General features: G+C 42.2%; 36 protein-coding genes and 1 pseudogene (1 of these 37 cut by a window edge). 16 read left to right on the top strand and 21 right to left on the bottom strand.

Translation table 11 applies throughout. The features are described from left to right. Nucleotides 1-550 precede the first annotated feature (550 nt). The 4 genes and pseudogenes from psb34 to HWQ23_RS05130 form a co-directional block, all read right to left on the bottom strand. The gene (gene psb34 / locus HWQ23_RS05145; protein WP_292824506.1) at nucleotides 551-730 is read right to left on the bottom strand and encodes a photosystem II assembly protein Psb34; all 180 of its coding nucleotides are present in this window, start codon (nucleotides 728-730) and stop codon (nucleotides 551-553) included. A gap of 124 nt (nucleotides 731-854) precedes the next feature. After that, on the bottom strand, nucleotides 855-2,870 hold the full coding sequence (thiO, locus tag HWQ23_RS05140; RefSeq protein ID WP_292824503.1) for a glycine oxidase ThiO: 2,016 nt from the start codon (nucleotides 2,868-2,870) through the stop codon (nucleotides 855-857). Nucleotides 2,871-3,085: 215 nt separating this feature from the next. Next, nucleotides 3,086-3,484: a hypothetical protein gene (locus HWQ23_RS05135; protein ID WP_292824500.1), complete on the bottom strand. Its 399-nt coding sequence runs from the start codon at nucleotides 3,482-3,484 to the stop codon at nucleotides 3,086-3,088. Nucleotides 3,485-3,500: 16 nt separating this feature from the next. Beyond that, nucleotides 3,501-3,840: pseudogene (locus HWQ23_RS05130) on the bottom strand (2Fe-2S iron-sulfur cluster binding domain-containing protein). A 75-nt stretch (nucleotides 3,841-3,915) separates the two neighbouring features. Here HWQ23_RS05130 and cimA point away from each other — a divergent pair. Further along, nucleotides 3,916-5,604, top strand: coding sequence for a citramalate synthase (gene cimA, locus HWQ23_RS05125; RefSeq protein WP_292824497.1), 1,689 nt, complete (start codon nucleotides 3,916-3,918; stop codon nucleotides 5,602-5,604). 415 nt (nucleotides 5,605-6,019) lie between these two features. Continuing rightward, nucleotides 6,020-6,163 carry a hypothetical protein gene (locus HWQ23_RS05120; RefSeq protein WP_292824494.1) on the top strand — a complete coding sequence of 48 codons (144 nt, stop codon included), beginning with the start codon at nucleotides 6,020-6,022 and terminating at the stop codon, nucleotides 6,161-6,163. Between the two features lie 342 nt (nucleotides 6,164-6,505). On the opposite strand, the gene HWQ23_RS05115 is transcribed toward HWQ23_RS05120, so the two are convergent. After that, on the bottom strand, nucleotides 6,506-6,739 hold the full coding sequence (locus HWQ23_RS05115) for a hypothetical protein (protein ID WP_292824491.1): 234 nt from the start codon (nucleotides 6,737-6,739) through the stop codon (nucleotides 6,506-6,508). A 160-nt stretch (nucleotides 6,740-6,899) separates the two neighbouring features. Here HWQ23_RS05115 and HWQ23_RS05110 point away from each other — a divergent pair, with 160 nt between their 5' ends. Then, a complete protein-coding gene (locus tag HWQ23_RS05110) occupies nucleotides 6,900-9,068 on the top strand; it encodes an NAD(P)/FAD-dependent oxidoreductase (RefSeq protein ID WP_292824488.1) in 2,169 nt (722 codons plus the stop codon). 155 nt (nucleotides 9,069-9,223) lie between these two features. Here the strand turns inward: HWQ23_RS05110 and HWQ23_RS05105 are convergent, their stop codons facing one another. Next, a complete protein-coding gene (locus tag HWQ23_RS05105) occupies nucleotides 9,224-10,762 on the bottom strand; it encodes a hypothetical protein (protein ID WP_292824485.1) in 1,539 nt (512 codons plus the stop codon). Between the two features lie 428 nt (nucleotides 10,763-11,190). Further along, complete coding sequence (locus HWQ23_RS05100; RefSeq protein WP_292824482.1) at nucleotides 11,191-11,340, bottom strand: hypothetical protein; 150 nt, start codon at nucleotides 11,338-11,340, stop codon at nucleotides 11,191-11,193. Between the two features lie 457 nt (nucleotides 11,341-11,797). On the opposite strand from HWQ23_RS05100, the gene HWQ23_RS05095 reads away from it, so the two are divergent. From HWQ23_RS05095 to HWQ23_RS05080, 4 genes are all read left to right on the top strand, one after another. After that, nucleotides 11,798-13,252, top strand: coding sequence for an aminotransferase class V-fold PLP-dependent enzyme (locus tag HWQ23_RS05095; protein WP_292824480.1), 1,455 nt, complete (start codon nucleotides 11,798-11,800; stop codon nucleotides 13,250-13,252). A gap of 166 nt (nucleotides 13,253-13,418) precedes the next feature. Next, nucleotides 13,419-14,705 (top strand): sulfite oxidase, encoded by a 1,287-nt coding sequence (locus HWQ23_RS05090; RefSeq protein WP_292824477.1) that lies wholly within the window; start codon nucleotides 13,419-13,421, stop codon nucleotides 14,703-14,705. 462 nt (nucleotides 14,706-15,167) lie between these two features. Then, nucleotides 15,168-15,959 carry a sulfite exporter TauE/SafE family protein gene (locus HWQ23_RS05085; RefSeq protein ID WP_292824474.1) on the top strand — a complete coding sequence of 264 codons (792 nt, stop codon included), beginning with the start codon at nucleotides 15,168-15,170 and terminating at the stop codon, nucleotides 15,957-15,959. Nucleotides 15,960-16,060: 101 nt separating this feature from the next. Beyond that, entirely contained in the window at nucleotides 16,061-17,053 is a 993-nt protein-coding gene (locus HWQ23_RS05080; protein WP_292824471.1) for an RNA ligase (ATP), read from the top strand. Between the two features lie 25 nt (nucleotides 17,054-17,078). Here HWQ23_RS05080 and HWQ23_RS05075 read toward each other — a convergent pair whose 3' ends face one another. From HWQ23_RS05075 to HWQ23_RS05045, 7 genes are all read right to left on the bottom strand, one after another. Further along, on the bottom strand, nucleotides 17,079-17,258 hold the full coding sequence (locus tag HWQ23_RS05075; RefSeq protein ID WP_292824468.1) for a hypothetical protein: 180 nt from the start codon (nucleotides 17,256-17,258) through the stop codon (nucleotides 17,079-17,081). Nucleotides 17,259-17,327: 69 nt separating this feature from the next. Next, nucleotides 17,328-18,827, bottom strand: a complete 1,500-nt coding sequence (locus HWQ23_RS05070) for a hypothetical protein (protein WP_292824465.1) — start codon at nucleotides 18,825-18,827, stop codon at nucleotides 17,328-17,330. Between the two features lie 101 nt (nucleotides 18,828-18,928). After that, nucleotides 18,929-19,702 carry a TIGR03943 family putative permease subunit gene (locus tag HWQ23_RS05065; protein WP_292824462.1) on the bottom strand — a complete coding sequence of 258 codons (774 nt, stop codon included), beginning with the start codon at nucleotides 19,700-19,702 and terminating at the stop codon, nucleotides 18,929-18,931. A gap of 64 nt (nucleotides 19,703-19,766) precedes the next feature. After that, nucleotides 19,767-20,819, bottom strand: coding sequence for a permease (locus HWQ23_RS05060; RefSeq protein WP_292824459.1), 1,053 nt, complete (start codon nucleotides 20,817-20,819; stop codon nucleotides 19,767-19,769). 765 nt (nucleotides 20,820-21,584) lie between these two features. Beyond that, nucleotides 21,585-22,589: a WD40 repeat domain-containing protein gene (locus HWQ23_RS05055; RefSeq protein WP_292824456.1), complete on the bottom strand. Its 1,005-nt coding sequence runs from the start codon at nucleotides 22,587-22,589 to the stop codon at nucleotides 21,585-21,587. Between the two features lie 136 nt (nucleotides 22,590-22,725). Next, the gene (locus HWQ23_RS05050) at nucleotides 22,726-23,019 is read right to left on the bottom strand and encodes a hypothetical protein (protein WP_292824453.1); all 294 of its coding nucleotides are present in this window, start codon (nucleotides 23,017-23,019) and stop codon (nucleotides 22,726-22,728) included. A 363-nt stretch (nucleotides 23,020-23,382) separates the two neighbouring features. Continuing rightward, nucleotides 23,383-23,553 (bottom strand): hypothetical protein, encoded by a 171-nt coding sequence (locus HWQ23_RS05045; protein WP_292824449.1) that lies wholly within the window; start codon nucleotides 23,551-23,553, stop codon nucleotides 23,383-23,385. Nucleotides 23,554-24,137: 584 nt separating this feature from the next. On the opposite strand from HWQ23_RS05045, the gene ald reads away from it, so the two are divergent. Both ald and HWQ23_RS05035 read left to right on the top strand, forming a co-directional pair. Next, entirely contained in the window at nucleotides 24,138-25,226 is a 1,089-nt protein-coding gene (gene ald, locus HWQ23_RS05040; protein WP_292824445.1) for an alanine dehydrogenase, read from the top strand. A gap of 384 nt (nucleotides 25,227-25,610) precedes the next feature. Further along, complete coding sequence (locus HWQ23_RS05035) at nucleotides 25,611-26,558, top strand: hypothetical protein (RefSeq protein WP_292824442.1); 948 nt, start codon at nucleotides 25,611-25,613, stop codon at nucleotides 26,556-26,558. Here HWQ23_RS05035 and HWQ23_RS05030 read toward each other — a convergent pair. The 3 genes from HWQ23_RS05030 to menD form a co-directional block, all read right to left on the bottom strand. Continuing rightward, nucleotides 26,533-27,846, bottom strand: coding sequence for a site-specific DNA-methyltransferase (locus HWQ23_RS05030; protein WP_292824439.1), 1,314 nt, complete (start codon nucleotides 27,844-27,846; stop codon nucleotides 26,533-26,535). The two genes, HWQ23_RS05035 and HWQ23_RS05030, sit on opposite strands and share 26 nt — an antisense overlap. A gap of 5 nt (nucleotides 27,847-27,851) precedes the next feature. Continuing rightward, complete coding sequence (locus HWQ23_RS05025; protein WP_292824436.1) at nucleotides 27,852-28,088, bottom strand: helix-turn-helix domain-containing protein; 237 nt, start codon at nucleotides 28,086-28,088, stop codon at nucleotides 27,852-27,854. A 162-nt stretch (nucleotides 28,089-28,250) separates the two neighbouring features. After that, a complete protein-coding gene (gene menD, locus HWQ23_RS05020; RefSeq protein WP_292824433.1) occupies nucleotides 28,251-30,041 on the bottom strand; it encodes a 2-succinyl-5-enolpyruvyl-6-hydroxy-3-cyclohexene-1-carboxylic-acid synthase in 1,791 nt (596 codons plus the stop codon). A gap of 221 nt (nucleotides 30,042-30,262) precedes the next feature. Here menD and folB point away from each other — a divergent pair, with 221 nt between their 5' ends. The 3 genes from folB (at nucleotide 30,263) to HWQ23_RS05005 (ending at nucleotide 33,426) form a co-directional block, all read left to right on the top strand. Next, nucleotides 30,263-30,631, top strand: coding sequence for a dihydroneopterin aldolase (folB, locus tag HWQ23_RS05015; protein WP_292824430.1), 369 nt, complete (start codon nucleotides 30,263-30,265; stop codon nucleotides 30,629-30,631). Nucleotides 30,632-31,388: 757 nt separating this feature from the next. Then, nucleotides 31,389-32,687 carry a diguanylate cyclase domain-containing protein gene (locus HWQ23_RS05010; RefSeq protein WP_292824426.1) on the top strand — a complete coding sequence of 433 codons (1,299 nt, stop codon included), beginning with the start codon at nucleotides 31,389-31,391 and terminating at the stop codon, nucleotides 32,685-32,687. Between the two features lie 178 nt (nucleotides 32,688-32,865). Further along, the gene (locus tag HWQ23_RS05005; protein WP_292824423.1) at nucleotides 32,866-33,426 is read left to right on the top strand and encodes a sugar O-acetyltransferase; all 561 of its coding nucleotides are present in this window, start codon (nucleotides 32,866-32,868) and stop codon (nucleotides 33,424-33,426) included. Between the two features lie 3 nt (nucleotides 33,427-33,429). On the opposite strand, the gene HWQ23_RS05000 is transcribed toward HWQ23_RS05005, so the two are convergent. After that, nucleotides 33,430-33,810 carry a calcium-binding protein gene (locus HWQ23_RS05000; RefSeq protein WP_292824420.1) on the bottom strand — a complete coding sequence of 127 codons (381 nt, stop codon included), beginning with the start codon at nucleotides 33,808-33,810 and terminating at the stop codon, nucleotides 33,430-33,432. Nucleotides 33,811-34,147: 337 nt separating this feature from the next. Then, nucleotides 34,148-35,143: a DUF1517 domain-containing protein gene (locus tag HWQ23_RS04995; RefSeq protein ID WP_292824417.1), complete on the bottom strand. Its 996-nt coding sequence runs from the start codon at nucleotides 35,141-35,143 to the stop codon at nucleotides 34,148-34,150. A gap of 979 nt (nucleotides 35,144-36,122) precedes the next feature. Here HWQ23_RS04995 and HWQ23_RS04990 point away from each other — a divergent pair. Then, nucleotides 36,123-37,352 carry a glycosyltransferase family 4 protein gene (locus tag HWQ23_RS04990; RefSeq protein ID WP_292824414.1) on the top strand — a complete coding sequence of 410 codons (1,230 nt, stop codon included), beginning with the start codon at nucleotides 36,123-36,125 and terminating at the stop codon, nucleotides 37,350-37,352. Between the two features lie 61 nt (nucleotides 37,353-37,413). After that, nucleotides 37,414-38,331, top strand: coding sequence for a class D beta-lactamase (blaOXA, locus tag HWQ23_RS04985; protein ID WP_292824411.1), 918 nt, complete (start codon nucleotides 37,414-37,416; stop codon nucleotides 38,329-38,331). Here blaOXA and thiS read toward each other — a convergent pair. Both thiS and HWQ23_RS04975 read right to left on the bottom strand, forming a co-directional pair. Continuing rightward, nucleotides 38,328-38,540 carry a sulfur carrier protein ThiS gene (gene thiS, locus HWQ23_RS04980; protein WP_292824408.1) on the bottom strand — a complete coding sequence of 71 codons (213 nt, stop codon included), beginning with the start codon at nucleotides 38,538-38,540 and terminating at the stop codon, nucleotides 38,328-38,330. The two genes, blaOXA and thiS, sit on opposite strands and share 4 nt — an antisense overlap. 73 nt (nucleotides 38,541-38,613) lie before the next feature. After that, entirely contained in the window at nucleotides 38,614-39,729 is a 1,116-nt protein-coding gene (locus HWQ23_RS04975; RefSeq protein ID WP_292824405.1) for a thiamine phosphate synthase, read from the bottom strand. A gap of 781 nt (nucleotides 39,730-40,510) precedes the next feature. Between HWQ23_RS04975 and HWQ23_RS04970 the strand changes: the two genes are divergently transcribed. Both HWQ23_RS04970 and HWQ23_RS04965 read left to right on the top strand, forming a co-directional pair. Further along, nucleotides 40,511-42,514 carry a DUF1565 domain-containing protein gene (locus tag HWQ23_RS04970; RefSeq protein ID WP_292824402.1) on the top strand — a complete coding sequence of 668 codons (2,004 nt, stop codon included), beginning with the start codon at nucleotides 40,511-40,513 and terminating at the stop codon, nucleotides 42,512-42,514. 772 nt (nucleotides 42,515-43,286) lie between these two features. After that, a protein-coding gene (locus tag HWQ23_RS04965; RefSeq protein WP_292824399.1) for a choice-of-anchor K domain-containing protein crosses the window boundary here: on the top strand, nucleotides 43,287-44,000 show its 5' portion. Its footprint extends 42 nt past the window's final position; 714 of the gene's 756 nt are visible here — the first part of the coding sequence; it begins with the start codon at nucleotides 43,287-43,289; its stop codon lies off the right edge, out of view.

Below are 44,000 nucleotides of genomic sequence, written 5' to 3'. Positions count from 1 at the left end.
ATAATTCTTTAATCCGTCTTGGAAAGTTTGCTCAAGTCAAGCCACTCCGTTGCGGTGAATCCAGCGCTGTAGTGAGGCAGTCGCTCAGAGGGGGTCTCCCCCATGAGGAACTGCCGAAAGGGTTTCCCGCCGTAGGCGACTGGTGAACCCGTTAGCGTAGCGTTAGCGACTGTGCGTAGCGTCAGGGGGGTTCCAATTGTAGGAAGTGGCGCGCCACAGCCGCAAGAGCAAATGCAGGGCAAAATCTAAAATTAAATGACTTGCCCCTGACTTGATTGCTCTTTTCAATCTAAAATCTAAAATCCAAAATCCAAAATTGATTGACCTTTCTGGGCGCATCCAAGTGGGTTAAACTCATAATTAAAATGATTTTTAAGTGGATCTTTTGTGGCTGAGGATAAATTGAGCCTTCAGATTTAGAAGAATAAAAAAGTATCTAATTATACTTTAACTGCTAACTCAATTTTAACAAAAAATAAAAAAGCAGGCCCCTTTTAAAATCGGAACCTGAAAAACTATAAAGATGAAATTTTATTACAACGTTTGATGCTCAACTGATCTGGGAAACAAAGAAGGCGACTACAATCAAGCCGCCAACCAAAGCTGTACCAGCGATTCCTAGTAAGAGATAAGTTCGCTTTTGCCCATCCGTGGGAGGTTCTGCTTGATAAATCTTTGGTTCACGGGCAAAATTATTTAGAAGGCCGCCTTCTTCGTTTGTATAGGGCATGAATTAATTCCTTTATCTTTATCGTTCATTTAATGTTACATAAATGCCATATCTGCTCTCAAACTGCTAGATAAATCGTTACATTGGCCAAACAGGGCATTGGTTATTCCCCATGCCCTATTCCCTAACTAGTAATCGTCCCAGTCAGAGGAGAACTAGGACTGGCGTAATCTTTAATGGGCATCCTGCCAGCAAGGTATGCAAGACGACCGGCGACTGTTGCTAAATTCATCGCACGAGCCATTGCTGCTGGGTTTGGAGAAAGGGCGATCGCACTATTAATCAACAAGGCATCTGCCCCCAATTCCATTGCCTGGGCGGCTTCTGATGGTGAACCAATACCAGCATCTACCACCACTGGCACACCTGCATTTTCGATAATGATTTGGATATTGGCAGTTGTTTTCAGCCCTTGTCCAGATCCAATTGGCGATGCTAAAGGCATTACTGTAGCACAGCCTACATCTTCTAACCGCTTGGCTAACATCGGGTCAGCATTTATATAGGGCAATACTGCAAAGCCTTCTTTAACTAGTTGTTCTGCTGCTTGCAGCGTCCCAATCGGATCTGGGAGTAAATACTTAAGGTCAGGTATTACTTCTAACTTGACAAAATTATTATCTTCCTGCCCTAACAATTTCGCCATTTCTCGCCCCAAACGCGCTACCCGAATCGCCTCTTCAGCAGTTTGACAACCTGCGGTATTGGGCAACATCCAAATTTTCGTCCAATCCAAGGCTTCAGCTAAACCTTCATGTCCGGGGGCCTTGGTTTGTACCCGTCGTACTGCCACGGTGACAATCTGGCAATCGCTGGCGGCAATACTTTGTTGCATTTCCTCAATGCTGCGATACTTACCAGTTCCCGTCATCAAACGGGATTGGAAGGTTTTGCCAGCGATAATCAGTGGGGAGTCTTGAATGGAAAGTGGTGGCTGCTGTGGCGATATAGCAGGGTGATGCCCGTTGGAGAAATTGGCAGAGTGAGTCAGCATTGGGGTGGAGGTAGATGGCTTGGACTGGAAACGCGAATAGTGAAAATCAGCAAGTAGGGGGTCAGACTTTTGTTCTAAGATGAAATCGGCAATCAATGCGGCTGTTACGGGTGCAAGTAGAATCCCGTTGCGGTAATGACCTGTAGCAAAGGTTAAATTTTGACAGTGGCTAGTGCCAAGGATGGGTAACTCATCGGGGGTGGCTGGGCGAAATCCCCACCAAAATTCTTGGATAGGATAATGCTTGAGTTGAGGATACAGCCGAATGGCAGCTTGTAGTAATTTTTGAATGCCTTCCGGGGTGTTGTCGGGGGTGAAGCCAACGTCTTCGCTTGTTGCGCCAATAACAAGGCGATCGCACCTTGGTACGATGTAAATATCCTGCCCAAACAAAACCCGTTTTAAGGGCAATTCTGGCACCAATCCCGGTATCCGCACACTCAGCATTTGTCCTTTTCTGGGTAGCACGGGTAGTGGTAATAATTCATTTGACCAAGCACCTGAAGCTAAAACATAGTGCGCGGCGCGAATTATTCCAGCATTGGTTTGCACGCCAACCACTTGTCCTTGCTGCTGTAAAAATCCTTCTACTGTAATGCCGTCTTTGAGTTCAACACCAACAGACTCAGCCGCCGTCCACAATACGTGAGCTAGAGCCTTATTATCAACTTGTGCGTCTTCAGGATACCACCAGCCACCAACTACCTCTGCTCCCAATCCTGGCTGATATTGATCAATTGCCTCTTTGTTTAACCAGTAAGCCGGGGATGTAGCTTTAGCTTCCCGCAGGGTGGGGGATGAGGGGGATGAAAGAATTAATTTTTCTCCCCCTGCTTCCTGCCCCCCTGCCTCTTCAAAGACGGGTGCGAGGATACCGCAGGGACGGTAGCCAGTATTTAAGCCGGTCAGTTCTTCTAATTTGCGCGTCCAGTCGGGGTATAAAGCACGCGATCGCCAACACAATGAACGCATTGCCCCCGCCGGGATGTTTTCCGCATCTGGTGCTAACATCCCGGCGGCGGCGTGGCTAGCGGCAGCCTGGAAGTCACGACAAAACACGGTGACGTGTGTCCCGCGCAGTTTTAGTTCAATGGCGATCGCTAAACCAATAACGCCGCCACCAATAATTACAATCTCACTAGTCATTAGTCATTTATCATTAGCCATTTATGATTAGCTATTTATCATTAGTACATAACTAATAACTCATAACCAATAACTCATAACTTATAACTTATAACTTGTAACTAAAGACGGATCTATCTTCAGAAGTGCTGATTGCAATTAATTTTACTTTTTACTCAGCACTCCTACTCAGCACGGGCTAAACGCAAGAGAAGAAAGCTAACAGCACTGTTGAGTTACCACAAGGCGCGAATTGGTTCGTTGCCTTGATTTGGATTGCTGGATGGCGTGTCTGTTCCTGAAGTATCTGTATTGCCGTCTGTTGTACTGTCAGAAGGTGATGTTGAGTCATCCGAAGGATTCTGGGCAACGCTACTCTTATTGTCAAGTCTTGGGGCTACAATACTGCGTCTGGTTTGGTTTGTTTGAGTTGTTTCATTTCCTTCTGTTGCAGTTTCATCATTTTTGCTGCCAGCACTGCTATTAACATTGATATTAGCTGGCAGGACTTCTGACTTTTTGCCACTCGGAGCGTTAGCGGTTTGTACGCCCATCGGAAAGTTGATGCCTAGTAATGTACCAAGCAGAATCGCCAAACCTCCAGCCATTAAAATTAAGGGTGTCCATCTACCCATCTTGTCTTACTCCTTTTTAACCTTTTGGTGTCCACACTATTCGAGAACCTTGTCCCCAAAATCCATCAAACTTTGTCACTTTCAGATCGTCTAAAACCAGAGTTTGGCAGTTTTTTACGTAGGTCTGTTGTAGGAGAATGGGGAGGAAGCGAATGCCGTGCTCGATCACGCCAATTCGCTGCTGATACTTGGCCCTCTACCTTAACCGTACAGGTACTACAACTGCCAATCCCCCGACAGCTTATTACCTTAGCATCGTCATTGTAGAGGCCAATACCATTTTGCAGCAAAATTTTTCGGAGATTGCATTCGCGATCGCACTCAATTGTTTTACCTTGAGCTAGTATCTTAGGCATTTTTAAATTGCCAAACTGGCTTTTTGTTGTATATTGACACATTGCCTCGAAAGTTGTCTCGTCGGTCTCAGTTTTATGACCACAAATTCCTCACCTCAACTTTGGCTTTATGACACTACACTACGGGATGGCACTCAGCGCGAGGGGCTATCAGTATCGATAGAAGATAAGTTACGCATTGCCAAAAGACTCGATCAACTGGGAATTCCCTTTATTGAAGGTGGTTGGCCTGGTGCCAATCCCAAGGATGTACAATTTTTCTGGCAACTCCAAGAAGATCCGCTAAAACAAGCTGAAATTGTGGCTTTTTGTTCGACTCGCCGCCCCAACTCTACTGCTGCAACTGAACCGATGCTACAGGCTATTTTGGCTGCGGGAACTCGCTGGGTAACCATTTTTGGCAAGTCTTGGGATTTACACGTTACAACCGGACTCAACACCACATTAGAAGAAAATTTGGCGATGATTTGCGACACAATTGAGTACCTCCGTTCTCAAGGTCGTCGGATTATCTACGATGCCGAACATTGGTTTGATGGTTATAAGCACAATCCAGATTATGCTTTACAAACATTAGACGCTGCGATCGCATCTGGTGCTGAATGGCTAGTCCTCTGTGATACCAATGGTGGCACTTTACCCCACGAAATTAGCCAAATTGTTCAAGATGTCAGTAGTCATTTGTCATTTGTCATTAGTCAAGAACCAATGACGAAGGACATAGACGCGCCAGAGGCTTCCCGCAGGGTAGGAGAAAGGACAATCCCTCAAATTGGAATTCATACTCATAACGATTCGGAAATGGCGGTTGCTAACGCAATAGCCGCCGTGATGGCAGGGGCAAAGATGGTACAGGGCACAATTAATGGTTACGGTGAACGTTGTGGGAATGCTAACCTCTGTTCGTTAATTCCCAATTTACAACTGAAGGCGGGTTACAGTTGTATCACAGAAGACCAGCTAACACAACTTACAGAAGCTAGTCGTTTTGTGAGTGAGGTGGTCAACCTCGCGCCAGATGAACACGCCCCCTTTGTCGGACGTTCGGCTTTTGCTCACAAGGGCGGTATTCATGTATCAGCCGTAGAACGTAATCCCCTGACTTACGAACACATTCAACCGGAACAAGTCGGGAATCATCGCCGCATTGTGATTTCTGAACAGTCTGGACTCAGCAATGTTTTAGCCAAAGCCCGCAGTTTTGGCATTGAACTCGATCAGCAAAAGGCAGAGGCTAGGGAAATTCTCCAGCGCCTCAAAGATTTGGAGAGCGAAGGATTTCAATTTGAAGCAGCAGAGGCCAGTTTTGTACTATTAATGCACGAAGCTTTGGGAGGTCGCCAGAAGTTTTTTGAAGTCAAAGGTTTTCAAGTCCACTGTGACTTGATTGAGGGGAAAGAAACTAGCAATGCCCTAGCTACTGTCAAAATAGCTGTTGACGGCAAAAATATTCTGGAGGCGGCGGAAGGTAACGGCCCCGTAGCTGCATTGGATGCGGCTTTACGCAAGGCTTTGGTGAATTTTTATCCCCAAATAGCAACCTTTGATTTGACAGATTACAAAGTGCGGATTCTCAACGGACATACGGGCACTGCGGCGAAAACTCGTGTGTTGGTAGAATCGGGGAATGGTCGTCAACGCTGGACGACGGTAGGAGTTTCTACCAACATTTTGGAAGCTTCCTATCAAGCTGTGGTGGAAGGCTTGGAATATGGTTTGTTGTTGCACTCTCAAGCGGAAGCAGCCGTGAAAGCTTCTAGTTGACAAAAACCATTATGTAGTGTAATCATACTTTACGCTTTTCGATAATAATCGGAGGCAATACTACTGTTTCTAAGATACAAGGTTGGGTTGTAGCGAGATCCCCGTAGGGGTACAGAGTCAAACCCAACAAAGCCCTGAAAATGTTGGGTTACGTTCCTCAAACGCCACTTGCTTAGTTGTCGCGAAACCGCACCTGTAGCAGTGGCTCCCCAACCTACACCGAAGTGATTTTTTAGGCAAAACCTACGCAGTATTGGAATGGGAGGCGATCGCCTCCGATTATCGTGCAACACTAAAAGAACTTGTATCAATTCAGACTTTAATCAGAATGCAAAGACAGTTAAGATAATCAATAAAGGATATAAATTAATTATTATTTTTATATAATTTTTACTTAACTAATTCTGAATGATTCGTGAAGATCACCAAGAAACTGAAGAATCCATCGTCATTCATCAGTAAGATTAGCAATGTGTTTAGTGCCAACGATCGCTACCAGATGAATCGAGATGAAACATTGAAATTCCAACCCTTCGATTTACTCGAAAAAACTGGCTGATCTGGCAAACTCATCCTTAGGCTGGCTTTGACGCATCTGATTAAGTTTCTAGTACAGCATGGCGTAAATAAACCTACTATTTCATTACAGCCAGAAAGCCCAAAATTAAAGCTTTTTGACTTTTGACTTCCGCCTTGCGGTACTAGTGCCCAGTGCTGATGATATGGTTAAGTTAGTGGCTTCTGTGCCGTAAATGCAAAAATAGCAACCCAATTGCCAATTCCAGACATGTTACTCCTATACCTAAAATGCTCCGGCGTAGCTCGCCGCAGGCATCGCCAATATTTAGGTGCAGACCTAGAAATCTAATGCTGCGACAACAACTTCATCCTATGCAAGGTTTTAGGAGAACTTTTCCCAGGATTGGGCAACTAATTGGCTCAACCAGCGACGTTGTTGCTGATCCAGCAGTGGATCATCTGCTAGCAACTGAGCGGTTAATTCTTCCAAAGATTGACCCTGAGCGCGGACAATTTTAATAACTCCAGCGATCGCACTGGCAACTAGTTCTTCATCAATCGGCTTTTGTCGTAGGGCAACAATTTCCTGGGGACTGTCTGGAATGGGATAATTCATGGCGTGGGTTTACAAAAATACAAAATGAACAATAACTTTGACAAACTCTTAAAATTTCTTCACTGAATCTTTACGAAACTAATAGGGCGGAGTTTACCTTACTTTGTGCCTTCATAAAATCTGTCTTAGTGAGTAGATTGAACGGAGATGTCAGGAAACGATGAGAGAAATCCTTTATTTAGAAGTTCCAACTTCGGATATAGCAACTGTGCGTAGCTGGTTACAAACAGATTTTGAACCCGGAAATGGAGAAAAAGTGCTTACCTCGGAAGGCTTTCGCCTCAAAATCCCCACTGCAAGTACAACTGCTACCGGGGCTATTTCCGAAAACTTGCCTGCGGAACTTTCGGTATTTGTCTGGTCGGTGCAACGAACTACCTATCTGAAAGTGTTTCGTTGGGCAGAACAACCCTTTCCCAGTGAGAGACAAATCCTGCAACGCCTAACCAAGGAAATCAGAAGCCGTTTTGGGCATCATTACCCAGAACCGCCAGCGATTGATTTATCCCAGGAATCGATTTTTGCAGCACTAGGCTCTGCTTACCCCCTCACCGTCAAGTATTTTCAGAAAATGCCCAACGGTGAATATGACCTAACGCGTGCCTACTGGTGGGAACAACGATGGCGCGAAGGGGTACGGAATCCGCAGCAGCCGCGTCAGGTGGTGTTTTCCCACTCAGGAATAAGAGCAGGGGGAGATGAGGGAGATGGAAAAATAATATCCCCCTCATCCCCCACCCTGCGGGAAGCTAAAGCTACATCCCCCTCATCCCCGACTTATGACATCATCTACATCGGTGGGGCACTAGGTGCAATTCATGCAGCACTGATGGCAAAACTAGGATATAAAGTCCTGCTGGTGGAACGAATGCCTTTTGGGCGGATGAACCGAGAATGGAATATTTCCCGTGATGAGATTCAAAGCTTGGTTAACCTGGGTTTAGTCACCCCCACTGAGTTAGAAACTATCATTGCCAGGGAATACAAAGATGGATTCAATAAGTTTTTTGATGCCAATAATCCAGCCAAACTGCGATCGCCTGTTCTCCACACACCCACAGTCCTAAATTTAGGCTTAGATTCCGAAAAATGGCTCCAAATGTGTGGGCAAAAACTGCAAGCGGCAGGCGGTGAAATTTGGGATGAAACAGAGTTTATCCGTGCAGATATTGATATATCACAAGTACTTTTGAAAGTCAAGCACTTACCAAGTCAAAGCGAGAAGCAAGTAAGTGGACGACTGCTAATAGATGCAATGGGAACTGCATCCCCCATCGCTTGGCAATTAAATGGTGGTCGGGCTTTTGATAGTGTATGTCCGACGGTGGGAGCGGCAATTGAGAGCGGATTTGAGCCGGGGGTGTGGGATTCCCAATATGGGGACGTTCTTTATAGTCATGGGGATATTTCGCGGGGAAGGCAGTTGATTTGGGAATTGTTTCCTGGAGCAGGTGATGAACTGACGATTTATTTATTTCATTACCACGAAGTCAAAGCTGAAAATCCCGGTTCCTTGCTAGAGATGTACGAGGACTTTTTCACGATTTTGCCAGAGTATCGCAGGTGCGATATGGACAAATTGGTATGGAAAAAGCCGACATTTGGGTATATACCGGGGCATTTTAGTGTGGGAAGTAGCGATCGCACAGTTGCCTTTGATCGATTGATTGCGATCGGTGATGCTGCATCACTCCAGTCTCCCCTGGTTTTCACCGGTTTTGGTTCCCTAGTTCGCAACTTAGAGCGCTTAACAACATTATTGGATACTGCTCTCAAACATGACTTGTTGAGTTTCCGACACTTGAACCAAATTCGCGCCTACCAAAGTAATGTTTCAGTGACTTGGCTATTTTCCAAAGGGATGATGGTGCCCACAGGAAAATTTTTACCACCCCAACGGATTAACTCCATGCTCAATACCTTTTTTGGGCTGTTAGCAGACGAACCTGTAGAGGTGGCAGATAACTTCATCAAAGATAGGTGTGATTGGTTAACCTTTAACCGCCTAGCACTGAAAGCAGCTAGTAAAAATCCTGCCTTGCTTTTATGGATTTGGGAACTTGCTGGCCCAAGGGATTTACTCAGATGGCTTGGTAGTTATTTCAACTTCGGTCGTCATGCCCTGGTTAGCGCTTTACTGAGTCCGTGGTTTGGGCACTTCTTGAGCCGGATAGGTTTTTGGCTGGAACCCCGGAATCCGGCATTGTGGCTGTGGCTGTTAGCGATTAATTATGCGATCGCCACAGGCAAACCGCGATCGCGCGCTCAGGTAGCAAAAGCCAACCCAGAAGCCATAATTCCGAAGTCAGAAGCAAGGATTTTGAATTAGGGATTGGGCATTGGGCATTAGGGATTGGGCATGGGGCATGGGGCATGGGGCATGGGGCATTGGGCATTTGACTCCTAACTCCAAACTCCTAACTCCTAACTCCTAACTCCAAACTCCAAACTCCTAACTCCAAACTCCAAACTCCTAACTCCAAACTATTGACCCAAGGGGCGAAAATTTGGCAATTCCACGGAAGCCAATGACTTACGCCCCTTGGGTGGGCGCTGGGGATAAACCACCGGTGAGGGTGAATTGTCATCATTGGTGTTATCACCTGATGACTCTGGTGACAAATCAGTGTCTGACAATTCTAACTGTGTCAATTGTGATTCTGACCAGTAATCTTCAGTTTCTTCAACAGGCGTCTCCGTGTGAGGTGAAGTGGAGGAAACTGGTAAGTTATTAGCTGGTGAAAGCACAGAATCTGTCGTCCAAGAAGTTGAGGTAGTTGGAGGGGGATTAATTTCTGCCTGCAACTGCTCCTCCTGTGGATTTTCTACTTCCTCATCGTCTTCTAAGATTGTTGCTAAACTCTCCCACATAGGTGGATTACTATCCACATCCGTTTTCGCAGCAGGTGGTGGTGATACAGATGCCGGCTGGGAGGTGAAAAACATTTGGATTAGACTATCTAATTGCTGATCTAAATTTGATGAACCCAAAGGTGAAACAGCTTCCGGTGTATCTGGGGAATCATCAATTTTTGCAGAGGGGCCCGGTTGTGCTGACGTTGGCGTGTCTTTGTTAACTGTCCAGTTCCAAGAAGATGATTGCGTCGGAGTGGCTTCATTTCTTTGGAATGGGATTGGTGCTGATGGTTCGCCCCAAGAATTATCGAGATCATCAGTCAAGGATTCTGATTCTGTTGACCAAGGTTTAATTGGCTGTGCGTTAGGAAACAAAGACCGAGCTTTTTTAGAGAATCTTCCTTGACTAGTTATGTCTTTGGGATGTTTTGCAGTATCTTCTAAGGAGTCGTAGCTAGGAACAGATGTATCTAAACATTTTTCCAGAGCTGCTTTGAATTGCAGGGTCTGGCGTTGTTGTCGCATAAGTCTAGTACGTAACTCCCGACAAGCGTTTTCTGATTGCAATAGCTGCTGAGACTGTTCGTTGTTGTTAGTGTGTAGCAACGTACATTCTCGCTCTAACTGGGCAAGGCGTTGTTGGCTAATTTGTAGCTGTGCTTTATAACTATCAATGAAAATTTCCTGGCGTTGAACAGTTTGTACAGCAGTTTCTAATTGTTGAAATAGAGACTTTATCTGTTCTTGAGCAGCAGCCAATTCCTGAGTATGTTGGTTGAGCATCGACTCACTAACGCTGGAACGCGTTTTCTGCCACTGCAAAACCTTTTCTGACTCAGCTAGGTTGTCTTTTAGCTGCTCCACTTCTTCATACAAATTATTGTTAGCCGCACGCAATTCTTCGTTCAATGCCAGCAGGTTCTGAAATTCTGAGTCAATAAGTGCTTGTTTGCCGCTTTCAGGCTCTGCAACCCAGTCCTGCTGGGTGGTATCTTGTGAAAATTGTGTATCTTCAGCTGGCATGAGGAGTGGCAGTTTTCTAACTGGCATATTGTCATTAGGCACAACTGAGTAAAAGGGACAACTCGCCGGCTCAGATTGTGGCGAATTAGCAGAATTTCGGGATTCGATCACAGCCCCCTTGTTTGAAGTGTCAGCTTCATTCATCACTCTTGACCCACCTGCTTAAAAATATTCAGCAGTGCTGGCATTAGCATTGCTTATCAACTGTGTCTAATCAGGGTTTGCTCTAGAAGCTAAGTTTAACTCTCTCCAAGCACCAGCAATTAATCAATCATCAATTGGTGTTCCCCATTTTTTATCTAGACTGATGCCGTTATAACACTATGATGCTCTTCCCCGTCAAGAAGGGGAAGAGGGGGATGTAGCTTTAGCTTTCCTACGGAACGCTACGCGAACCCGCAGGGTGGGGGAGAGAGGAGAAACGCGATACTTAGAAACTAAACTGTATTGGCTGATAAAGTTTTTCTAGATGAAAAACTGCGTTAGTATACACTTTATTGTCTATAATCGCATCTGTCTTAAGATTTAATTTTAAATGTCTTATTAAATACATTTTTATGCTGAGTCATTTATTACTTAGGATTGATGTCAGTACAAGTATCTAGTATTTGATGATAATTCTCTAATCTTGAGCGATCGCTATTTAATGTCAGCAAACAACTAAGAGCTTCTGCCAGAACTGCAATGTTAGCCAATTCTAGCAAATACGAATAAACACGCATAAAAAAATGTTTAAGAGGTAACAATAGCTCTAAGTGAATTAATAAAGCTTTCTTAAAGAGTAATCTCAGCTTAGTACGAGCTTTTTTCTCCGTAAATATAGTCGTAGTAAGTAATTCCAGGCTTAGTTAGTGAGAAGCCTTTCCTATCAACTTACCTTCAATGCGTGAAGTTTGTTTAATGACTACAAAAAAATTGTTTAAAGTATACTTGGCTACTGAGAAGTATATCTTACAAAGTATTTTAAATCACAATTAAAATATTTTATTTAAGTATTAATACGGATACAATTTTAATTATTTTATTAAAGAATAATAACAGTAACCGAGTTTTCTACTAGGGAATAAAGTAATTATAAAGACTATGATTACTGGCGATTGATATGATGTGGCGCGAAAGAAAGCGTTGTGGCAGTTAGGCTTATCCAAAAAATTCAAGTTTAAAATAGGGGTGCTAAAAATGACTGACTTACTTGCAATGGGCGCAAAAATTAAGCAAAAAGCTGCCCAATTACCGGTGTTTGCAGAAAATTGTGATAGCTTTTGGGACAAAGAAATCAGACCGTTATTTACAAATGAGTCTTTATCTTTCAAGGTGAAAACTCTTAACGGAAAGTATGTCAACTACGTCAACTTGGATAATGGAGCTACAACCACTCCTTTTGCAAGCGTCAAGCAGCATATAGAGGAGATGCTTGACACCTATGGTAGCGTGCATCGAGGTTCTGGGCAAAAGTCCGTCATCACTACACGAGAATATGATGCCAGCCGGAACATCATTCGGGACTTTGTGGGGTCATCTTTAGACAACTATGTAATCTTTGCGAAGAATACAACAGAAGCAATTAATGGAGCTGCTACACTTTGGGCAAAAAAACCTGGGAAAATCTTAGTTTCTGATATCGAGCATTCATCAAACCTGCTGCCTTGGGTTACTAAAGACGAAGTTGTGCAGTACAGAACCCAAGCGGATGGAAGTGTCAGTATCGCAGAAATTGAAGATATTTTCAAGGCACACCAAAATCGCCCCAAAGCCGAGCAAATTAAGTTAGTAACTATTACAGGTGCCTCGACAATTACAGGTTACAGACCCCCGATTTATGAAATTGCAGCTTTAGCACATCGGTATGGTGCGAAGATGTTTGCTGATGTGTGTCAGTTAATTCAGCATGAACCAGTAGATATGCGTGCAGATGATGACCCATGTCATTTAGATTTTGTGGCTTTCTCTGGACACAAGATGTATGCCCCTTATGGAACCGGGGTTTTGCTGGGGCCGAAAGAATTTTTTGATAGTTCTTACCCTTATCAAATCGGGGGTGGAAACCTGCCTTATATCACCAGAAATCTAGAGATCAAGCGTTTTTATACAGAACGTGCCCATGACCCTGGAACACCAAACGCAATGGGTGCGATCGCAATTGCCAAGGCGATTGAAATTATCCAAGCAGTAGGGCGCGATCGCATTGCTCAGTATGAACACTCTCTAGTAGAATTCACGTATACACGACTTGGGTTGATTCCTGGCGTCAAATTACATATTCCAGGAGATAATTTAGCCCATGTTATTCCCCTTGATATTGATGGGTTTGACGGACGCTTAGTAGCAGAGATTCTGGCACAAGAATACGGCATTGGGGTTCGGGCTGGGGCTTTCTGCACATACGAATACATTCGCAAACTCAAGAATATTTCAGACGAGCAAGACTGCGAGATTGCCAAAGAAGTAGACAGGGGAATTACGCGCAATATTCCTAGTATTATCCGAGCAAGCTTTGCTGTATATAATACATTGGAAGATTGCGATCGCTTTATAGATGCGATCGCTCACATAGCTAGAAACGGATTTGCTCACTATTTGCCCAACTACACACAAGATCAGATAACTGGTGTTTGGACAGCCATAGACAGCTAGTTTTTTCAGGGCATTAGATTAAGGTAGAGGTTACAAGTGATAGGTATAGAGAATAATCTGTCCCCTGTAACCTGTTCCCTTCTTCTTTCCCCATTCCCCTGCGCCTTCATCAAGTCTTATTTTGTGTGTCTTAATTACGAATTACGAATTAGAAGGAGGTAATAGCTTGAGTGATGAAAACCACTTTGACCAGGAGGATTATCTACAGGCACGGGTTGAACAGTGCATCTGGCAAAAAAGTACAGATGCAGGTATTTCGCGCCAGCGCTTTCTGAAAATACTAGCCACTATGGTTGGTGCAACAGCCGTTGGAGCGTTAGCTAAACCTGCGCCTGCTCACAGTCAGGCAGCTTTCCAAACTAAAGGCAGTAAAATACTTAAACCATTGCCACCAGGGTACATCTCTCATAGCCAAGGCACATTAGAGATGAACTGGGAAGCGATGTATGGGCGTGGTTATTTAGTACCAAATGATTGGTTCTATGTTCATAATCGCAGTACACCTCCCCCTTTTGACCCGTCTACATGGCGTTTGCAAATTCATGGAACTGGCGTTTCTGCTGCTTGCGAGTTCACTTACGATGAAATCGTCGCCATGCCATCCATCTCAGTCACTTGCGCCATTGAGTGTGCTGCAAATGGTCGGCGCTTCTTTGAAGAAGCTTATAACATACCACTCCCTGGAACACGGTGGAGGCTTGGGGCTATTGGTGTGGCTGAGTGGACTGGTGTACCACTTGGGATGTTATTAGAGCGAGCTGGCCTGAAATCCACAGCCAAAGATGTACTCGTTGAAGGCGCAGATGTGGATTCGCTGGACTCAAAGGGGACAAATAAATCCAAGTTCAGCAGTGTAGTTCCAATTAGCAAGGCATTGGCAGATAACTCGCTCCTCGTCTATGCAATGAACGGAGAACCATTACCTCCAGATCACGGTCAGCCATGCCGTGCCTTATTCCCTGGTTGGGGAGGAAACGCCAACGTTAAATGGATTGAGCGGATTGAAGTTTCCCAAACACCAATATATACCCAGTGGGTGACAGAGCAAATGGTGCTAGTTGGTGCAGACTATCCAGCGATCGCACCGTATAAAGGTAAGCTGATTACCTACCAAAATGTCAAGAGCGCCTTTGAGTTGGCTTGGCCAGCTACACTTTCTGCTGGAACCCGCTTATTACGTGGACGTTCTTGGTCTGGGAAAGGAAAGATTGCGCGTGTGGAAGTCAGCCTGGATGGTGGCAAAACTTGGCAATTTGCCCGACTGAGAGAACCAAATTTTCCATTTGCATGGGTACGGTGGGACATTGAATGGAACCCAATTCCTGGGGAATATTTTCTCCAAGCTCGTGCTACTGACAATTTAGGTAATACACAACCGATTAAAGTTCCGTGGAATGATTCTGGATTGCTCTACGGAGGCATTGTTAGCCATCCAGTTACAGTACAAGGTTAATCACACCAAATCAAAAGAATTCATAATTCATAATTACTAATTCATAATTCAAAATCCATATATAAATGCACTTTTTTAATTGAAAAATCAATTCATTTTTATCCATCAATAAATTAATTGATTTGCTCTGTACCCAAAATTAGTGATTATGAATCAATACAGTTCAGTTAAGCATTTCTTTCTTCTCTCAGTGCCCTCTGCGTCTCTGTGGTAGCCTGCGGCAAGCCCTTCGGCTTGGTGCAGTCGCTCATGGGGGAAACCCCCTACAGCCCTCCGGGCATCCTACGGCAGGCGCTAGCCTCTCCCTTTGGGAGAAGACCGCGCTGCTTCACCGCTCCGCGTCTACGTAAAAAAAATTGACTTTGGCAAAGAGTTCTAGCCTTAACTGAACCGTATTGAATTATGAATTATGAATTATCAATTAATAATTAATCGATCAGTTCTCTAGAAAAAGACCTATTTATGATTGATTTTAGTTGGTTGATTTTAGTGACTGGAGGTCTAATATCTGGAGCCATAGCTGGACTTTTGGGGATAGGTGGTGGTATTATCACAATTCCTCTTTTAGTCACACTAGGTTATACTCCCGTTCAGGCGATCGCTACTAGTAGCCTTGCTATTGTGATTACTTCAATTTCTGGAAGTTTGCAGAATTGGTGGATGGGCTACCTTGACTTTAAACGAGTAATTTATTTAGGAATTCCAGCTTTTATAACTACTGGAATAGGTGTATATTTTGCCAATAAAATTCCATCTTATATAATACTCTTTACATTTGGCATCATCCTACTCGCTAATATCTATTTGATTGAGCTTCGCAAGCAACTGGTCTTCAAAGAAATAGAGAATACAGCCCCAGTATTTAACCCATTAGTTTCTAAAATTGGCACTGGGGGAGCAGCAGGAATTTTAGCAGGTTTATTTGGCTTAGGTGGCGGTACGATTATGGTGCCACTGCAAATGTTGCTACTCGGAGAAGAAATTAAAGTAGCAATTCAAACTAGTTTGGGCGTGATTGTGATCACTGCTTTAGCTGCCTGCACAGGACATGCATTAGAGGGAAATATTCTGTTTGTTCAAGGTATAGTTTTGGGATGCGGCGGTCTTTTAGGCGTTCAAATGAGTACTCGCGCATTGCCAAAACTACCAGATTATACTGTGAGTTTAGTGCTTCGCATCTTCTTAGGAATACTATCAATTTATATTTTTTGGGAAGCTTGGATAAATTATCAACAAATAATTACTAATTCGTAATTCGTAATATCATGTCTGTTTGATTACTTCAGGAATTACGTAAAAAATAGCCAAAACCTTAGAGTTTTTCTAAAATCTATTTTTTTCCAAAGAGGTGAACTATGAGTATTTTTAAAGTTGAAGTTGTCAAAATCAAGAGTATTAATCCTCATCCAAATGCTGATAGGCTAGATATTGCCTCTATTGAAGATATGGGGTATCAAGTAATCATAGTCAAAGGTAACTTTCACTCTGGAGATTTAGCTTTTTACTTTCCTATTGATAGTGTTATTCCAGAAAAGTTTTTGGATGAGTTTGGTATTCGTAACTACTACTCGAAAAAACTGTATGCTGCCAAACTTCGCGGAATTTTTTCTGAGGGTTTGCTTATTCCCGTTGGTAATAACTTTATGGGAAATGTCGGAGACGACTACACGGAGTATTTCGGTGTAACAAAGTACGAATATCCAATTCCTGAAGGGATGAGCGGGGAAGTAGAAAGTTTTGTTGGACATTACAAATTCCCCAGCCCAGAAAACTTGAAACGTTACAAAAATATACTAATTGCAGGTGAAGAAGTTGTTGTAACAGAGAAGTTGCACGGAACTAACTTCACTGTCTTAGTTGATGCTGATGGCACAACTAAAATTGGCAGCCATAATTACTTCTGGAAAAACAGCGAAGTAAACAAAAAATTAGTTTATATTCGTGCTTATAACGAAAACGAAGCTTTCCAGAAACTTCCGCCAGGAACTCAGATTTTTGGGGAAATTTACGGCGTACAAGATATCAAATATGGCTTGAATAATGGCAATATTGGAATTGCTATATTTGCTGTGCGTCGCGGCAGTTATTTTCTAAATTACAGCGATTTTGTGGCTTTTTGCGAGGAATTTGCTTTGCCGAGAGTACCTGTGCTTTATATCGGTGCTTACACTTGGGAAGCGGTGTCTCAGTTCAATAATGCCAATAGTGTACTCAGTCCCAATTGCATTATGGAAGGCGTTGTTGTGCAACCACTCATTGAGAAAACGCATCCAGAAATAGGTAGAGTAGTCTTGAAGTTGATTAGCGATCGCTATTTGCTCCGTAAGAATGGAACTGAACTCCATTAGACATAGGCGTGAAATTAAATATGCGTTATGCATAACCCTTGTAGAGACGTAGCAGTGCTACGTCTCTACATTCTTTAGGACTTACGGAATAACGTAGACGCGGAGCGGCTTGCCGCAGGCTACCACAGAGGCGCAGAGAACACGGAGAAATCGGAGTTTGAGAGATATTTTGCGTAAGTCCTAATTCTTTTTCAGAGATATCCATTAGGTTCAACTCGAGTTTTGGCGACGACACCTTAACTGAACTTCCGAAATCGAATTAGGAATTATTTTCTCAAGGTAGCCACCGGGGATGAAATCCGGCTAAGGGGAGTTTTTCTGGTCTAATTTCAACAGTCGCAGCATCAGTGATCGGTAACAGAGGCATTAACCATAGGCTACTAGTAGCGATCGTATCTCCATCATCAGTTTTCAAAGTGTTTGCGGGTAATGATGCTGTCGTGTTTGTCTGCGGTACTACTTGGTCAAATAATAAGCCCAAACCGTCAGATGATAAACTCATTTGCACATTCCGTTGAGCGGGAGGCAGTACTAACAGTGGTTTCTGTTGCCCGGTTTTCAGATCAATTGCCACCACATAAGGCTGTTCTATATATTGTTCCTTGGATACTAGCTGTGTCAGCAAGCAATAGAGAGTGGGTGAGGCGATGTCAAATTGGCAGCTGAGAATTGAGCCTGTTGTTTTTAATAGCTGTTTCTGCACACCTTGGTTTGTCACCAAAAACAAATCTCGCGTGTAATCTGTATTAAACTTTACCATCGCTGCTTGAGAGCCATCTTTGGAGAAAGCCTGTACCAAGCCAAACTGCGGCAGAAAATCTAGGGGTTTACTGGCATCACCTTGCAATGGTAAAATCGCTGCTCCCTGTCCTTGGGCAACTGCTACAGCTTTACTATCTGGTGTAACCATAAAGTCTCCCCCCGGTTGACTTTTTAGGCGTTTCGGTGTGGGTTTTTCTCCTGAAGCGTCACTGGTTGTTGGCATAAACCATAGTCCAAAGTCCCCAGCATTAGTTTTGTTTCCCCTCTGGATGACAATAGTTTGCCCATCGGGTGATAAGTCAAATTTCAGGTTTTGATAATCTTTACTATCTAAAGTCAGGTCAACTTTGCCTCCTGGTTCTGCTTCTTGTCCAGATTTAGCAGAAACACCCGTTGTCACTGTGTACAGTTGGGCTGAAAGTAAGTCTTGGTTATTTGCGGCGCGAGCAGAAAATAAAATTTTCTCCCCATCAGGAAATGATTCAAAGTCGATTACTACTAAGTCTTTAGGGGTAAGTAACCTTTTTTGCTCTTGGGTCAAGTTGTAAAGAACTAACCGCCCCTGTTCTTCTTGATCGGTTCCGATGTAAAGGATGACGCGATCGCGTGTGCGAAAGCTACCAACAAAGGGCTGTATCACCCGATTTTTGCCTTCTTCCTGGGCAAACTTATCTTTGGCTCCCTGTAACTGCACTTTATAATTCGTGCCATAGGGTGCTGGTGTCACCAGTGTATAAACCATCCGCCGCCCTGCCCAACTGAATTTGCCTGCTAGGGGTGGCTCGATTTTTAAGTTATCCTCGACGCTTTTTATTTCCATTGGACGGCTGAAGGTGAAGGTGAAGGAGTTATCTTCTGCCCCAATTTGTTGATTTTGCCAGGTAAAGTCCCGGACACGAGCAGTCACCACATCACCTTGCAATATGATTAACCCAATCAGCACACTCAGCAATAGCATCAGTGCGATCGCTATGCGATCCAGTGGTTGGATAAATGCTTTAAATTTAGTCATTTCTCGTTAAACATTGGGCATTGGGGATTGGGGATTGGGGATTGGGCATTGGGCATTGGTCGTTAGTTATCAACAAATGACAAAGGACAAATGACAAATAACTAATAACTATAAGGATTCTCTGGTTGAGGAATCTTTTTGAGAGAGGTAGCGGCAATGGTAAGTTGGCGTTTACCTGACAAATTTTCTGTCACCATTTGTCCTTCGACTTCCAGCCAAGTATCAGCAGAGTAACGCTCTTGATTATCTTGTAGTTTGACGGGTAATCCCACAGGGTAAGCATCTGCTGCACAGCAAGTTAAGACAAATCGTGCTAAAAACAAATATTCTTTTCCTAGATCCGGGGGGTGGATGACAAATCCCTGCACCTTGACTTTTTGCCCTGTATATGTATCTGGTTCTGGATAGACATTAACAGTGCGTACCCAATCTACAAGCGATCGCTCTTCTGGACGAACAGTAGCCCGAAAAGCTTGAGGTTTGACTCGTGTGCTTCCCAATAAATCAGCTGTCACACCCCTTTGAAGTGCTTTGTCACTAGCAAAAACTTGCGGTGTAATGATAAAACCTAAAATTGCTGTAGTCAACAACAAAGAACTGCCCCAACCAGGGGGAAATAAACTAATATGCGGGGTGTTTTGCGTAACATCAGGGCGATGCCGTTGCCAAAGTTCCTGCATCTTGAACAAACCAATAATGATCAAGCTGATACCAGTCACGACCACGAACCAAATGTAATTTGGGTGAATCAACAGGTTCAGCTTGTTAGTTAGCCAATATCTCAACATCAAAATGCCCCAAGCTGTAATTGCTAGAGCATCCAGCCAAGGGAGTAACAGATTTGAGATTTTAGATTTGGGATTTTTGTTAGCCATTAATCAAAAGTCAAGAGTCAAGAGTCAAGAGTCAACATTGAAATATGTACTATTGACTAATTTATTAAAAGACGTGCAAATTCAGGAAAAGAGTGAACAAAAATGTTAATTGTGCTGCTAAAGCAAATAAGTAAAAGATAGTTTTGGGTTTAAAAATGGATAACATCAAACCAATGCCTTTGATGTCAATCATTGGCCCAAACACTAGAAATGCCAACAATGAACCACTGCTAAAGGTTGAGGCAAAAGATAAGGCAAAGAAAGAATCGACTGTAGAACAAATTGACACTACTACTGCTAATATCAGCATGACCACAATTGAGGTAATCGGCCCAGCGCCCAAACTGAGAATTAATTCACGCGGAGCTAGGACTTGAATAGCAGCAGCGATCGCACTTCCTAAAACCATGACTCCGCCCAATTCTCGGAATTCTTGGATGCTATTATCCACAACTAGGCGCAGTTTATCTGCAAGCGGTTTATTGGAAGTCGAGTTTGAGGTAGGCGGTATCAAATTAGCGTCTATCCGCAGAGGTATACCTGCTTTTCCTCCTAAGATATAAGTCCCGGATTGCAAGATATTCGGTACCATTGCTTCCTGTTGTACTTGGTAAGGCTTACCACGGCGTTTGGTTTGGGGCTGTGCAGGTGGATTAAACTTCATATAACGAGCGATCGCAGGTTGGACTATGGGATTTAAGTCCTTTTGAAAACTGAAAACGTACCCGATAATTGTGGCAATTGCTAGAGAAAATACGACTCGTAAGACGACTATTTCTGGCTGATCTCGAAATGCTGTCCAAGTTGACCAAATTACAATTGGGTTAATTGTTGGTGCTGCTAGCAAAAAACCAATTGCCACAGGTGTAGGTACTCCCTGAATTAGGAACCGCCGCGCTACCGGTACATTCCCGCACTCACACACCGGAAATAAAAAGCCGATCATACTGCCAACTAAAGCACCCAGCAGTGGATTTTTGGGCATTTTTTCTACTAATTTGCGCTCATCAACAAAAAACAGCAGCAAACTGGAGAATAAAACCCCAAGAAGCAAAAAAGGCATCGCCTCGACTAGCAGACTTAGAAATAGCGTAAAACCATTGTTCAATTGATTCATGGGCGTCGCAGTCAAAAGCGGTTTTGAGTTTTAGAGTTCTGCCTAGTCATTCTATCGAAATGGGGATCAAAAGCAGTTCGGGAAAGTTAAACATTATTTAAGTAGCAACTTATCCTACCTTGCAAGTAGCCCTTAATCGCTGCAAACCTTTGATTCAGCCGAAATAGTGATTTTTACCTGAGGGGACTTACTGATGATCACCATTCCTAAGATTGTCTGAGTTCAGAAATTGTTCCGATTCTAGGGGGCAAGTAACTGCACAGATGATTTGAAATTACCTATGTCTATACTTACAGTAATTTGCTCTCTAAGATATTAGCTCGGCTGTATTTTCATCAAGTATTCACACTTATTCAACATTTGGGGTAGGCGTAGCCCCTTAAAGTAGACATCGCTGTTGGTTGTTACCATCATTGATTTTGGCTAGTTCGGGCAAAATTTTATCTGAGTTTTGGTTAATTTTTTACTATCAGGAACTTCCAACAAATAAATTACCCAATCTTGTCCCAGTCTTGTGGGGTGGGCATCTTGCCCGCCTTTATATACGGGCGGGCTTTTCGGCCCACCCCACAAGAAGTAGTTGAGTATTTTTTTATTTGTCAGTCTCTAACAACGCTAAAAAGGCAAAACTAAATTTTAGCAAATACGGTAAATGCTGAAGTCCCCATTCCCCATCCCCTTCTCTAAGACAATTTAGATCCCCGTCTTCGTAAAAGTTGTCGGGGATCTAGTTCACTAGTTCACGATTATTTTGTGCGATCGCTGTTAATTACGTTTTAGTGGAATCCCCCAAATCTTGATTTGTTGATCAAATCCACCACTGGCAAGAATTTTACCATTTGGACTAAAAGCGATCGCGCTTACCCAGTCTGTATGTCCACTCAATGTATTTATTAACTCACCTGTAGTTAAATTCCACAACTTAATCCCGTCTCTGCCTGCACTAGCAAGGGTTTGTCCATCGGAGTTAATCGCGATCGCATTTACCCAGTTATTATGTCCTATAAGGGTGCGGGCTAATTCTCCAGTATTAATATTCCACAGTTTAATTGTGCGATCGCGGCTAGCAGTAACTAATGTTTGCCCATCTGGTGTAAACATGACAGCGCTAACAGCATTAGAATGAGCTACAAATTCACTGATTAATTTACCAGTAGTCAAATTCCACAGCTTGATTACACCCTTATTGTCACCACTAGCTAAGGTCTGTCCATCAGCACTAATCGCTAGGGTATAAATCGAATTATCAAAACTTACTAGAGTACCAAGTGGGCGTTGCTGTAGCAAATCCCACAGACGAATCCCATCCAAACCCCCACTGACTAGAACTTTACTATCAGGAGACACCGCTAAAGATAATACGTTACTGGTATGTCCGACAAAAGAGCGGCTAAATTTAAAATTTTTCAGACTCCAGAGGTTAATCGTATTGTCATCACTACAGCTAACTAGGGTTTGCCCATCTGGCGAAATCAGTAAAGATTCTACGGCTGCTTTGTGTGCTTTGGTAATATTTCCTAACTTTTTGCCGTTTGCGGGATTCCACACCAGAATTACACCCTCGTTTTCTGCACCTCCACTCACAAGAATTTTGCTATCTGGACTGAAAGCGAGGGATTTAACGGTTCCGTTATGTCCTTTGAGTGTGTAAAGTAGTTGGGCATTAGCAAAGCTGTTGGTAGTTTGGGAGTTTGGCGTTAATTCAATGGCAGCATGAGCTTGATTGTAAAACCCTTCCCAGGTAGTCACTGGAAGGGCAACAGCTGCCATAAATGCCAGGACAATATACGGCCGAGGAAAATTACCCCCACCTTTTCCCTCACTACTCACTCTTTTTCCTCACTTTTACAGATACGGTTACCCCAATCAGTTTTGCAGAGTTATTACTTAAATAACTCTGCGCTTCCTAAAGAGGTCGTTTTTTCTTAGAAACGCTTAACATTGGTAAAGGCGCACTAGACGAACGAGAGGGCAAATAATGTTGCACTACAGGTTCCTCTGGTAGAGAACGACGTTGCTGGAAACGCCACAACTTAAAGGCTAGCGCTATCCCTGTCGTTCCCAAACCAAAAGCGAACAACGACCACTTATCATTAAATCCGCCAATCAGGGCATCCATAACGCCCATCGTCATCAATATACTGATTAGTGGCTCTTTTCGGTAAGTTGACTTCAAAAAACGAGGTAATACAGCATTCATCACAGCTTGGTTGGTTCCAGTTCAGCTTTCGGGTATATATTATCAAGAATACCTCACCCATAATTTGCCTTTCTTATTCAAGGCAGACACTAATTATGATTTCCTAATAGTAGGGGAGGAAGTGTACTCATTAATCGCCTTGCATATACTAGTTGCAAGTCTATAATATTTCAATCACTAATAGGTATTTCCATTCCTCTCTTGCTTACATTCTAGGGCAATAATTTACAAATAAGTCTAATTAAAGTATCTAAGGTAAAGTACTTCGCTATCAATTGTTAAAGTCAAAACCAACTGGTTGTTCCAGCTGGTTGAAATTTTAACTACTAGCTTACAACTTCTACCTTCTGCTTGTTGGTGGCACTACTTCAGACCCAGCCATGATAGCACCCCTTGATTGGTTGTATATTCAATCACTAAGGTCAAAGCGAAGCCAATCATTGCGGCTCGACCATTCAAGCGTTCAGCATATTCGTTAAAGCCAAACTTCGGCTCCTCTAGTTTAGGTGTAATCGTTGGTTGTGGTTGTGTCATTTTTAAGAAACCTTTTTTCGGCAAACGCGAATTGATCTGAAACTTCTGGCAGAAGTCTCTTAAAGTGGAGATAAGCAGTACTGACTTTTTACGGGATCTGGAAAACCTCTCTTGTTCATCTCTCTTTTAAAAGGAGGAGCCACTGCTACAGGTGCGGTTTCCCGCCTTGGAAATTGCGCGTCTCACGAGAGGGAGAAGCATGTGGCGTCAGAGAATTTGAATTTTCACCTTTCCCGCATCGGGAAGGGGGTTAGGTTTTTCGTGAGCTTTTCCAGATGAGGTGAAAAGTCAGTGTAGCTTGGAAAGCGGATTGCACTGCTTGAATGCCAAGATGACTTGAGAAATTCAGCAAAGCTTCCTAGTAGGGAGCTATACAATCGCTTTTTTAATAAATTGTTACTATTCTTTATATATTGTATAAATACTGGGGCAATCGTCAACCGTAAGAGTTTGGCGCTACTCAGATTAAATTGAGAAACTTAGAACAGAGATTAGCTATCTCTAATACGGAAGTAGCAAGCTGGAAGTAGCAAGCTTGAGCTTGGCAGACTAGAGTTAAACAAAAAAATTATCAGAGGCGGTATATGGAAATCGGCGTTCCCAAGGAAAATAAGGATCAAGAGTTTCGGGTAGGGTTAACTCCTTCTAGTGTGCGGGTGCTGCGAGAAAATAATCATAGCATCTTCGTACAGACACAAGCAGGTAATGGTGCTGGATTCTCAGATGATGACTACAGAAGTGCTGGAGCCGAGATTGTCCCGACATCAGAAGTAGCTTGGAATCGGGAATTGGTTGTTAAAGTCAAAGAACCTCTGACATCTGAGTATAAATTTTTGCAGAAAGGGCAGATATTATTTACTTATTTACATTTAGCAGCCGATCGCAAATTGACAGAGCATTTAATTGATTGTGGCACTTGTGCGATCGCCTACGAAACCGTAGAACAGCCTGGTGCTAACAAACTACCCTTGCTGACTCCGATGAGTGTGATTGCCGGTCGGCTAGCAGTACAATTTGGGGCGAGATTCTTAGAACGTCAGCAAGGTGGTAGAGGTGTTCTTTTGGGCGGTGTACCTGGAGTCAAGCCAGGCAAAGTAGTAATTTTAGGTGGCGGCGTTGTTGGCACAGAAGCAGCTAAAATTGCTGTGGGCGTGGGTGCGATCGTGCAGATTTTAGATGTGAGTGTCGAGCGCTTATCTTACTTAGAAACTCTATTTGGCTCTAGAGTCGAATTGCTTTACAGCAACTCTGCCCATATTGAAGCTGCCGTCAAAGAAGCGGATTTGCTGATCGGTGCAGTTTTAGTGTTAGGACGTAGGGCACCAATACTAGTATCGCGCGAATTGGTCAAACAAATGCGCCCTGGTTCTGTAATAGTTGATGTTGCTGTTGACCAAGGCGGTTGCATAGAAACCTTACACGCTACATCCCACACAAATCCGGTATATGTTGAAGAAGGTGTGGTGCATTATGGTGTTCCCAATATGCCAGGAGCAGTACCTTGGACAGCAACTCAGGCACTCAATAATAGTACATTACCTTATGTTGTCCAGTTGGCGAATTTGGGAATTTTGGCACTGGAAGTTAACCCAGCATTAGCTAGGGGTGTGAATGTGCAGAATCATCGCTTAGTGCATCCTGCTGTGCAAGAGGTTTTCCCTGATTTGGTATAAGGTGTGCAAGTATTAGGCGATCGCTTATTTTAATAGAGATAGCGATCGGCAATCAGGCTAATTTTCTTGCCAAATGCGCGGATGGGTAGGTGTACAAAATGAGAAGGGGCAAAAAATGGTTGCATCTCCATCTATATAAGACTTTGAGGGCAATTTTACTTTTAAACTATCCGCGCACCTTATGGGGAATGGTTTTCAGCGATTTGCATTTTGTGCTAAGAATTGCAATTTACCAAAATCCCTATTAGGGATTGAAACCTGTGATTCATTTGGCTTTAAGTGTAAGAAGAAGTGCGATCGCTCGTCCTCCGACTGTTAAAACGACTATTTGGTGAAATTGCTAAGGAACTTTTAGTCAAAATTTAGGCATTATCGCTGGAACAGTTGGAAGCTTTAGCTTTGGCGTTTTTTATAGAGTTATGTGTTTTATACTTAAAAAGTTGTATCGATTATGGCAATGGAGATTGTCTTTTGATTTCATTCAGTAGCTACAAAGTAACAGCATCTAAGTGGATTACCATATTTGATTCACCATTCTACCCAGATTCTTTAGATGAAGCTAAAATGCTCTACGAGAAAGTTTTGGAGCGTTTCATAGAATTGGTATACGAAGGAACAAGCTCTGCAAATTTACTCGAAATTATTACAAAAGAGCCTGATCCTTTACGTATTCAACTCCTGAGAGTATTTCGGAGGTATGTATCACCAGATACGACAGTAGAAATGACCAAGAAAAAACGTGAGATTCCCACTATAATTAACGACTTTGGTGAGAGATTTCGTAGCTTAGAAGAGGTTAGAAGAAATTTGCAAAATCGTCCTGTACCCGATGAAACTCTGATGGCTCTTCTTTTAGAACAGAGTAAACGCGGGCAAAAAGGCTATGACTTGACAGAAGCATTTTTCTTATGGTTTGACAGAGTATTTGGTAAAAACTATATAATTCAGGGGCCAGTTCGTGCTGGAAAAGATGTAATGCTTGATAAGGTTTTGGATAATTGGGAAGCTCAAACTCCAGCAGATATTTTTATATCTCGATTAGATGGAACCCCATTGGTAGTTGGATTTGCTCGTTATGACTCTGATAGAGGAGGTTCTCAAGAAGATGATCGAACTGGTGGGAATCGAGATAAAGCAACTGATATTCTCAAGTATGCTGATACCTATAAAGTGGCTTTAAAAGTATTTTATTTGAATGATGGTCCAGGATTACTACTAGGATCTATGTGGAATGATTACGCTCGTCTAGAAAGCTATGGTACTGGCAAAATAATGGTATGCACCCTGAAAATGCTTGATGAGAGATTTACACAAGATTGGCTTGAAAGTTGAGTTTGCTATCCCAATCATCTATTACAGTATCAGAGATAAACTCCAATTCTGGTGTTTCTTCAATATATAAATCTAGACCGCTTCGTAAAATTCTATTTATACCTATTAAGCATTTTTGTTCATATTTAGCAGAACTATTTCCGTTAATCAAGTCACCCATTACTTCTGTTCCGTTAACTAAACGCTGAACTATTGTAGCTATAGCAAGTTGTGAATTATCAATAGCTATCCATTTTCTACCTAACTCTTCAGCTATAGCAGCAGTAGTTCCACTTCCAGCGAATGCATCTAAAACAATATCTCCCTCATTAGACGATGCTAGAATTATTTGTTTGATCATATCTGGATTTTTTTCTGTTGGATAACCAGTAATTTTAATATTTTGATTGTGAGCATCCTTGAAGTCAAGCCAAATATCTTGGACTGAAATACCCTGACTATTGTCTAAATAAACTTTTCTTCTTGGGTTCCCTGTTGGTGACCAGTAAATCTCTCCGCGTGCATCCATTTCGTCTAAAGTTTCTGGAGTATATTGCCAGTGTTTACCTTGAGGAGGTAGTATTCCTCTCCAGGGTTGACCTGTTGCACCTTTTCTTACACCTGGTGCATGAACAGGAACTTTCTTATAAACTCTTCCAGTCTCCTTTTCAACATATTGATACTCTTTCTTTGCAGTAGTTTCAGTCCAAGGATTAAAAGGCTGATTCCATATATAATTATCTGTTTTTGTGTAAAATAAAATATAGTCAGCAGTATTTCCGTACTGTTTACGCGTATAGTTTTTTGGGTTACATTTTTTCCTGGTAATCCAATTGCGAAAGTTTTTAGAACCAAAAATTTCGTCCATTATAATTTTAACAGCACAAGCCATCTTGTCATCTAAATGTATATAAATAGAACCTTCATCAGATAAAATCTCTCTTAGTAAAATCAGTCTTTGACGTAAAAACTCTAAGTATTCCCCACCTTCCATTAGGTCGTGGTAAGCATGGTCTCTTTGACGAGATTCAAAACTATTTCCTGTCGCATAGGGTGGGTCAATATAAATTAAACTAACTTTCCCAGCGACAGTATCATCGTTCAAAAATGAACTAAGAACTCTTAAATTTTCTCCATATATTAGTCTGTTTCTTGGATGTTCATCTACACTTATCATCCGGTGTAACTTGGCTACCGGAATTCTTAATATATCTTCTCTAGGAATTTTGCCTTCATATTCCAAACGAAAAGGAATTACATTTTGTTTTTTACTCTTACGACTATTTCGACTAGGTATTCCTGTTGCCATTTGAGTTAATATTTATCTTCTATTTGTTTTCTACTTTTATCTCTTTGCAGGAACTCATCTAAGTCTTTTTTTCTGATACGCCAAATTCTTGGCCCCACTTTTGTCGCTTTAAGATTATTTGATGATATCCATCTTTGTACAGTTCTTTGGTGAACACGAAGGAGTTCAGCCACTTCAATAGTTGTCAAAAACGAAATATCTTCTTCACTCTCATTATTGTTATGTTCTGCATCTTGTCGCATCTGTCGCTAAATTCGCTAGAGTCGTTATTGTACTACTAATTATAATACTTTGCAAGGGTGAGCAGCGTCACTACTTAAAAGGCTTGTGGGAAAGTACTTTTAAATTTGATGTCACAAATGCTATGTTTTTATACTGCTATTCAGCAACACCTAATGAGATAATTAAATTACAACATCTGCCGCAAACTTCCTTAAATTATCCTGTCGCCACTTGGCATCAGCTTTGCGATTTGTCTGCAACTCCAAAACCCGAATTCCTGTAGCTGGTAGCGGGCTTAATCTTTGCTGCAACTGTTGCCAAGAAGTAATCAATTCATGCTGCACATTATAAGTAGCGCACAACTGAGCAAAATCAATATCCTGGGGAGTCCCAAAAAACTCTTCAAATGGTGGGTTAAACTTGGCAATCGGTAACATTTCAAAAATCCCACCGCCATTGTTATTGATTAACACAATCGTGAGATGTCCGACAAATTTATTGCGAATTAAAAAACCATTGGTGTCATGCAACAGCGCTAAATCTCCCGTTAACATCACACTACTTTGCTGGCGATGGGCAATTCCTAAAGCTGTGGATAATGTGCCATCTATGCCATTTGCACCTCGGTTAAAGTGCGATCGCACTCCTAAATTATTCGGTTTCCAGAAATATTCCACATCCCGCACAGGCATACTATTGGCAATAAACAGAGGCGTTCCTGGCGGTAAAATCTGAGAAATTAACCAAGCTGCTTTACTCTCAATGATTTCATCTATTTTCCCCATCGTCTGGTCAACAACTAATCTAACCTTAGCTTCCGCATCACACCATTTCTTTCCATAGTCTGAGGAAAAAGATAAATTTCTCTCCTCTGCCTTTATATCTTCTACAGATATCCGTAAATGCGTTGTTCTCCCGTGCAAAGGGTCGAGGTTTTGGTCGCTCTTGTCAATTACCCAGCGTCGCGGTTGGGTTGCATTTATCCAGTTACGCAGTTCTTTACTCGTAGGCATTTCTCCTACCTGAATCACCATTTCGGGCGCTAACTGCTTTGCTAGTTGCTGATTTCGCAAAATCAGATCGTATGTAGAAATCAAATAGGGGTTGAGTTCAGCATAATTTCTCACTGGGGAGAGTCCCTCTGCTAGCACAGGCCATTTGAGAGTTTGGGAAAGTTGCGCGATCGCTTTTGCATATTCCTGTGGTTGCTGTGGTTGGGCAACACCTGCAATAATTATGCCGCGATCGCATTTCTTCCATTCTTGGGGAATGGGGAGTAGGGAGTGGGGAAGGTGGGGCCCCCTCTGGGGATAAGGGGTAATGGGGAATGGGGTAGTACTTGTTATTTCTGTGAAGAAGTCTTCTGGTTGAAACTGTGATTGCAAATAACTCAAGTCAGTTCCATCAGGAAGAGGCGCTAAGGGATCGCGAAAGGGAATATTCAAATGTACTGGCCCCTTTGTAGGAGTTTGCGTTCTTTCCCAGCTATGAATTACCATTTGTCGCAGGTAAGCTAGCATTCCCAGATCAGCAGAAGGTAAGGCTAACTCTGTTTGCCAATTTGGGTAGTTTCCATATAATCTCAATTGATCTACAGTTTGCCCAGAGTGACAATCTCGCAATTCTGGCGGTCTATCGGTGGTTAATATCAACAGTGGTACGCGACTATATGAAGCTTCAATGACTGCTGAATAAAAGTTTGCTCCTGCTGTACCAGAGGTGCAAACAAGTACCACAGGACGTCCGGTTGCTTGAGCTTGTCCCAAAGCAAAAAAGGCGGCGGAACGTTCATCGAGTATAGAAATCGCTTCAATCTCAGGTACTTGTTCAGCAAAGGCGATCGCTAGGGGTGTAGAGCGTGATCCAGGACAAATGATTGCACAAGTCAATCCCAACCGCTTTAGCGTCTCTGTTAAGATATAAGCCCAAACTTGATTAACATTTTTAAAGGCGATCGGCATTAAATCAAACATAGCTATAAAACAATCTTAGACTTTATCTAGGGAAATTCATTCAATTTACAGAAGTTTTCATCTATTTGAACTACATCTGTCATAGGGGTTTAGCAATGCGCTTTCCCCCTAGCGCATAGTCTATTTACCTCAAAATAGCTGTAAAATCCATCTGGGAAAGAAAATCTCCAAACAAACTTGCTCCACTTTCTACAAAATCCACAATTTTCTCTCAAACTTTTATGGACTGCATTCATTTAACGGGAATTCGCGGCTATGGCTACACTGGGTATCTGCCAGAAGAACAGGTGCTAGGACAATGGTTTGAGGTGGATGTAAAGTTATGGTTGGATATCTCCACAGCGGCCAAGACTGACGCGATCGAAGACACTTTAGATTATCGCAGCGTCATTAGCTTGGTACAACATCTGGTGAAAACATCTAAGTTTGCTTTAGTGGAGAAGTTGATAACAACGATCGCTGATTCTATTCTCCAAGAATGCGATCGTGCAACACAAGTCCAAGTCATTCTGAGCAAACCTGCTGCACCTATTCCAGACTTTGGTGGCAAAATTAGCATTGAACTGACTAAAAGTAAGTCCAATCTCTAAAAGACAAAACGTGTTTTTTTCTCAATATCTATAAGCTAGCAAAAAGAGGGCATTTACCAAATTTTAGATTTTAAATTTTGGATAATGGAATTGTTGGCGGAGCCTAAGAAGAGAAGATTCTTGCGTTCCATTATTTCAAAAGGTCTAAGAGGATGTTTGAAAAGTCCTCTTGTGGGTATCAAAACTTTTAGATCCCTCTAAATCCACGCTAGTTGCTCATGGGGAGCTACTGGCGTGGGTTAGGGGGGATCGACAAGTGCCTAAAATTACAGCAAACTACTTTTAAATCTAGATAATGATTGATTTTTAGTAAGGATTTAGTGAATAAATATCATTATATTACATACAACATACTCTATTGATTTTTTCAACTTAAATGCAAATAATATACTGTAGTTTTACAAAATTGGATTCTTGATTAATTTTTATATAAATACTATATATAATATTTTTTATACTTTTTTCAGAAAAAATATTCCATATTTTTAAAATTATCATGTAATTACTACTAATTACATGATAATTTATATATGATGTTAATAACATGATACTAGCTACATATAGCAACTATAATTAGCTTTGCCAAGTACTGAACTTATCGGAGGTTAATAATATGATGCTATTTGCTCAATAGTCAGTATTTATCTCAAGGAACAACACAGGTAGTTAGAGATTGTTTATGATTGAGATGATAACTTTTCTATCGAGTTAACACTTACAAGAAAAATCTGAATCTTAGCAAATAGGTTACTTTAACATGTTCAGCCGCAAAATCCTAGTTGTTGAGGATGAAAAAATCTTAGCCTCAAATATTAGAAAAAGTTTACAAAAACTAGGCTATTCTGTTTCAGAAATAACTAACGCACAAATAACTAAGTATGGTGAAGAGACAATCAAAAAAGTAGCAGAAATTCATCCACATTTAGTATTAATTGATATCTGCCTAGCTGGTGAAATTGACGGTATACACGTAGGGGAAATTATCCAGAATCAATTCCATGTGCCTGTAATATATCTAACAGAGAGTTTGCAATATAAAAGATTACATAAAAATCATCTAAGTGAGCCTTTTAGTTACCTAGTCAAACCATTTATTGAAAGTGATTTATATTTTGCGATTGAAATGGCTCTGCACAACCATCAGATCAAAAAGATATTACACGAAGAAAAACACAGGCTGGGGGCAATTATTAACAGTATGGGGTGTGCAGTGATTGTGACATATCCAAATGGTTCTATTCAAATCATGAATCCCATAGCAGAACTAATCACTGGTTGGAAGCAAAGTGAAGCCTTCGGTAAAGATTTAGTAGAAGTTGTTAACTTAGTTGACAAAGATGGAGAAGAAACAATTAAAAATTTAGCCATACATGTAATAGAAACAGGTGAGATTTTAAGTTTACCAGAAAGCTCTACACTGATTACCAAAGATGGGAATGAAATAGCGATTGAGGATAATGTTGCACCCATCCGTGATCAAAATGGCAATATTAGTGGCTCGGTTTTAGTTTTTCAAGACATCACCAAACGTAAGCAGACAGAAGCGGAACTAATCCGCAATGCGGTTTATGATGGGCTGACAGGATTACCGAATCGTGTTTTATTTTTAGATCGGCTCACACGAGCAATTGAACGTAGCAGACGTAGAAGCGATTATTATTTTGCAGTTTTATTTTTGGATTTAGATGGGTTCAAGGAGATTAACGATCGCTTTGGGCATGAAATAGGGGATGCTTTTTTAGTAGCGATCGCTAGACGTTTAGAGTCGTGCTTACGTAGTGACGATACTGTAGCACGATTTGGTGGTGATGAGTTTACTATTCTTTTGGAGGATATTAAAGACATTACCGACGCCAGCAATTTTGCCCAACGTATTCAAGACTCCTTACGATTGCCGGTTAACCTGAATGGACATCAATTATCTGCTACAGCCAGCATTGGTATTACTTGGAATTTTAAAAATTATGACGAGCCTGCAACTCTGCTGCGAGATGCTGATATTGCTATGTACCAAGCTAAACGGCAGGGAAAAGGTACTTATGCCATATTTAATTAATGTATGGAATATGTATGCTAATCTAGCCGCTACTAATACCAATTCTGTATGAAGATGCACATAATCAGTCCCCCCTTCACAAGGGGGGACGGCGTAGCCGGGGGGTAAATATATGCAGCTTCACAAAGAAACGGTATAAGGTGTATCACACACAACCGAGAAGCCCCATAAGTCTGTCATGGAAAAAACCGAAAAACAGAAAATGCTCGCCGGGGAATTATATTTGTCAGAAGATCCAGAATTGGCTGGCGAAAGTAAGCGAGCTAGTCGTCTCTTGCGAAGCTACAACTCCACAACTGAAGAACAGCAAGAGCAACGGCAACAAATTTTACAAGAATTATTTGGGAAAGTAGGTCAAAAAGCATTAATTGTGCCACCCTTCCACTGTGACTATGGCAGTAATATTTTTGCTGGCGACAGATTATATATGAACTATGGCTGTGTAATTTTAGACTGTAATACAGTTCACATTGGTGAAAATGTCTTATGCGCTCCTTATGTACAAATTTATACTGCTTATCACCCGATAGAGCCGGAAATTCGTCTTTCTGGTAGAGAATTAGCTGCCCCAATTAACATTGGCAATAATGTCTGGATTGGTGGCAGTGCAATTATTTGTCCAGGTGTAGCTATTGGTGATAACACAACCATTGGTGCTGGCAGTGTAGTTGTCAAAGATATACCTGAGAATGTTGTCGCTGCTGGCAATCCCTGCCGCGTCATTCGGTATTTGTCCTAGAATTTAAAACTTATATTCTCTAGCAATCCAATAGAGCCAGTCTGCGATCGCTTCTTGAGTTTCACTGTCAGCATCAATGGGTGCTATTTCAGATAATTTTGCAGAATATACATCTTCATCCTTACCATTAATGTAAGCGACTTCTACAAGCATATCTTTCAAGCACTCATCATCTGGGGCCATTCCCAGCACTTCCACTTGTTTCTCCTGGCTAAAACCTGATTTGCGTCCCTTCTTAGTCCATTTAGCCATAAAAGGAAAATTCAGAGCCTCTTCGAGGTAATAGTACCAACCCATAGCCCGGTCTTCTTTATCTTCAGCATCTACAATGATCTCTGTTTTAATGCGATGCTCTCGGTTTTTGTCGGCTTCAACACTAGGCATAAGATAACGCTTTACGTATAATGCACTTTGATAATACTACCAAAGTCTTGACTAGGAATAATTTTTCTAAAATATAGTTAAGTATATAAGACTTACGCATAAGAGATACTCCAAACCCTTTAACAAGGTGGCTTTTAGGGTTACCCTTTTTTATCGGGGATTAGGGGGGATCTAGGTTTCAGTTTTCAGTGCGTAAGTTATGCGATATCTAAGTTATACAAAAAACCGCTTGTCATTGACAAACGGTTTTTTAGTTATTGCCCTCAAGGGGGAACTTATTTGTTGCGCCAAGATGCCAAGTTTTGTCTTAGCGCTAAAGCGAGAAATTTTTTAGAGATTAAACAAGTCTCAAATCAGGATAATTTGCCAACACATCATCAGATGTCAGGGTATCATTTTCAGCTTGCGGAGTCCAAAGAACTTCAATTGCCAAAAGTTTTTCGCTAGGGATACTACCAATTTGGCGCAAGGCTTGACGCAAATCATCACCACTGTTAATCGCTGTGGGGATTTGAAACTTACCTAATGTTGCCGCCAGCAAGGTGACAATAATGTATTCACCAGGGCCTTCGGTAAATAAGCGGGTGGGGTTGTCGAGTTCACCTGCCGGGGGTAAAGCATCTTTGGCAAGGGCTGCTTTTAGCTGGTTGTTGACGTTAGAAAGAGTTTCTTCGCTAAACTTGCTGCGTTCTGCCAGTGATAGCCGATTAAACTGACTTTCAGCTGAATTTAAACTGGCTTGTTGAGTGCCACCACCTGCATATACAAAGTATTCGGGATGGCGGAGTAAAGCTAGGCTGGCTTCTTGCAGAACTTCTGCTCTCCCCTCTGGGGTGTTAGTATCAGCAGTTTCAGCAATCTGGTTGAGTTCATTTTGCAATTCACGGGCTTGAGCTAATAAACCTACTTGCAAACGAGTCACAGAAACAGGAGAGTTGCTGGTGTAATCTGCTTCTGGTGTTTCACCGCCAGAGACGCGGCGGAAAGTTTGCAATAAGAAATTAGCGATCGCCAAGAAAATTAAGATGCTAAATATACCACCAAATCCTCCTCCAATACCCCAAAAGGGAATTAGGAAGGGAAAGCCAAAACCACCACCACCAAAGCCACCACCATAACCACCACCATAACCACCAGGATAGTATCCGCCCCCGCTAGGAGGTGCATAGGTGCGGCTCGACGAAGGTACCCTAAAGGAGCCACCACCGATGCGACCGCCACTCCGGGCTGCTAATGCTCCATCAGCGTGACTAAGAGCCAAAGCTAACACCAGGCTTAGGGCTAAGAAGGTTTTTAACAGAGGTTTGATGGTTTGTTGTAGTTTTTTACGCATAATACAATCGCTTGAAAAACGGAATTATTTATGATTTATCTCCCTGCTTTTAGGAGTGTTGCGGTATGTCGCTAAGGGCAGCCCGTAACAAGCAAGCAAGTTTGTAGCATTCACTTTTAGAGGCTACATATTCAATTTACCGCGTCTTATGTTGCGTAGGCAGCGATCGCAGGGGGGATTTCTCGACTGGGGAACCGTACCTTAAGATATGTTCACAATCACAGAAATTTCCGATGTCTACGACGGGCTACGCCTACGAGCAATTGTTGCTATGTCTTAGGGCTAGTACCGCACGGCGGAAGTCAAAAGTCAAAAGTCAAAAGTATTATGGAATAGGCTTTTTATGGATTTGAAATGGTTGCTCTATTTACGCCGTGGTGTACTAGTACTTTGAGACTACAGTTCTGAATTATACAGATGATTTTAATTTTTAGTAATTATTTTGACTAATTTTTTTAATACTTCACCTACTTGTTTTCTCATAACCTGGGAGGATATTTTTAACTTATGAATAGCATTTACTACATTTAGCTGCTGGAAATTTACGTATATACAACATCATCCTAGCAAGTGTCCGTGATGCCGATCATTTATCGCAGCCAGATACCAGATAGTTACCAAATACTTACCAAACCTTTGGGCATTTTAGCGCAACATTCCATAGTATTCAGGATTTTTTATTGAGCGTAGCTAAATTTCGTAATTTCCGCAAGAGTTTATCATCAAGCAATTTGGCTATCAGTGCTAGCTTTAATTTATTGTTCATCATGCACATAAATTCTCAAGTAGTGAGAAATTTGCAGCAAAAATAAAATCAACACAATAAAAAAACAATCTTCGTGGCTAATCTTCTAAGATAGCCTTCAAATTTGTCTACCAGATTGGTTTTAAAAGAAATAAAATAATAATTATGGCTTTGAAAGTAATCCTAATTGCAAATAAATTAAAAATTATTTGAAATCTAGTCATCAACTTGATTATGGAACATATTTCTCAACTAACAGCCGAAATCAGAGACAAAGCTGCATACCCAGATATTCTAGTCATATCCCGGATCTTCCTGCCGAAAGAAGCTGTAATTGGGGAATATATCTACGATCGCTGTCTCCAAGATCCAGAACGAGTTATTGTGCTGGCGGCTAGTTGCTCAGGAGATAAAGTATTTGACCAAGGTCAACAGTTTCCTGTTTATCGCTGGTCTTATCCTAGATACTGGCGTAGCGGCTGTGTGGGAAGTATCCTCAAGCCTTTGCTGAATATCGTCTGCTCATTTGTGCTAGCAATCAAACTCTATTTTCGCTATCACTACCGTTATATAGAGTGGGGTCACGGCTATGACTTTCCTTCACTGTTGCTATTGAGCTATTTGTTACCTATTCGGTTTTTTATCTATCTGCACGGCAATGATTTTCTTTGTACTTTACACAATCCCGTGCTGCGATCGCTCTTTAAATTAACACTTCATAGAGCTGAAGGTATTGTTTGTAACAGTACTTATACACGAGACTATCTCAGAACTGCTTTGCGATTAGATACTCCTACCCACGTCATTAACCCAGTAATCAGACCAGAAAAATTTGGTAATGTAGCAAGTCCCAGTAGCCTTGATGATTTACGTGTTCGCGTGCGTCAGACATACAACATACCCGAAACAACAATAGTTATTCTCTCAGTAGGAAGGCTAGTAAAACATAAAGGCTTCGACCAAGTGATTGATAACATCCCACTATTGCTAACTTTTGGGGTCGATGTCCACTATATAGTCTGCGGTCAAGGGCCTTGTGAGGCAAAACTGAAATCTCTGGCACATCGTTTGCGGGTAGATAAGCGCGTACACTTTGCCGGATATGTGCCAGAGCCGGAATTAGCAGGTTATTATGCAGCTTGCGACATATTTGCCATGCTGACTTTATCAGATACTAAACCTAATAGTATGGAAGGTTTTGGTATGGTTTCTTTAGAAGCAAGTTACTTCGGTAAGCCTGTAATTGCCTCTCGCTTAGGCGGTGTTCTAGACACAGTTCAACATGAGGAGAATGGCATACTGGTTAATCCCAATTCTGGTTATGAAGTTTTTCAAGCTTTCAATCGCTTGTGCAAAGACCAGCAGCTACGTGAGCAACTCGGTCGCAAAGGTAAAGAATTAGCCAAGCGTAGAACCCTTCACCGATCGCTATACAAATCAGAGGCAAAAAACGCGATTTTGTGAGATGATGCCATCTAACAAATAGCTCCGCAAATGAGCAAGATTGCGGTATAGAATCTGGTTTATGAAAAATATCTTGTTTCGCATGTGGCAATCCCTTCGGGGTTACGCAAAACGCCGAACGCAATCTCTTGTGTTTACAGTGATTGGATGTCTTGCTGTATTGAGTGTGATTACCTTTGAGGCAATGTATGTTCTGGCTCAACCTGCTTCAACCTCATCTGAACATCCAACAATGCTCGCTGCTAAAGCGCCAAATTTGGGGCGACACTTTCAAGAATTCGGGCGTGAAGGCTCTATCTTGATTTACGACTCAAAAAACAACCGCATCTATGAACACAATCCTCAACGTAATGCAACTAGGATCGCTCCAGCTTCGACATTCAAAATTTTTAACGCCCTGGTAGCTTTAGAAACAAACGTAATCCCTGATGATGTGGCGGTTCTCACTTGGGATGGAATTCACCGAGACATTGATGCCTGGAATCATGATACGAATTTGCGTCAAGCTTTTAAGGATTCAACTGTTTGGTTTTATCAAGTATTAGCACGTAGGGCTGGATATGAACGGATGCAGCAATTTATTAATAAAGTAGGTTACGGGAACCGTCAAATTGGCACCGCCGCAGACATTGATCATTTTTGGCTACAGCAGCCATTGCAAATTACACCCAAAGAGCAAATTAAGTTTTTGCAGCGATTGTATCAAGGCGATTTGCCTTTCTCGCAACGGACTATAAATCTTGTTAAAGATATTATGGTACGTGAACAAACTCCAGACTACACATTGCGTGGAAAGACAGGATGGTTAACGAGTACCAAACCAGAAGTTGGTTGGTTTGTGGGTTATTTAGAGCAAAACAAAAACGTCTACTTTTTCGCAACAACCCTTGATATGTATAAACCAGAAGATGCACCCGCCCGCATCGAGATTACACGACGCAGCCTCAAGGATTTGGGCTTGCTGGCTCAAATTAACTAACCACCACCGACAATAGTTACCACTTCTAAGCGATCGCCTGGCTGCACTTTTGTTTGCGGCCAAAACTGGCGGTGTAAAATTTCACCGTTATACTCTACAGCCACTAAGCGGGGGTTAAAACCCAATTGTTGGAGGAAGTCGGGTAAATAAGTTTCAGATGAGCAACTATGGGTTTCCCCATTTACCTGAACCGTAATCTCATTAGACATAAGCTATCTGGGAAATTGGGCATTGGGGATTGGTTATTTATTTTGGACAAATGACAAATGACAAATGACTCTTTTAAAGTTCTGGTTTAATGCGATTGAGTTGAGAGAGGAAATATTGCGTCACCAGAGTAGGCTGTTCGGCTTGGATGAGCGATCGCACCACCGCTACACGTTCGGCTCCCGCATCAATGACATCATTGATATTATTGGCATCTATTCCCCCAATGGCAAACCAGGGAATTGAGCAATTTTTGGCAGCATAGCTGACATATTCTAAACCTGCTGCTGCCTTACCTACTTTCGTGGGAGTTTCATAAACTGGCCCCACCCCAATGTAATCTACACCTTCAGCAATTGCTGCTTGCATTTCGTCTTTATTTGTGGTAGAAAGACCTATCAAACGCTGGGAACCCAGTAATTGTCGAGCAATCGCAATAGGCATATCTTGTTGTCCCAGATGCACCCCATCTGCATCGACAGCTAAAGCTAGATCGACGCGATCGTTAACGATGAACAAAGTGCCGTAGATATGGCATAACTGCCGTAATTTTCTAGCTTGTTCCAAACGCAAAGAATCATCGGCGGTTTTGTCGCGGTACTGTAGGAGCGTTAATCCCCCTTTGAGAGCAGCTTCCACAGTGCTCAATAAAGTTTCACTAGGGGAAGTAACAAGATACAGACGCGATCGCCACAACAATTGATGGCGCTGATGACCCATTAAACTACTTTCTAGGGTATAAACCTGATAGCGCATCTGCTTACAAGCTTTAGCCATAGTTGGGTGGTAAAGCTTGCCGTATTCTTCCAGTACCCGCAATGCTTCTTCTGTGCGGCAAAAGTTAGCTTGCAACACCGATTTGATACTAGATCGTTCTTCTTCTTGAGGATGAGTTAAATCAGTCCCAGGATCGCCTGGTGTATCTCGCGCCGCCCGCAATTCCGAGGTATGCCACTTGCCTACCTCTTGTCGCAGGCGCTTGCATTCAAGAGCCAACTGAGCATTATTCAATCCAAACCGACACCATTCCTCAATAATTCGCAAGCCCTCACGAGCGCGGTCTAAATTGGCATCTAAAATCCGGTAGACAACCTGCTGTATTTGCTCTTTTTGGCTGTATGGCTCGACCATTACAACAACCCCGTTAGTGCTTTCATCCAAATGTGAATTATCATATGTCCTAGTAAGCATAAGTTAATGAATTTGCTTTTTTTTACTCAATTTTTACTAAATATACGCACAACAAGGTAGTAGTGAGGGTTACGGTAAATTATCCCATGTTCCTATAGGCAGTGATCGGGGTAGTTTGAGGCTACAGTTTTGCACTAAGATTAGTCAAGTATTTTAGGGTAAAAGACAAGCTTACAAAGGACTGGGAAGAGCGGATACACATCATCAGAGAGTTGTGTTTCCCGATCCTCAACCTCGTTGATTGCTTCCTGAAGCGGTGTCCATCTCGGCTAATCTGGGCATAGCGCGTTTGAATCAGCTTTGCGTGAGAGTAGATTGGCGATCCGGTTGAGATTATGGATTTTGATTGGGGACTTCCAAGAAATAAATTACTACTACTTGTGGGGTGGGCCGAAAAGCCCGCCCAGTAACCAAGGGCGGGCTTTTCGGCCCACCCCACAATAAATAATTGGATATTTTTTTATTTGTCAGCCCCTTGCTTCAAAGATATCTATTGACATAAGGGATTTCTAACAAATAAATTACTACTACTTGTGGGGTATTTTTTTATTTGTCAGTCCCTAATTCAAGGATTCGCCATATAGCCTCACTCTAAAAGAGTGGGGGTATATGGCGTTCGCGTAGCGTGTCCTTTAGGACAAGGTATTGTTGAACAGACACAAAATCATTTATTACTCTGTATTAAATATCGCCAATCCGTGAATATGTGAGTAATATTATCGACATAATACTTTCTAAGAGTATAAGAATTTATTGTTACTTTTAAGGAGTTGTGTTAAATATGATTCCCCATTGTGTGTTTCCTAAGTACCGTAGAGTAGATGTTCTGCTTGCAAAACTGAAGTTTCTGGAATCAGCAAGGCTTTTATTTTTTCGCTTTTCAGTATTATCACTTACCGTAGGCATGGGAGCGGCAAGTATGGCGTTCCTGGGTACAAGCATGGGTAGCGCGTTAGCGAAGCTCTCTGAAAGAGAAGCCTCTGTCTGCGACACGCTGCGCGAACGTAGAGAAGGCATCGCTCAGATTCCATTGCCACCAGATTCAGCGCCTCTGGGTGAAAAAACAAATTCTCAGGTTAACGTGCTGTTTGTCAACCCTAGTGTTGGAGATGGCAAGGCAGGCAATGGCAGCGAATCCGCTCCTGTGAAAACGATTACTCAAGCGTTGCGATTAGCTAATACTAATACTGTAATTATGCTCTCCACGGGCACTTATAGCGCCGAAACAGGAGAGATATTTCCCTTAATGCTGAAACCGGGTATTTCAATTCAAGGCAACCCTAGCAATCAAGGTAAGGAGATTATCATTCAGGGAGGTGGTGATTACCTGAGTCGGAGTTTTGCCGGTCAAAACGTCACAATTGTTGGAGCAAACCAAGCCTTGCTCACTGGGGTGACAGTGACGAACTCGAACCCCCGTGGTTATGGTTTATGGATTGAATCTAGCAATCCGGTAGTCGTGGGAAATACATTTACTGGTAGTACCCAAGATGGCATTTCTGTCAGTGGTAATGCTGCACCGACTATTAGCAAGAATTACTTCGATCGCAATGGAGCCAATGGGATCACAATTGCCGGTAACTCCAGTCCGCAAGTGAAGGAAAATGTCTTTCACCAAACGGGTTTTGGGATCAATATTGCCCAAAATGCCGCTCCTGTAATCATCGGCAATCAAATTCAGAACAATAGAACTGGAATTGTGGTGCAAGCAAATGCCCGCCCGATTTTGCGGAATAATTCTATTCAAAATAATAAAGAAGATGGTTTAGTTGCGATCGCTCAAGCAATGCCAGATTTGGGTAGTGCATCCGAACCTGGGGGTAATCAATTTCAAAATAATGGTCGCTACGACATTAACGCCAGCGCTGCTAAACAGGTAATGTCTGCTCCTGGTAATAACCTGGTGAGCGATCGCATTACTGGCAAGGTAGATATTAACGCTACAACAGCACTAGCAGCCCCAACTTCTCAACCCGCCCCTGTCCCCAACAAGGTGTTGCGAGAAATACCACCAACTGGGGAAATCACCTTCTCGGCTCCGGAAATCCCTGAAACTACCAATCGGCAAACAGGGCCATTACCCAGCAACACCATTTCACCAAATAATCGTGTTACTCGACAATTAAACAGTCAACTGCCATTGTTGCCTGCTAATATACGACTTTCGGCACCCATATCCAATCAACAGCCACCCACTTATAAAGCTGCTAGATTTCCTACTCCTAGCAGCTTGTCAGGTAGACAAATACTAACTAACACTTCAAGAGTTGCAAATCCCAGTCCAGCAGAGCCGCCTGATATACCACAGTTGAATTATGTACGGCTAGATCCCAATCCGATTGAGTTTACTGCTCCTGGGTACCCATCCAATTCAGTTGCACAAGCACCAGTCCCAACCATGAAGGAGCAAACACAGCAGCCATTACCAATACTAGAAGCTGCTCCCTCAAATGCTGAAGCACTTTTGCCAGTTCCTGATAACAATATCCCGATTAGCAATACTCGCAATATGCGAAAACTACCAGTACCTGTAAGTTCTGCAAGTATGCCCTATGGCGGGAACTCTGCGACACACATCGGTGTACGTTATCGGGTAGTAGTTCCACTCTTGACTAATAGGGATCAAGATTTAGTGCGATTCCTTGCTCCTGGTGCGTTTCCCACAGTCTGGCAAGGTCAAAGAGTTATGCAAGCAGGAGTATTTAGCAGCGAATATAACGCTAAAGAAATGCTCAAAGCACTCTCTAGCAAAGGTTTAAGAGCTATTATGGAGCCGTTGAATTAATCGGACTATCATCAACAGTACTGAGTGCTGTTAGCGGATAGCTAAGGTTTAGCCAAAGCGAATTTCAACAGCGTAACCAGCCCCTGAAGCCAGTTTTGCTAAACCTCCAGACTTATATTTATCGAACAGAATACATGCGTCAGTCGTCAGAATACAGGAAAGGTATTCTGACCGAAAAAGCGGATAGCGTAGCGTAAAGCCTACGGCATGGCAACTCTTGGAGACGCTACGCGAACGCTTAGAGCGACTGTGCGTAGCGTCTGAATAACTGGGTTTAAGACCCCCACCAAATTAAAAATTTGGTGGTCTTCTCTACGAGACGCAAGCGCGAACAATCAGTGGCGGGTCTGAATCCCCCATTGATTGATTCTGAATTCTGAATTCTGTATTCTGTATTCTTCTTCAATGATAGTTTCGATGCCATTTAACGCGATATTAGCTAGTAGTGGACTTACTACACCTCCTTGGGCTGTTCCTTGTTCAGGAAACTCTGGGTTAAAAAGAGTAACTTGATATCAACTTGACAATTAATCAAGGAACAAAGTGAAGGTAGCGATCGCAAACAATTTTACTAATTATAAAGTAGGTGATAAAATATTTTAATAGGCGATAAAGTAAAATTTAATATAAATTTTTAAATAAGATATTGATATAAATATATAAATATTTTATAAAAAAATACAATAAATATTGGGTATTTTCCGTAAATTTATCCTGGTAGACTGGAGACCTAGTTGAGAGAAGCTCCAGGATGAGAATTGAAACCTAAGTTATGAAACTAAGTTTGGTTTTTACTACTGCTATATCTAGTTTTTTTGTGAGTGCAACCACAGGATTTAGTTTCTCTGGTCAAGCACATGCTCTAAATTTTTCTGGTATCTCTAGTCCTACATGGGGAAAACCTACTCCAGGAAGTATAGATACCGCTCCCATATATACAGGTGTGGGAAGCAACACATTTACTTGGGGTGATCCTAATGTCTGTCCACTAAGTACAAATACTCCTAGTGGGTGTACAGCAACAGACTTAAATAAACTTACCTTGAATGGAAATTCATTTTCAACTGAGATTAACTCTGTATTCAAAATCGCTGATTTAACTTACTTTAATGGAACGGTATTTGAAGATACAGGCGTTGAATCTGTACCTTTAAATTTCAATCTATCCTTCAGCCGTCCCAATGGAATCGGCGAAGTTTTTGATTTCAAGTTGCATCTAGTAAATACACGTAACGATGCAACAGATCCTGAAGCAAATGCAGACTTTGTATTTATAGACACAAATTTGAGTAATCGCAGTTTCACCTTTGAAGGCAATAAATACACGCTGGAGCTAACTGGCTTTAATCCAGACGTTAGCCAGACAAGTATTAAGGCTCTTGAAGGAGCTACAACTACAACAGCTATTTATGCTAAATTCAAAACCGTACCTGAACCTGCAACACTGGCGGGTCTATCCTTGCTAGGAATATACCTGATATCTCGG

The organism is Nostoc sp. JL33, from assembly GCF_017114985.1.
Classification (GTDB): domain Bacteria; phylum Cyanobacteriota; class Cyanobacteriia; order Cyanobacteriales; family Nostocaceae; genus Nostoc.
This window is presented reverse-complemented; position numbering and strand designations above follow the sequence as displayed.

Bases quoted from the DNA above. Each gene is read 5' to 3' on its own strand.
- thiS (WP_292824408.1), bottom strand. From the start codon at position 38,540: ATGTCTAATGAGATTACGGTTCAGGTAAATGGGGAAACCCATAGTTGC.
- HWQ23_RS05095 (WP_292824480.1), top strand. From the start codon at position 11,798: ATGACTGACTTACTTGCAATGGGCGCAAAAATTAAGCAAAAAGCTGCC.
- HWQ23_RS05080 (WP_292824471.1), top strand. From the start codon at position 16,061: ATGAGTATTTTTAAAGTTGAAGTTGTCAAAATCAAGAGTATTAATCCT.
- HWQ23_RS05060 (WP_292824459.1), bottom strand. From the start codon at position 20,819: ATGAATCAATTGAACAATGGTTTTACGCTATTTCTAAGTCTGCTAGTC.
- HWQ23_RS05055 (WP_292824456.1), bottom strand. From the start codon at position 22,589: ATGGCAGCTGTTGCCCTTCCAGTGACTACCTGGGAAGGGTTTTACAAT.
- folB (WP_292824430.1), top strand. From the start codon at position 30,263: ATGGACTGCATTCATTTAACGGGAATTCGCGGCTATGGCTACACTGGG.
- HWQ23_RS05115 (WP_292824491.1), bottom strand. From the start codon at position 6,739: ATGAATTATCCCATTCCAGACAGTCCCCAGGAAATTGTTGCCCTACGA.
- HWQ23_RS05045 (WP_292824449.1), bottom strand. From the start codon at position 23,553: ATGACACAACCACAACCAACGATTACACCTAAACTAGAGGAGCCGAAG.
- HWQ23_RS04970 (WP_292824402.1), top strand. From the start codon at position 40,511: ATGATTCCCCATTGTGTGTTTCCTAAGTACCGTAGAGTAGATGTTCTG.
- HWQ23_RS04990 (WP_292824414.1), top strand. From the start codon at position 36,123: ATGGAACATATTTCTCAACTAACAGCCGAAATCAGAGACAAAGCTGCA.
- HWQ23_RS05100 (WP_292824482.1), bottom strand. From the start codon at position 11,340: ATGCGTGTTTATTCGTATTTGCTAGAATTGGCTAACATTGCAGTTCTG.
- HWQ23_RS05050 (WP_292824453.1), bottom strand. From the start codon at position 23,019: ATGAATGCTGTATTACCTCGTTTTTTGAAGTCAACTTACCGAAAAGAG.
- HWQ23_RS05025 (WP_292824436.1), bottom strand. From the start codon at position 28,088: ATGCGACAAGATGCAGAACATAACAATAATGAGAGTGAAGAAGATATT.
- HWQ23_RS04995 (WP_292824417.1), bottom strand. From the start codon at position 35,143: ATGCGTAAAAAACTACAACAAACCATCAAACCTCTGTTAAAAACCTTC.
- HWQ23_RS04975 (WP_292824405.1), bottom strand. From the start codon at position 39,729: ATGCTTACTAGGACATATGATAATTCACATTTGGATGAAAGCACTAAC.
- HWQ23_RS05085 (WP_292824474.1), top strand. From the start codon at position 15,168: ATGATTGATTTTAGTTGGTTGATTTTAGTGACTGGAGGTCTAATATCT.
- thiO (WP_292824503.1), bottom strand. From the start codon at position 2,870: ATGACTAGTGAGATTGTAATTATTGGTGGCGGCGTTATTGGTTTAGCG.
- blaOXA (WP_292824411.1), top strand. From the start codon at position 37,414: ATGAAAAATATCTTGTTTCGCATGTGGCAATCCCTTCGGGGTTACGCA.
- HWQ23_RS05070 (WP_292824465.1), bottom strand. From the start codon at position 18,827: ATGACTAAATTTAAAGCATTTATCCAACCACTGGATCGCATAGCGATC.
- HWQ23_RS05110 (WP_292824488.1), top strand. From the start codon at position 6,900: ATGAGAGAAATCCTTTATTTAGAAGTTCCAACTTCGGATATAGCAACT.
- HWQ23_RS05000 (WP_292824420.1), bottom strand. From the start codon at position 33,810: ATGCCTAGTGTTGAAGCCGACAAAAACCGAGAGCATCGCATTAAAACA.
- menD (WP_292824433.1), bottom strand. From the start codon at position 30,041: ATGTTTGATTTAATGCCGATCGCCTTTAAAAATGTTAATCAAGTTTGG.
- ald (WP_292824445.1), top strand. From the start codon at position 24,138: ATGGAAATCGGCGTTCCCAAGGAAAATAAGGATCAAGAGTTTCGGGTA.
- HWQ23_RS05075 (WP_292824468.1), bottom strand. From the start codon at position 17,258: ATGGATATCTCTGAAAAAGAATTAGGACTTACGCAAAATATCTCTCAA.
- HWQ23_RS05135 (WP_292824500.1), bottom strand. From the start codon at position 3,484: ATGGGTAGATGGACACCCTTAATTTTAATGGCTGGAGGTTTGGCGATT.
- HWQ23_RS05105 (WP_292824485.1), bottom strand. From the start codon at position 10,762: ATGAATGAAGCTGACACTTCAAACAAGGGGGCTGTGATCGAATCCCGA.
- HWQ23_RS05005 (WP_292824423.1), top strand. From the start codon at position 32,866: ATGGAAAAAACCGAAAAACAGAAAATGCTCGCCGGGGAATTATATTTG.
- HWQ23_RS05010 (WP_292824426.1), top strand. From the start codon at position 31,389: ATGTTCAGCCGCAAAATCCTAGTTGTTGAGGATGAAAAAATCTTAGCC.
- HWQ23_RS05065 (WP_292824462.1), bottom strand. From the start codon at position 19,702: ATGGCTAACAAAAATCCCAAATCTAAAATCTCAAATCTGTTACTCCCT.
- psb34 (WP_292824506.1), bottom strand. From the start codon at position 730: ATGCCCTATACAAACGAAGAAGGCGGCCTTCTAAATAATTTTGCCCGT.
- cimA (WP_292824497.1), top strand. From the start codon at position 3,916: ATGACCACAAATTCCTCACCTCAACTTTGGCTTTATGACACTACACTA.
- HWQ23_RS05030 (WP_292824439.1), bottom strand. From the start codon at position 27,846: ATGGCAACAGGAATACCTAGTCGAAATAGTCGTAAGAGTAAAAAACAA.